Genomic DNA, 57,671 nt, shown 5'->3' with positions numbered 1-57,671 from the left:
AGCAATATGATTCATTGATGAAAAAGGCCAATTTCAAAGGGACGAAGTTGCCCGGTCTTTTATGATTATTATCGGAGTTATTAATGAAAGTTAGAGCATCAGTTAAACGAATTTGCCGTAACTGTAAAATTATTAAGCGTAGCGGAACTATACGTGTTATTTGTAAAGACGCAAGGCATAAACAAAAGCAAGGTTAATTCCTGCTTGATTTTGGATCAATATAATAGTATTCTTCTGTCCCTTTCTGGCAGAACAAAATAACGTTCGGAGAGATTTAATGGCTCGTATTGCAGGTGTGAATATACCGGATCACAAACACATAGTGATTGCACTTACGTCGATTTATGGAATTGGCAAAACCACATCAAAAAAATTGTGTGAGGCGGTTGGCATTGACACCGCAACCAAGGTTTCACAACTGTCAGAAGACAAGTTGGAAGCTTTGCGTACTGAGATTGCCAAGATGACTGTTGAAGGTGATTTGCGTCGTGTTGTTACAATGAATATCAAGCGTCTTATGGACCTGGGTTGTTACCGTGGGTTGCGTCACCGCCGAGGGTTGCCGTTAAGGGGCCAACGTACGAAAACCAATGCTCGTACGCGAAAAGGTCGCCGTAAAGGTACAAGTAATTAATTTAGGATAGTAAGATGGCAAAGCAAAAGACTAGAAAAAAAGTTAAACGTGTCGTTTCTGATGGAATCGTACATGTTCATGCATCATTCAATAATACGATTGTAACGTTTACTGATCGTCAGGGTAATGCATTATGTTGGGCAACCTCCGGTGGTTCCGGGTTCCGTGGCTCAAGAAAAAGTACCCCCTATGCTGCTCAGGTTGCAACTGAAAGAGCTTCTCTGGTGGCAAAAGAGTATGGCATGAAATCAGTAGCTGTATTTGTCCATGGCCCTGGCCCAGGTCGTGAATCCACTATTCGCGAATTGATATCACAGGATTTCAAAATTGTTGAAATTACTGATGTGACAGGCATACCGCATAATGGATGCAAACCACCTAAAAAACGACGTGTTTAAGAGATTCAGGAGTAATTAATGGCTAGATATCTTGGTCCAAAGTGTAAGCTATCTCGTAGAGAGGGAACAGACCTCTATTTGAAAAGTGGCGTACGCGACCATAAATCAAAATGTAAATCTGAAAAATTGCCTGGTCAGCACGGTGGTAATCGACCACGCTTAAGTGATTATGGTTTACAGTTACGTGAAAAACAAAAAATCCGCCGTTTATATGGTGTGTTGGAAAAGCAATTCCGTAATTATTACAAAAAGGCTGCAAGTCAAAAAGGCGCTACCGGTGAAAACCTGATGATTCTGTTAGAAAGCCGCCTGGATAATGTTGTTTATCGTATGGGATTTGCCAGTACACGTGCTGAAGCTCGACAATTAGTCTCTCACAAGGCTATCCTTGTAAACGATGAGTTGGTGAATGTTCCTTCTTATCTTGTTAAGGCAGGCGATATTATTTCTGTTCGCCAGAAGGCAAAAAACCAGGGTCGCATTCAAGCTGCCGTTGCATTATCCGAGCAACGTGCTTCTTGTGATTGGTTAACTGTTGATAGCAGTGCTTTTAAGGGTACTTTTACAACGGCACCCACATTAAATGACTTGTCTTCATCCTATAATGTTAATTTAGTTGTAGAACTTTACTCTAAGTAAGCTCGGAGACTAGCCGAATGTATACTGAAATAAATGAAATGCTGACGCCATCTGTACTTAAAGTACACTCAGAAACGCTTAATCATGCTCGTATCGTGTTGGAGCCTCTTGAGCGTGGCTATGGCCACACGCTGGGAAATGCGTTGAGACGTATTCTCTTGTCCTCGATGCCAGGAAGCGCGATTACAGAAGTTTCTATCGATGGTGTATTACATGAATACAGCACCATTGAAGGCGTACAGGAGGATGTTGTCGACATTCTGTTGAACTTGAAACAAGTTGCTATCAGAATGACTGTCGGTCAGGAAGCGCATCTGACATTGAGCAAACAAGGCCCAGGCATCGTTACCGCTGGTGATATTGAATTAACCCACGGTATTGAAATTGTTAATCCGGACCTGGTTATTGCTCATTTGAATGAAAACGGCAAGCTTAACATGACGTTAAAAGTTGAACGCGGTGTGGGTTTCCATTCAACCGATTCATTCATCCGTCATTTTGATGATGAAGCAGAGCGTCGTTCCGTTGGTAAATTGAAAATTGATAATACATTTTCACCCGTTATCAAAGTCGCTTATTTTGTAGACAGTGCGCGCGTTGAAAATCGCACCGACCTTGACAAACTGACTATTGATTTACAAACAAATGGTACTTTGGATCCTGAAGAAGCAATTCGTATTTCTGCTTCCATTCTACAAAGACAATTGCATGCGTTTGTGGATATGAAGTTTGAAGAATCGCGTGCGGATAATAAAGAGCGCAATGATTTTGATCCAGTGTTATTAAGACCGGTAGATGATTTGGAATTAACCGTCCGCTCTGCCAATTGCCTGAAAGCAGAAAATATCTACTTTATCGGTGACCTGGTACAAAAAACAGAAAATGAATTATTAAAAACACCCAATTTAGGAAAGAAATCCCTTACCGAAATTAAAGATGTTCTTGCATCACGATCTTTATCATTAGGGATGAAACTTGAGAATTGGCCGCCAGCAAATCTTGGCGATTAATAGTAGGAGTCTTACCCATGCGTCACCGTAATACAGGCCGTAGTTTTAGCCGTACAAGCAGTCACAGAAAGGCCATGTTTTCCAACATGTGTTGTTCTTTGATTGAGCATGAATTGATTAAAACGACATTGCCAAAAGCGAAAGAATTAAGAAAGTATATTGAGCCCTTAATTACTGTCAGTAAGCAGGATTCAGTTGCCAGCCGACGTCATGCATTTGATCGTCTGCGCTCTAAGAGTGCAGTTGGCAAGTTATTCACAACCTTGGGTCCTCGCTATGTTGAACGCCCAGGCGGTTATGTCCGTGTTTTAAAATGTGGCTATCGTCCCGGCGATAATGCACCTATGGCGATTGTCGAATTAGTTGATAGACCGGTTGAATCGGATTCCGATGAATAATTAGTTGGTTTATAGCTATAAAAGAACCCACTTATGTGGGTTTTTTTATAGCTTCAACCAGCACTGATCCTGGGGTAATAACGTAAGACAGCATTTATAGCGACGATGTGAGGCGTATATAGTTTCCAAAAGGTGAAGACGCGGCTTTAATCATCTGAAAACACTATGTAAGGATGCATTGAAAAGACAGCAGTCAATAAATGATGGGCTTTGCCTGGATTTAGCTAGTTCACAAGGCTCTGGCAACAGTCTGTTTTAGGATGTCTGCGTCAGGCGTCATGCAGGTGCGATCGCAATTCTTCCTGGGCTGCATCTAACCGAGCGACCACGTTCTGGGCCGTTTTCGGTGGGCTATTAAAAAAACGCATCCACAATGTTTTGGGCGATAGGGGATACCGGTAAGTTGCAAGCCTGTTTTTGTCGTCCTCTGATAGGAGGATGGCTTTTCCGCATTGTATGGTGTGTTCTCTCAGGGCGTGTTGTAATTGCCTACGGACAGTATGATAAGGCTCATTAACATCCACAGTCTGCTTTATTGCGGCTGTGAGCGGGCCGATGAGCAGGGTGAGTTTGCTGACTAACTGATTGATGGTTGTATGTTTGATATCCTGAGCTCCATATTGTTGATTTATGGATTTGGCCATTGTTTGTAAATCATCTATCAGGGATTTGATGGCGCCAAGAATACGATTGATTTTTTTCTCAAATCGGACTTTTATTTCCTGTTTATGCAAAGGGCTATCGACTATCCTCAGATAGGACGTCGTCAATGTATCCAGGCGTTTAAATGTATGGCGTGTTTCGTCGAATTTTTCGATGTGGTTAAGAAAATCACCTGGTGTGGTGTTAGTACAGGTAGTTGAGTAATAGCTTTTTAAATAGCATGAGTACTTATAGGCAGGGTATACTTTGTTAGCCCAGGGATCGCATAGGAAAGCATTTCTTCCCCACGTATGGGGAGAGTGAGGAAGACTGGCAGGATTTCTGCCTATAATCAGAAAAGTATGATCACCACCATTTAGAGTAAACACCTCAGCCCTTATATGCGGACTTGTTATCAGCAGGTATTCCAATGAAAGGAGAGCTAATTCAAAGCAATTTCCTAATGAAAATTTTTTACACTGCTCGACGACCTTGTAAAAGGTTTGTATGGCTTGATCGGTTTCAAGGTTATAAGGATCCTTGGACAAGATCATGTCCCTAAGATCGACAATCGCTTTTTTTAAATAGAGCCTTTGTTGTGAAGAATAGGTATTGTTAACGCGTTGCGTTGAGCCTTTGGCGATAAAACCACGTGCATATTGACATGCTTTTCGGGCAGCCAGGTAATTGGAAGCGCGTTGAGGGGAGTCAGGCATAGAAACGGTCGTTATTATCCAAATGCAATGGTCGTAGCGCTACTAAATCCAGGGTTGTTCTTTAACCAGCATGGTATGATCCATGCCCCCCGTTTGCTGTGTTGTTACTGGCTCAAGCAGGAGCACATGAGCCTCGTGTTGCGCGCTGGGTTTATGTTCAACTCCTTTGGGTACAATATAAAATTCACCGGCTTTAACAGTCACCGTCTTATCCCTAAAGGCAATCGATATCTCGCCCTTCACAACCAGAAATAATTCATCCTCCTGCTCATGACGATGCCAGATAAACTCACCTTTGAATTTGGCTAGTTTTAGCAATTGGCCGTTGAGTTGTCCGACAATATGTGGTGCCCAATAGTCATTAAAAAGAGCAAATTTTTCGGATAAGTTCACGCTATTCATAATTATCACCCGTATAGATTGATCTCTTTTCACAAATTCACGACTTTTAATCTGGTTTGTTCGGCTTGTCAAATTAAATGGATACAAACAGATAAAATGGCTCTTATTGTTTAATGGTACAAGATAGTTGACAGGCTATGAACCTAAAGTCGATGACGCTATCTCGGCCACATGTAAAGCCAGTTCCGGGCTGCTGCCATCTTCCAAATGCCAGGCTGCAGACAAGCCCGCATACGCGAGAATCCACTTCAGCAGACGGCGACGCTCCAGTTGAGCAGCCTCAGCTATAATGGTTACCTGTTTCTGTAATCGACCCTGCGTGGTAACGGTTTGGTAATCCGGGTTACAGAAAAGATTAGCGTAATCAAACCCCCGCTCGCCAAGTAAGCCTTTGGGGTCAATGGCCAACCAGCCCCGTTGGTCAAAATCAAGAATATTGCCGTGATGAATGTCACCATGCAAGACGACATGATCCAGGGAGTTACTTAACAAGTCCCTGGCGGCGGCCAATGAGCGAATCAGTATCCCACCGGTATGTGCCGCAGCCTGTTCCAGGGAATGGAACCAGGTTGACAAAGGAATGAGTGTGGGAAGTGAGACGCTGGGATTTCGAGCTGTATGCAACTGCTGCACAACGCCACAGGCGATCCGGCTGGCTTCATTATCCTGGCCTTGCGCGACCAAGTCCCTCAGGGATTTTGAACCTACGGCACGCTCCATCAAAAAAGCATTTTTCTCATGCGCCAGAATGCGGGCTGCCCCTTGGCCATGCCACCATACCATCAACTCTCCGCCGCGTTGCTCCTCTTCAATCAGGGCTATTTTTAGCATGGCCGGTTGCTGCTTATAACGGACCGGGAGTAGCTGACTGGTACTGGTGAGCAGCGGTTCACCCTCAGGGTAGAGATCCCACAGTTGAATAAACAGGTTAAAGTCGTTCATTAATCAATAGATGATCCTGTATATAAAGTCCATAATACGATGAAGTAACCCCTCAATATGACTTAGATAACCTAAAACGGTTTTTCTACCCGTTACAACATTAATTTGAATAACACGTTAATTATAAAATTTATATAACGAATCAGGAAAGTGATTTTATGCGGGTCAATAAAATTTGGGTAACATTGAGTAAATCCTTTAGTCGTTGCTCATCAATTTCAAAATATCCTTTGTATTCAGCCAGGTTACGACAATTATGGCATTTGGCCAACACTCGCCAGCAAATTCTGACTCATTTATTGGTTCTATTTTAATTGCCCAGCTTTTACTAAATTATCCAAGTTGGATAAGCTCATCGAGTTATTGTCAAAAGTGGTGTATGACATTAGGCGGCCTTCCTGTCCGATTGTTTGACAACCTGTACTCCATTTTCAAATTTAACGTTATTAACAACAAGTGATAATAGGTTAAAACCTTTAATTTTTCTCCATCGTTTTTGAGCGGACTCCATCAGTTTAAATACCATTGCCAGAGTGCTGTCCCTTGAGCCGCAATTTCGCGATTTTTTTGTACGCAAGCGGACGGTAGAAAAAGCTGATTCAATTGGATTTGTTGTTCGAATATGAATCCAATGCTCTGCGGGAAAGTCATAGAAAGCAAGAAGTTCCTCGCGGTCTTTACTTAGGCAGTCCATTGCTTTTGGATATTTGGAGCTGAATAACTCCAATGTGTTGTCAAAGGCCTTATATGCATCTTTACGAGTTGATGCCATCCAAATCTCATGTAGTGCTGCTTTAACTTTAGGCTGCACTGATTTTGGTAATTTGTTAAGAACGTTAGCTGTCTTGTACACCCAACAGCGTTGATGACGTGTATCTGGGTATACTTTACAAAGGGCATTCCAAAAGCCTAGCGCACCATCACCAGCAGCCAGTTTTGGTGAGTGAGAAAGCCCTCTTTGACGCAGGCTTGTGAGCACTTCCTCCCAGCTTGCTGATGACTCACGATATCCATCACTCACAGCAACTAATTCTTTCTGACCATGCTCGGTAACACCAATAAGCACCAGTAAACAGAGGCGGTCATCCATCCTAACCTGGCTGTAAATACCATCAGCCCACCAATAAACATAACGCTTCTGACTTAAATCTTGACGTTGCCAGTTTTGATGCTCTAAAAGCCATTGGCTTTTTAACCGAGATACCGTATTTGCGGATAAACCTTTTGCATGTTCACCCAACAAAGAACCCAAGGCCTCAGAGTAATCACCAGTTGATAAGCCTTTTAAATAAAGCCAAGGAATCAACTCTTCAATCCTTTTTGTACGTCTCAAATACGGGGGCAACAAATGGCTTTGAAAATGAATCCCAGAGCCGCTGCGGTCCCGAACCTTGGGTACTTTGATGGTGACGTCACCAATACCTGTTTGAATGGTTCTTTCTGGCAAATAGCCATTACGCACAATAGCCTGTCTACCGTCGATTAATTTTAAATCTTCATATTCAGACAACATGGCACCGAGCTCCGCTTCAACCGCTTGCCTAATTAAATCACGTGCTCCATTCCTTAATAACTCAGTCAATGGATCTATCTCTTTTTGAACTGGTGTAGAAACCTCTTTCAGATTACAATCCTTCATGGCGTATTTCCTTTTGTTGATTAATGTTCTTGGCGAACAATCAACAGGATACGCCACCTAATTTATTTTTCCATACACCAGATTCGAGCATAACTCAAGCTCATCCCCAGTTCCTATTAGAAAAATTTTGGGCTGTGCCATGATTTGATTAAAGGCAACAGCAGAGAGTATAAAGAGCGCAATCTCATTGAACGCAATATTTAATAAATAATTAATTGAATGTCTTATGAAATAAAAAGCCCTCATTTATTAAGGGCTTGATTAAATTAATTAACAATATACTCTATGGTAGGAATTAAAACGGAATATCATCATCCAGTTCATCAAACGCATCTTGTGCTGCGGCCTGGGGTTGGCTCTTGCGGGCAGGTGCTGCAGAGGCTGGAGCACCCATGGCCTGAGGCATGTCATCAAATCCGCCGGCTGAGCCGCCCTTGCCGTCAAGCATTTGAATGTCGGTAGCGACAATTTCCGTGGTGTAACGATCCTGACCCTGTTGGTCTTGCCATTTACGGGTACGTAAACTGCCCTCGACATACAGTTTGGAGCCTTTACGCAGGTACTCGCCGGCAATTTCGCCCAAGCGGTTAAAGCAAACCACGCGGTGCCATTCGGTGCGCTCCTGCTTATCGCCAGTTTGTTTGTCTTTCCACGTTTCGCTGGTCGCAACGGATAAGCTGGTTACCGCATTACCATTGGGCATGTATCGAACTTCCGGATCGCCGCCTACGTTACCAATCAGGATAACTTTATTAATCCCGCGTGCCATTTATTTTCTCCTGGTGCTTTTGTTGCCAAACATTATATCCAATCTCGGTCGGTTTGCGTAGGTTTACTCTCTGCATACGTAATTTTATGCATATTATTTCGTTTTTGCGGCTGAATGTCCTGCAAGCAAGGCCTCTACACCGGCTTGTTGGTAGTCCTGCTGATCCACGCGTAAATAAAGAACATGTTCATCCGCTTCAAAAATGGCTTCACGCACACCGGGTAATTGTTGCAATTCAGGCAGTGCGGCCATTAATAAAGCGGGTGCATAATGCTCGCAATTAATAATGACCGTCGCATAATAGCGGTTCGGTTTCATGGCTCGGGCGATGAAAAGCCACACGCCACAGAGAAAGGCATTGGCATAAAACAGGCTGGATTCTCCGCCAAACTGGTAAAGCAACCCGGCTGCGACGCCGCCTGAAAAGATGCCTAAAAACTGGCTGCTCGAATAGATACCCATCGCGGTACCCTTGCTGTGCGGATCAGCCTGGCGTGAGATGAGCGAGGGCAGCACTGCTTCAAGGATATTAAATGCAGTAAAATAAAACAGCATAAAAACCCATAGCCCCAACCAATGATGCCCCCCTATGGCCAGGAGGAGCTGGGCTACGCCGCTGACGGCCACCGCGGTCAGAAAAACGGCCTTCATTTGCCGTTTTTTTTCAGCCAGGATGATGAACGGCACCATGGCTATAAAAGCAATGATCATTAAAGGTAGATAAAATTGCCAGGCTTGCTCAAAATGACTGGATTTCACCTGATGCTTAAGCAGCAAAGGCACCGCATAAAAGGTAGCGGTTAAAATAAAGTGCTGCAGAAAAATACCGGCATTTAAGCGTTGCAGCTGTGGGTTAAAAAAGACAGTTTTAAGCAGAGAAGGGCTGGTTTCGCTGTCGTGATGAAACCGTTCACGAGCGGGCGATGGGATAACGGCATACAGTAGCACGAGGCCTGTAAAGGCTAGAATCGCAGTCAGATAAAAAATACCCGGCAACCCGTAATGATGGGTGATGGTGGGGCTGATGATCATGGCGACGCTAAACGAGGTGCCAATCGTCATGCCGATGACGGCCATGGCCTTGGTGCGTTGATCATCGGGTGTTAAATCCGCCAGCAGGGCGATCAGGACGCTGCCTACTGCCCCTGTCCCCTGCAGGATTCGCGCGGCAATCATGCCATAAATGCTGTGAGTCAGGGCCCCCAGTATACTGCCGGCAATAAACAAGGCAAGGCCAAGGGTAAGAACAGGTTTTCTGCCCCAACGATCCGATAACAGGCCAAACGGCATCTGCAGCACGCCTTGACTCAAGCCATAACTCCCCAGGGCTATCCCCATAAGGGCGGGAGTGGCTCCTTCAAGCTGTCCTGCAAACGCCGTAAAGACCGGGATTAACATAAAAAGTCCCAGCATGCGAAAGGAGAAAATAGCCGCAATGGGAAAAACGCTCGTTATCCAGGAATTTTTCATGAGACACTGTCATTCTTTACTGATTCTGCTGATGGTACAAATTAAGCACCGCCTCGACAAGGAGAGATTATCAACTAGCCGTTGACAGGATAGGGTAATTCGCTGTAGTTTGGCAAATTTATTAACGAGGCCTCGACGAATGAGTTTGTTTTTTGCAGATAAAGTGGCACTGATAACCGGCGGCGCCCGGGGGATAGGCAAGGCAACTGCCTTAAAACTGGCGCAGGCAGGCTGTGACATCGCTATCGTGTATTATAACAGTTCCGACGAAGCCAATGATTTGGTTAAAGACATAACGGCTATGGGGCGTCGAGCGGTCGCCCTGCAGGCGAATGTGGCGGATCAGCAATCGGTTAAAGAGATGTTTGCGCAATTTCGTGAGCAGTTCAGCCAGTTGAATTTTTTAATCAGCAACGCCGCCAGCGGTGTATTAAAACCGGCATTAAAAATGTCCACTAAACACTGGCGCTGGTGCATGGAAACCAATGCCCTGGCGTTAAATCATCTGGTCTCTGAAGGGCGTGAACTGATGCCGCGAGGCGGTCGAGTTATCGCGTTATCAAGCCTTGGGGCAGAACGCGCCATCCCCAATTATGCTTTCATTGGGGCGTCCAAAGCCGCATTAGAGGCCTTGGTGCGCTCGTTAAGCCTTGAGCTGGCGGAGTATGGCATCACGGCGAATACGGTGTCCGCTGGTGTTGTCGATACCGATGCATTAAAGCATTTCCCCAATCGTGAGCAGCTTTTAGATGAATACCAGGCCCATGCCCTGGCTGACAGGCCCCTGACGCCGGCTGATGTGGCCGATGCAATATTCCTGTTGTGCTTGCCAGAAGCGGCGATGATCAACGCCCATACCCTGTTTGTCGATGCAGGGTATAGCCGTGTGGGTTAGGTAAGATAAACAGCGGTCGATTAATGGACCGCTGTTTTGTTAGGAGATAAGGCTTGTGCTGTGGGTGCGACTTTTTCACAGAGTGCTTCAAATTGGGCAGTGTCCTCATGGCCTTCAAAAAAATCCACGACCGTCTGTTTGACCTTGCCCACGACGCCAGTCGTTTTTAATCCATGGAAATCTGAATTGATAGGAGCACCCATAAAAGACGACTTGCCGTTATGATTCCATGCCTCATCAATGCCTAACAGGCGTTGCACGGCCAGCATGCGGCTGGTACCCATGTAACTGCCTCCGGCCGTCAGCAATGGCGAGGAATTCACTTTATTTTTCGCGTGCTCATGGGCTTCAGTCACGATGTCTTTAAGCGAACGGTCCGGGGTCAGCTCGGCTTTTGCAAGTGAGGTCAGCAAGGCTTCGCAATAGCTCATTTTGATGTCTTTTCGTGACTGATGGAAAAAACGGATGACGCAATTGCTTTTTTCTGATTTGAGCAAGGCCTGATAATTTTTGACGAGTGTGATTAGCGTATCCAGCTGGCGCCGCAGGGTTTCCTGCTGTTTTAAACGCGTCTCATCCTCAGGATTCGGTTGAGGGTCAGGATTCGGAGCTGCATTATTTTCAGGCGGTGTTGAATTATCGACGCTCGTCTCTTCAGAAACCTCCGTATCTTCTTTTTTATCGGTCAGTAAAGGTGGTGAAAGGTCTGCAATCATGACCGGGGCGGTAACAGGTTGTTCTTTAGTCTCCTCTTTTTCCTGGTTTTGCAGGGACTCGTTGTGCCTTATGAGCTTGAGTAATCGCTCCTGCGCCAGTTTATGGGGGGCGAGAACCTTCTCTTTCGATTCCTCAATCATTTGTGCCATCTCGCCAATACTCTTTTTCTCTTGGGCATTCTGGCAGCGGTCCAGTGCGTGTTGTAAGTCAAGGCGGTCAAAAGCTTTCAGCTTATCTTCAATCTGCTGGAGCTCATTTTTAATCGAGTCAATGCTCTTCCCCACCTCTGCGCGATCGCTTTTCTGTAATGCATTTTCAGCCGCATTATCAATTTTAATGAAAATCTGGAGAGCCGTTTGGTAAACTTGCCCGGCTATTTGTGCATAATGCGTGGCCTGGGCCAGTAATTGCTGGTCGCGCAGGGCAATGATTTTTTCTTTGAAGAGTCGGGCACGGGTGGGTACGTTTTGCAGCAACAAACTGTCTTGATTAAGGGCATCTTCTTTAAGTGACTGGAATTCTTTGCCCAATTGGTTTTTAATCTGTTCTTCATACCCTTCCCCGTGGCGTAATGAATGTACGAATAATGCATATTGCTGCCGCGCTTTCAGGGTATCTATTTTTTCAATCGTTTGAAGGCTGTCTAACTCCGTGATGAGTTGTTCCAGTAAATCAAGGTAACCCGCACCCGCATAACCCATCACGACAGGCTGCATTTTGTTTTTTTTGAAAAAATGTTTCAATTTCGGACTGAAACCGAGATCAGCAAAGTCTTTTAATTGTTGAAGGATGGGTTCTGAAGTAAAAAATTCGGGTTTTTTGAATACGAGATGGATTTGAATATTGCTCATGTGAAGTCGTTGTATTAACCATGGTGCTCATATTGTAATCTGGCGACCTTATGGCAATATTAACAAAACGATAATTTTTCCTTAATGTAGCTGCCGTAAAATAGTGATTAACGATTGGAAGTAGAGCGAAACATGTTGCATTCATATTATTATAAAGATCCGACAGGCGGGGTATATCGCGTTCGATATACGCCAATGCATAAACTGCACGATGTCAGCGAATTAGTAGACGGAAACTGGCGAGATTGCCCCATTTTAAGCCAGACTGAGGATAAAGATATAATAGAGGCCATTCTAGCGCCTACTCTGGCCATTCCTGAAAAAAACGGCCAGATCAAATTTTTACTCCCTAAACAATCCTTTGATTTGGCCTCGATAGAACTGGGTGTGAGGAGAGGTTTTCTTACGGATAAGCTTCTGATTAAATTGACTCCTGCTGAAAATCCGATCCCCGAAAAAACAGAAGAAGTAAGGATACGATTCAACCATCATCGCGCTGCGACGCAGGTAAGGCCTCTTTCGCAACGTGTCCTGTCAGCCGAACAAAGACAAAAACTGGAACATCATAGAGCCAAACTGGAAAAGCGTCAGTTTGAATACCGTTTTTTTAGTTATGTCGTTGGCTGTTTGCCTTTGGGTGATTGCTTTGGTAAAGGGTATAAGAAAAGCGAAAAAATCAGGGAGATTAATCATTTATTAAATGGTGAGGCAGTGGATGAGGACGTATTACAGCAGGGTAGAACCGGGCGCATACTGCGGGGCTAATTAGTTAAACGCAATTTGGCATAGCTGTCAATGAAAAAATTATGATATACTCTGGAGTTTTTCTAACTAGATGAGCTCTGAGGATAGAACATGAATGTAGACAGCGTGTACCCCAAGGTCAGGGAAATTATCGCAGACGTCCTGGTCATCGATGAAGAAGACGTGACTAAACAAAGCCGTTTGATTGCTGATTTGGGCGCGGAATCCATCGATTTTCTGGATTTGGTTTTCCAACTCGAAAAAGAATTTAATATCAAAATCCCGCGCGGCCAGCTGGAAAAAAATGCCCGCGGCGATTTAGCGGAAGACGAGTTTGAAAAAGGCGGCGTGTTAACGGTTAAAGGCATGCAGGCCTTGAAGAATTATTTAAGCGAAGTGCCGGCCGAACATTTTAAAACCAATCTGAAAGTCAATGAAATTCCCATGCTGTTTACAGTCGAGACGTTTTGTAAATTGGTTGTTGCGGCGGTCAATGATCAAAAAGCAACTGAAACAGTGGCCTGATGCGCTTTTTATTTGTTGATAGAATTCTTGAGCTTGTCCCGGGTGAATGGGTTCGCGGTGTGAAGCATGTCACCTGCGATGACGCTTACCTGGTGCAGGATGATAAAGGCAAGCTGTGCTTTGCGTCCTCGCTCATCGGCGAAACCTTGGGCCAGTTGGCCGCCTGGAATGTCATGGCCATGAATCAATTTACGGCCAGGCCGGTTGCCGGGGTGGTGGCCAGCGCTCGTCCGCTTCGCCCCGCTTATGTGGGCGAAACCCTGTTGCTTGAATCGTTTATCGAGCGGCTCGATGAGAGTTCTGTACAATATCACAGCCAGGCCAGCGTTCAGGGTGAAATTATTTTTAAGGTTGAAGGGGCCTTGGGTCCTCTATTGCCGATGGAGCGTTTCATTTCCGAGGACGAAGTCCGCAGCCAGTTTGCCGAAATTAATCGACCCGGGGAATGGCAACCCGCGCCGGAAAGCCCGCAGGCGACGCTTGCCCGCGCCGTGGCGCCCACAACCTGCATGGCCTTCGATCGCATTCTTGCGTCAGAGCCCGGCATTGAAATGATGGCTGAAAAATTAATTAGCCGCTCAGCCGCCTATTTTCCCGATCATTTTCCCCGAAAACCGGTACTGCCCATGACGGTCTTGCTCGAGTGCAAGCTCAATCTTGCCCGTGAATTCATCGCGCAGGCGGCTTTCCCCGTGACCTATCGGGTGGTTGAATTGCGCCGGATCAAAATGAATGAATTCGTTCAGCCCGGCGATCGCCTGGTTTGCCATCTCAAAGTCAAACATCGGGATGAACATCAATTGATTTTAAGTTATCGCAGTGAAGTCGATGGCCGGCGGGTTTGTGTTTTAGAAGTCGTGATGACCACAGAAGGTAATTGATAATGAATAAACGACGTGTAGCCATTACCGGTTTGGGTGTGGTTTCTCCGCTGGGTAACGATGTGGCGGCCACCTGGTCTAACCTGATGGCTGGACAATCCGGAATTGCTGAAATCAGGCAATTTGATGCCAGCGGCTTTCCAACCTACATTGCTGCTGAAGTTAAATCGTTTACGCCAGAGGCGTCCCTGCAGGGAAAACACAGCCGCTTTGCCATGCCGTTTACGCAATATGCCTTGCATGCGGCAGCTCAGGCTTTTCAGGATGCTGGTATCATGCCTGAAAAGCACAATGCCAAACGCTGGGGTGTGGTTGCCGGCAGTGGCATGATGACTGCTGAGTTCGACTACCTGCATCGTTTCCAGCGTGCATGCGCCACGCAGGGGGAAATTAACTGGCCGCAGCTTGAAGACAATGCCCGCGATTTCTATCGCCTTGCCGATTTTGGCCAAACGACTTCCAACTCCGGCTTGTCATTGCTTATTCAACAATTTGGTATCGAGGGTTATGCCACGTCGGTGCACACGGCCTGTGCCTCAGGCGGTCAGGCCTTGGGCCTGGCGATGCAGGCCATACGTCGCGGCGAGGCGGATTATATCCTCGCCGGCGGGTTTGACTCGATGATTAATCCCTTAGGCCTCTCCAGTTTTTGCCTGTTGGGGGCGTTGTCCACTTACAATGAGACGCCTGAGTCTGCAAGCCGGCCATTCGATGCCACCCGCAATGGGTTTGTTCTGGGCGAGGGGGCGGCTTTTCTGATTCTTGAGGAATGGCAGAAAGCTAAACAGCGCGGGGCGCGGATTTATGCTGAATTGGCAGGCGAAGGGAATTCCTTGAGTTCCTACCGCATTACCGATTCACACCCCAATGGTGATGGGGCCATACAGGCCATTGAGCGGGCCTTGCAGGATGCCGGCGTGCAACCCTCCGATGTGGATTATATCAATGCCCACGGCACATCAACGAAAATGAATGATTTGAGCGAAACCAACGCCATCAAAGCCGTTTTCAAGGAAGGCGCCCGCACGCTGCCGACCAGTTCGACCAAAAGCCAAACCGGTCATTTGATTGCAGCGGCCGGGGCACTGGAAGCGGTTTTATCGGTTTTATCCATTCATCATGGCTACATCCCCAAAACAGCGAATTTAACAACCCCGGATCCCGACTGCGATCTGGATTATGTGGTGGACGGACCGCGTGAAAAAGCGGTGGGTGTGGTATTATCCAATTCGTTCGGATTTGGTGGCTCAAACAGCAGCCTGCTCTTTAAGCACCCGGAATTTGGAGGAGCGGCTCATGACTAATCGTGTTTTTATTACCGGGTACAGCGCGCTGACGGCTTCGGGCGACACAGCCGCGGCCACGTGGGATGCAGTGTTTGCTGGTCAAAGCGGTATTGATCACATTACCCAGTGGGATCTTGCCGGTTGGCCTGCGTCTTTAGGTGGAGAACTGAAACACTTTCAGCCGGCTAAGATGTTGCCGGACCGCAAGCTGATGAAAGTCATTTCCCGTCAGGATGTCATGGGAATTAATGCGGCCGTGCAGGCGGTTGAGCATAGCCAGATGATCCCTTACCGCGACGCACTGGCTTCAGCCGCGGCTTTTGATGAACAAACCGGTGTGTATGTTGGGTCGCCTGGAAATAAATATTTCCAGCAGTACGATTTCTTGCCGTTGTTAGCTAAATCGGGCGGCAACATGCAGCAATTCGCCGCGCAGTTGTTTAACGAAGTTCACCCCATGTGGTTACTGCGTATTTTACCGAATAATGTACTGGCTTATACCGGCATAACCTATGGCTTTAAAGGCCCTAACCACAACGTCACTAACCATGCCGTGGGCGGTACCCAGGCTTTGCTGGAAGCATTCCATGCCATTCAAAGCGGGCAGGCTGAACGTGCGGTGGTGGTGGCCTACGATATGGGTATAGAACCGCAGGCCTTGTATTATTATGAGAAACTTGGCGTGGTCAGTCCCAGGCATTTGAAACCCTTTGATGCAGAGCACGATGGCACTATCCTGGCTGAAGGGGCGGCGGCTGTGGTTCTCGAAAGCGAAGCCAGCGCCGCCGCGCGCGCAGCAACCTGTTACGCGGAAATTGCAGGCGGCTTGTCAGGCACGGAAGCATCCGGCCTTTTCTCCTTGCAAGAGGACGGTGCTCATTTGGCAGCGCTTCTTCAGAATACCTTGCAGCAAGCCCGGGTGGATGCCCAGCAAATAGATTTTGTCGCAGCGCATGGCAACGGCAACAAGAAATCCGACATCAGCGAGGCGCAGGCAATTACCCAGGTATTTGGACAACAGGTGCCGGTTACGGCGTTTAAATGGGCGATGGGGCATACGATTTGCGCTTCCGGCATGATTGATACGGTGTTAACGGTGATGGCACTTAAAAATCAATGCGTTCCGGGTATTGCTAATTTGACAGCGGTTTCTCAAGCCTGTGCTGATTTAAACATTGATCAGCAAACCCGTTCTTTGCCGCAGGCGCGCCATGCCGTATTAATTAACCGTGGCTTTGCCAGCATGAATGCCTGTGTGGTGATTAAAGCCTGTGAATGACGTAGCCCAAAAAATTGATGCCTTGAAACCCACGTTGGCTGGGCGGTTTATCTACTACTGCCTGCCGTATCGGCGGCGTATCGTCATGGCCAATATCAACCAGGTGTTTGCCAATCAATTAACAGAAAAGCAAAAGAAACACTTGGCGAAAGCCTTTTATGGGCATTTGGCCGCTTCCCTCAAAGAAACCCTGCTGTTGCGCTTTATGAGCGAAAAAAAACTGCAAGAACGGGTAGAAGTGCGCGGGCATGAGCACATGTTGAATGTGGTGGCGAATCAGCGAGGGGTGTTGGTATTGACCGGCCATTTCGGCAGTTGGGAATTTGCCCCCATTGGCGGGGTATTGAATTTCAAACGCTTTCAGGGGCAGTTTCATTTTATTCGGAAAACCTTGGGCAATAAGTGGATTGAAAGGATGATGTTCAGCCGGTATTACCGCGCCGGTTTAAATGTTATTCCCAGTAAAAACTCGCTGGAACAGGTTTGTGATGCGCTGGAGAAAAACCATGCGGTCATTTTTGTTCTGGATCAACACGCCTATGTTGAGAACCGCGATGGCGTGGCGGTGGAGTTCTTTGGTAAAAAGGCTGGGACTTACCGCAGTCTGGCCAGTTTCGCGCGGCATACCGGCGTTCCAGTTGTGCCAGCCGCGTCCTATCGGCTTCCCAATGGTCGCCATGTGCTTGAATTTTTTGAACCCTTGGTGTGGACAGACTACGGCACCACCCAGGAATCCATTTACCGCAATACCCTGGTCTATAATCAGGCTCTGGAGCGCATGATTCTGGCTCATCCGGAGCAATGGCTCTGGTTTCATAAACGCTGGAAGTTAAAAGAGCCGGTCAGCCATGGACGTACGGCTAACGCCAGTCCTTAGGTTCGAGCGGAATCAGCAACCACATTATGACATAGATTAGCAGGGAAGAGCCGCCCAGGAAAAAAAGCAGCACAAAAGCTGCCCTCATCCAGAATGGATCAAGTCCAAAATAATCAGCAAGCCCCCCACAAACGCCGGCAATTGGCCTGTCGCGTCTTGAGCGCCAGAGTTTACGATAGGGTTTATTCGATTCAGTCATAGCGAAATCATTAGAACAAAAGGAGAGTATAATCGGTAGAGCGTGCAAGATGCCAGAATGTGGAAAGTTGTCCTGCAGCAGTTCTAGTCACAAAGTGGATGCCACATGACTCGCTTTAGGCGTCTTACTCAAGGTAAGCTGGCTCACGGCGGGTCGAATCAGACCTCCTGGCGTTGTCTTGTTAGCCGAGCAGGAACAACTACCACTAACATAACCTTATGTCATGCAAGTTCATTTATCAAAATCTATTTTGTTAAGTTTAAGCAAAGTTCGATGTTTAGCCGGGTATTGAGTCATCAAGAGAGGTTATCACGTAAAACGGGGTAAAATGGACGCTGAAAGGCTTCCATCCTCAAGAAGGATGGAAGACAGGGGAGATTAATTTTTGACTTCACAGGTAATTTTTGTGCAGTCACGGCAATGTTGGCCGGCAAAATTAAACGCTTCATCAGCCGCGCGGGCATTATCAGCCATTTGCTTGTCGGCTGCTTTATCCGCCTCGACATCGCTGCTGCTGGCATTGGTTGTGCAGACCCAATTGGACGTCATGTCTGTATTGGCTGCATAAACACTGGTTACTGCCAGCATGACGCCGGCAAAAACAACAGGTATCATTTTCATCGTGACTCTCCTTGTACTGACTATTCAATTAATGATAACGATTTTGGAAATCTTTAATGGCTTTTTCAGCTTGTTCACGGTTATAACCGTAACGTTGCTGCAGTTTGCCATAAATTTCCTGTTGATTGCCTTCGATAGCCTGTAAATCGTCATCAGTTAATTTGCCCCAGGCTTGTTTCATTTTGCCTTTTACTTCTTCCCAACGGCCTTGAAAAATATCCTTATTCATCGTGTTCTCCTTTAGTTATTTTTTGCACTGAGGATTGATAATTTTTTCAGTGTGATTAAAAATAGTTAATATTCTTTAAAAAAGCAAAATTTAATGGCATGAAAGAGTCCCCGGACTGGCCGGGGTTGATTCAAGCGTGGGCTTTTAAAGTCAGGTTTTTATTAAATTCGTGGGGAAGAACCGCCACAAGCTGACCTGCGGCATAAAGCACATAGGTACCGGCATTGCTGGTTACCTGTAAGACCTGTCCTGCAACGAGAGGTAATTGCTCAGGTGCGAGCGTGGGGATAGCCAGGGTGGCTGTTGATTGTTGATCCGGGGCTTTGAGGGTGATGTACGTGGTATTACCTGCTTTTTTTACCGCAGTGACCCTAATTTCTTCGTGAGTGAAGAGTGAGGAACTCCCTTCAACAACCTGACTGGCAAGCAGCGCGGTGCCGTTGAATTTTTCATTATGCCCAGATGAGGCATAAACTGCCGAGGAGAAAAGAAAAATTAATACCAATAATTTAAATGGGTTCATACGTTAAACTCCGTTAAGATCTTGTTTTTTATCCAAAAGAAAATGGTAAAAATACCAAGGTGGGTGATTATATTCCAATATTAGAAATAAATAAACATTTTGGTGGTTTTGTTATCCTGTTGGCGAAATAATATCTTTTTCGTAAGGTTAAGACAGCGTACTCTGATTTGACGGGTTAAGTTCAACCGGTTTCGTGGCGGTTCCAGGGCCCCAGAATAATAATTTGGGCAAATGGGGTAGGCCGACAACCGCATTCATAGTTGCCGCGATCAAATGACCTACAAGACCAGGATCCGCGGGTTTGTTATCAGCCGATACCACGCTGCCTGTTGCCTGCAATGGGGGCGCTGCGGTGGTGAACCATTCATCCACCAGGGGTTTAAATGAAGGCAATTCGTCCGCGGCTTTTTTTAACAGGCGGTGCAGGGCTTCCCCGTCACCGTTCTGACTGTAGAAGCCAAGCAATGTTTTACGGTTTCTGATAAAAACGTCCTTGTTGTGCGAGAGCCAGGGCGAAAAATCAAGTTGTTTATCCCGTTTCAGTAATTCACTGAAAAGCAGGTCCACTTTTTCGCGTACCTTTAATTCATCCGGTTTCTGCGCCTGCCAATCATAGATTACCAGCGCATCTGTAAATTCCGACAATTCGTCCAGTGAGGCATCGCTTTGAAGGTGATGAAGCCGCTCAATCAACGATTTGTCATGCGTTTTGGGCGGTTCCTTTTTGTCGACAGGACTGTCTGGGAATACCAGTTCCAGACGAGGGGGATCGTCATCGAAAGGCGTAACAAATTGTGGCTTTTTAGGAACAAACCAGCCGCTGAATCCATAAAAAAGACAACGCCTGAACCAGATGCGCCATTCCCGTAAGAAGAAGGAGGTTGTGCTTAAAGCCTGTTCAAAATCAGCTTCTTGCCTGGCGAGTCGGACAATGGAGGCTGCGTCTGAATAAGAATCGAGATAAGATAAACTCTGGATGCACAAGCTGGATAATTCCTGATATTTTTTTTGCAGGCCCAGTCGTTTGACCACTTTGATGGCATCGTAATTAAGGAGGCAGGCTGCAATTTTTGCATCCACGACCTTGGGGTGTCTCCAGAAGCTGTCAAACAGGATTTTGCGTAAAGCGGGTTTCATGCTGGTTTGATTCATTAACCAGGCGGCTGCATGCAGATGGTGAACCTGTTTTTCCTGGTTGCAATAGTGCAAATAATCGTTCATTAACTGCTTTAAACCATCGTCATTATTGCGGTAATGAATTAGAAAATAATCAATGGACAGCAAGGGGTTAAACCCTTCTTTCATTTCGTTAAACAGGGGTGGTTCGTTCGCTGACGGGGATTCAGTCGGTTCGTTGTTGGCCGGTGTGAATAATGCGCTTAAAAAATTGCGGTTGGCTTTCTTTTTTTCCATGTTTTCATCAAGCAGGGGTTTGCGCAAACGCTGGATTGAGAGAACCCCGTCATCGTAAAAGATACGGCAGTTGCCTTTGAGGGCATTTTCGCGGAGATAGTCACTGGTTGCTGAGCTTAATCGAGCCTGAAGATCCGTAAAATGGCTGTCTTCCGTTACTCGAATCAATAATTGCAGCGTTGGTGAGGATAATGTCTGCAGGTCCATTGCAGCTAATAAATTTTTTATCAAATCAATTAAAGACTGCATGTCCTGACGGCCATGAAGATACAATTGCAAGGCATAGGCCAAATGCGTTTCATCGCAACAGTTCACCAGGCCATTTAATTTGCTGCCGTCTGATAGCAGGTGATGTTTTTCAATCAGGATCATCAGCAGGGGACGTCGTTTTCCTGGATCCATTTCGCCAAAGGTAGTCAGTACCGGCTTGACAAATGCATTGGCTAAGGCAATCAAAGGGGATGCTGAATTGGGCTGGTTGGCGTAATGATTTAGCCAATAGCGAATCAGATTATCGCGTGGCGGGGTGTTTAACCGTTTAAGCAGCAAGGTGACAGAGGCTTCCGAAAAGCAATGAAAATGCGGAGGCGAGCAAAATAGACTGGCGGCGGATTCATCGCTCAAATCCAGCAGCAAATCGCTCGTCAGCCTGTTCATGTCGATGACCTGGGTGAGGCTCTGCAAGCGACGGGGCAGGGGCAGGGCCGGCAGATTGCTTAATGGCTGAAGCAGCCCTTCACCGCTTAATTTTTCAAGATAATCCTTGCGGCTGAGCAGATGGATAGCCAGAAGAGAGCGCAAGGCGGGAGGGGTATTTTTTAGAAGATGAATCAGCTCATTCGCTGGAAACTTTAAAGTCGCAAGTAATTTTAAAAAAGCCAGCTGTGTTTGGGGTGTGGCAAGAATGGCCTCTTCATGCCGCGCATGACTCAGCGTGGCTTGAAACAGATGGAGTGAATCAGGCATGGAGGCCGTTTTAATTTCTTCTTTAAGCCATTGCCAGTCAAAGGCTTTACTGGCCACATCAATGAGTTGCTCCCGGTGTACGGAACATGATTTGAGTTGTGCGTAAATCCACCTGGCCTGAGTCGGCTGAAGCGCGTGCTTGGCCAGACGCTCGGAGAGTTCTTTCAATAGTTGTTTATGGCTGATGTCCTGCAATAATGCGCTTAATGGCGGTTGCTTATCGAGCATTGCGGGTGAAAGAGCGACCAGCCATTCGATAAACCCATCAACCAGCGACTCAGGCCTCTCCCCTAAAAACGCAAACAATGCATAGTAATGCTGATTCACCGCCGGTTCCGCGAATTGGCTTTTTTGCGGATAATTTTCCATCGACAGATAAGCCATGCTTTTGTTTTCCCGCTTTAAAAAAGCAAAAGCAGAACGCAGGTTTTCACGCGCTTCAGGCGCCAATTGTTTATTGGCATAAAGCCGTTGCGCTTCCTGCTCAAGCCGTGTGAGTAATCCAAACAGACTCGCATCCGCACTAAAGCTGGCCCGCACACGGGGTTTAATGTCCGCATGGTGTTTGCGCCAGGGGAGTAAATCTGCCGCAGGCTCAATGAGATACAAGAGGTGTTGAATACGTAGCAACGCCTCCAATCCGCATTCGGGCAGCTTGCCCCATTGCTCAAGAGACAAATCCGCCATGTTGTCGGGCGCTGGTTCAATTTGCAATTTGTCGGTCAACAGACGCTGCAGTCTGGCTTTGGCAACGGTCTGGCATTTTTGTGCATGCCCATGCAGAGCCAATTGTTCCAGAAGAAAGACAGGTTTACCCTCCTGATCCAGGACGTAGTGGATGACCAGCTCAAGCAATTTTGGGCTTAAGTGGGATAAAACGACTCCCGGGTTTTTTTCCTCATTCAGGAGATGCACCAGTAGTTTCGTAAACGCTACCCGGCTTTCTTCATCAAATGTTTTCTCAAAGACAGCCACGTAGCTGTTGAGTGTCGCATAGAAATCGAGAGGGCTGGTTTGGCGTATCGTTGAGGTAGTCAGGGCATGGAGTCGGGCTGTGTTTTTATTATCCGCACGATACTTAAATCCTTCCTGCTCGATGCAGTGATGTTGACTAGCCAGCGAGGATGCTACCCCATCCATTTTTAAAAGGTCTTGCTGGATCCATTCCAGTACGTGAGGCTTGATTGAGGGTAAAGGCAGTAAGCCTTCAATCTGGGCTGGATTTAAGCGCAGCCGCTTACTGTACAAAACCAGTAGCAAAATCTCTGAGAGGTAACCCAGATCAGCAAACTCACAGGCTTGAAGGAGATGGCTCAGCTTTGATTGCTCTTGTTTTAATAAAAAAATAACCAACTCAGATAGATTGACTTCCTTTCTTAATTCACGAAGAAAGACGAAACAATCGTGATATTTATCCATTTTTTGCTTTATTTCGCGCATTTTCGCTGCAAATTCAGAGGGTTCAAAGCTGCTCAATAAGGTATGGATTAGGGTATTGTCAATCGTGCTTCGCCCGAGCGCTGAAAAGAGACAATGATCAAGAAGCCAGGCTTGCATTTCTTTATCCTTCCATAACAGCGGATGGCTGGCGCTCATGGCCAATAAGTCGGGCAGACTGGTATTCGGGAAAGGCTTTGGTTCAATATGAATGAGATGATTTATGGTTTCAGTATGTAATCGAACAATCCGGCCTTTGGTGATTTTTCCTAAATGACAGCTTGGGAGAAAGAGGTTATGAATCCGGGTTGATGTGGCCTGTTCCATCGTTTGAAGGCTGAACTCATAGCGATTGACGGTGTTTTGTACCCACTTTCGGTGTTGATTACCCGTAGGCAATACCTTCATGTAATCATTTAATAAAGGATAAAGCTCGTTTAGCTGGGTCTCAAATAATTCCTGCGGAGATGAGCACTCCAACAGTGGCTTTATCAACTGATTATAGAGTTTGGTGTCTTCAATGGCGATTTTTACGTCTTGATCAGCACCATCGAGGTAGTGATGAATAATGTCTAGCAAGCCCTTACCCAGCAATGGCAGGCGATGCACCCAACGGGCGGCGGCCAGCGTCTCAGTTGCGACTTCATGGCTGTTAGCAAAGGGCTCAAAAAACGTTTGCAGGTGGTGTCGGTGCGACAGATAAAGGGATTGTATTTTTAACGTACTTTTCAATGTGCGAAGATCAAGGCTTTTAAGCAACGCAGGGTCACCCCAGTGACCCTGCTCCGGATGAAGCCAGAGGTTTTTTACAAAATGATGCAGCAGTCCTTCAGGATTAAGCGGCATATCGAGCGTCGGCTGATTAAGATAATGCCTGATTTCATATTGGCGATACGAATTGTGCTCAATCAATTGCCGCAATTGCATTTGATGGGCTTCCTGGCTGGTGTAGTTGGCCAGTGCGGCTAAGGTCTGGCCGTCGACATTCAGTCGGCTAAGCCAGGTTTCGAGTGACGTATTGGTATAGGCTAAATAGGCAAACAGGGCGGCAACGAATTCTAATTTACTGTCAATACTGGTTTGGCTGTCTAAAATCCGCAAGAGCTGTTTACCGGAGTCAAGATTGTCCAATAATGATTTTTTTTGCTCCTTATGAAGCCGGCCAATCCCTTGCGGGTCACGGACTATCAGGTCGACAAATACAAAACGGGTTTTACTTTTTTCGTAAATTGCAAATAATTCATCAACCGATAGCGCCCGAGACAAGGTGAGCAGCGCAGACCATTGCACATCTTCAAGCGCTGGCCGCCTGAGCAGATCAAGTGCAAGCTGCCTGCCTTCCTCAGCATTGAGCTTATCAAAAAGCAGGGTAAATTGGTCGTCTTTAAGCATTGCCGGCGGATTAAGCAATAACTGTTTAATGTAATTCTGGAAAATCCGGTTTTTGGTCAGGGAAGGATGGAACGTTGCGGTCATATGATTCAGCAGCAGCGTTGTGAACGGGTGGCGATCGATGGTTTTCGCCTCGGCGCTGGCCAGGCAGGATAAGGCAAGCGCGGCAAAGGCCTGATCGCTCAAAATGTATCGGGTCCATTGGATATCGCGTTCGTTTAGAAAATTAATGATATTAAACAGTTGATTTTCCAGCTCTTTGATAAAATGAGGATTTTCATCATGATGACTCGTCCACTGGTGAAAGAGTTTCAATTGCTGAAGAATCAGGCGTTTGTCGCTCTGGCTATGAAACTGAATATCGGTTAAATCAAGGATGAGCATGGTTAAAACCGGGGCGGCGATCGATAGCCGATGCCCCGATTGCCCCAAATGCCCTTGCATATAGTCAATGGCTTTGCGTTTTTCAGGGGCACTGAGTTTATTAATTTGTTGATAGAGACTGATGCAATGCACGTCGCACCGCTCGTGGCGGGTAAATTCGATAAATATCGCCGGCAAGAAGGGGCTTAAAATACTCTGCTGCAATAAGCTGTTAAGCCATTGCGGATCGGCTGGCAGCAGAGAAATTAAGGGCCCCAGTGCAATCTCCCGCAGACGCCCTGTTTCACTCAGCTTACCAAGCCAGGTGCTAAAATGGTTCTTTAGGTATTCCTCACTGCTCTCGCGAACAAGCCATTGCAACACGTCGTCATCGAATAAAGGCAGCAGGCTCTCAAATTGGGGGAATTGACTGATAAACTGGACACCCTGATTAATCAGTAATGGATTATTCTTGATTTTCGTTAATTCACTGACCAGCAGTTGCACAAAGGCCGTGGCTTTTTCAGGTGTCTGAGTCAACAAATACTGAGTGGTTTTTTTCCAGTTTTCCAGTGTTTTCTCGTCCATGGAGTGCAGTAAAACAGATACCAGGACATCCGGTTTAATCTGGTCAAAATTCTTAGGCTCAATCTGGAGCAGATACAGGGCACTGAGATGCACGTCTTTGTTGTTGGCAAGGTTATTGGCCAGCGTGGTCAATACGCCATCAAAACGATGCGGGGCAGCCAATTGCGATGTAAGCAGGGTGTTAACCACCCCGTCTTCATAAAGGGCTTTATCCTGTTCTTTCGATTTTAACAAAGCCCAGCAACTTGACTTTAGGTAAGCATAATTTTTTTTCCCTTCCTCGCTTAAACTGCTTTCAACGAGCGATAAGTGGCTAAAGAGCTCATGCAGAACGGTTGGGGATTCGCGAAAATGGCTGAGTAAATTGAGTACAATGGTATCGGCTGATTCGGCAGTTAATTGCGCGATATCCAAAACCCGGGTTATTCTTAGTTTCAAATCAGCCGCCACGCTCTGACAGACAATTCCCTGCAGCAGGGAAGGGGTGAAATTTTGCAGATAAGAGGAGCGTGAGCATAGCGAAAGAAAACAGGCAGGGCTTAAGAGCAACCGGGCAGCAATAAGGCGGCTATTTTGACATAAAGTCCAATGATGCACGGGATCCTTGCTGTCATAGGTCGTTTGCAGCCTGTTGCAGAAATGAAGCAGCAACTGTTCAAGCGTGGTATTATACTCGGCATCTTTCTCGGCCAAATCGACCAGTGACTCCACGAGATAAATGATATTTTTAGTTTCGATGGAATCCAGCAGTTTGCCAAGAAACGTGCGGCTGATAAGGGGGGTGTTCGAGAGTATGTAAAGCAATATCGTTTGCCTGTCGGTTTCCTTGAACAGCTCAACAAAGCAGGCAAATTCTTCTTCGCGCGCCTGGTTCCGCACCAGGTAGAGGTAAAAATCAAATAATTCCTGGCAGCTAAATTGTTTTAAAAGGTCCAGTTTTTGGTATGCGTAAATCCCCTGACTCAACAGCGTGCGGCAATAAGGCATTAATTTCGCTTTGTTCACACGGCTGCCAAGCAGGGCCATCAGCCATTCATAACTTAATGGCGGCTGATCCTTTAACTGAGTAAAGATTAAATCAACCATATCCTCCCATGCCTGATCAGGGATTGCGGCCGCCAGTTCAGGAAAGCTGCTTTTTACGGTATTGGCCAAGGTGATTTTGCGAATAACCAGCTCACAGTAAATTTTGAGATAATAGGGTTGTTCGTGGCGATAAAGATGGGCTAAGGCGGCAAGGGGTCCACAAAAATTAAGCAACTGGCTGACGTCCAGCATCTCCAGGCAGCCGCGAAGTAATTTATTGTCGCGTGTTCTGCTCGCTGTCAAGTAATTGATGATAAAGAAATCATCATCATCACGATGTTGCTTTAGGCAATGGAGAATCATCGCATCATCAGATTTTCGTTCAAAAAGCGCGTCAAGCAGACGAATGACGTCATAATCATTTCGGCTGTGATGGTACTTAAAATATTGACTGAAGCAGAGGGCCGCCTGATCCTGGGGCAGAGCCTGAAGAACATCAACAATCTGCCCAAGGATAAAGGCGTGAAACTGCCGGTCCTGCCAATTGAACTGCCCACAGTTTTTCAGCAATTTAAAAACCAGGTTCCGTTTCTCCTCGACAGAGTCCAATATTTTCAGCCGCTTGGTGATCAGTAAATTAGCCAGTTCCGCATTGTTCTCTGTTAATTCCTCATACTCCGATTCCGATGCGGTTGCCCGGATAGTCAGACACATGAGCAATTCTTCGTAATGATTTAAATAAAGGTGCTTGACTGTCGATGAATGGCTGGGGGCGTCTTTACTGGCATAAGTGGATGCGAGGGCGCGTAAATGAAAGGTTACGTCAATAAGCTGCGTGGTGCTTAATAACAGGCTCAGCGATTTTAATTCCTGGGTTTCACACGGGATAGGCGATAGAATCAAACACCGCGCCAAGCGCTCCAAGTGCCGGCTTTTTTTGAGGTCCTGGGCCGACGACAAGACAAACTGAATGAAGGACGAGACCCAATTGGCTTGCATCGAAGCAGTTTCAAGCAGGCGTTGATAAAATTTCTCACACATGGCCGGCGGCAGGTTGCTTAGTACCGCTTTGATTTCTTCGGCGGTCCGTGGCTGCTTAATCCATTGCAGCAATTCTTCCAGTACCGTAGACCACAGCGTCTCGTCCTCTGGTGATAATTGGTTTAACTCATGAAGCCGGATTAAAATGTCCTGCCCCTCATTTTGTTGACAGGCATGGGCCAATAACATGCGATTTAAACCATTCAACAATTGTTTTTTCTGGTTCCCCTCATCCACCTGCTCCGTGACAAGCACCAGCAGTATGCGCAGATGTTCAAACGCCTGCTCTTTTTCAAGCCGGGTAATGAGTTGTTGCAGATCGTTAACGGAAGGCTTTTCGGTGAGCAGAAGCTGGCGTAATTCGCTAATGGTTTTTTTTGAAAGAAAATCACGAAAGAATTGTTCGCCCATGGAATTGGCCTCCTGTGCCTTGAGCTCCGAGTAATTAACTAGCGAACCGGCTCAATCCTTGACAAGTAGCATCAGCATAACGACTTCAAAAAAAAAATCAATCTGCCATGTTAATGGATAAAACTGCCTGTTTTTTATTTTTGCCAGAATTGGCGGGAAAAAATAATGAGCAGGGAGAAAATTTCAAGGCGGCCTGCGATCATGGCAAAAATCAGAACCCATTTGCTGGCGCGGGTTAGTTCTGCAAAATTTTGACTAACCGCGCCCAAGCCTGCGCCCGCGTTCGCCATGGCGGCAATCATGGACGAAAACGAGGTTATAAAATCATTGCCCAAGGCCATGAACAGTAGCATCAGGAAAATAAACAGCCCCAAAAAGACGGAAATAAATCCCCACATTGATTGCAGAATGGATTCCGGCAAAATCTGCTTGCCGAATTTGATGGGGATGATGGCGTTGGGATGAAGCAGATGATATATTTCGCGCCGGCTTTGTTTATAAATCAGCAGGGCGCGAATGACTTTGATGCCGCCGCTGGTTGACGCAGCACAACCGCCAATGAGGGCGGCGAGCATAATTAAAACCGGCACGTAAGTGGGCCAGGTGCTGAATGGAGCCGAAACGAATCCGGTCGTTGTGGCCATGGAGATAATATTGAACGTGCTCTTGATGAGGGCATGGTGTTTTTCATCAAAAAAGCCGTTAATGACCAGACTCCAGGTTACAAAGCCAATGACAATGATCAAAAACGCGATGTAGCTGCGAAACTCTTCGTCCTCCCAGTAATGCTTAAGGCTCCGTTTTTTGAGAATCATAAAATGCAGGGCGAAACTGGAGCCGCCAAGCAACATAAACAGGCAGGCGATGAGTTCAATTAAATCGCTATCATAGTAAGCAAAACTGGCGTCATGCATGGAAAAGCCGCCAGTGGATACAGTGGCAAAGCTTTCCCCCAGTGCATCAAACCAATCCATGCCGGCCAGCCAGTAGCAGAGCATGCACAGGAGGGTCAACAGGACATAAATAGACCATAGTGCCTTGGCGGTCTGGGCAATGCGCGGCGTTAATTTGCTGTCTTTCATCGGGCCAGGGGTTTCGGCTCGATAAAGCTGCATACCTCCCACACCCAGCATGGGGAGGATAGCCACAGCCAGGACCACGATACCCATACCACCCAAAAATTGCAGTTGCTGACGGTAAAACAACAGCGCATGCGGCAGGGTTTCCAACTGGGTAATGATGCTGGCACCTGTCGTGGTAAAGCCTGAAACCGATTCAAAGATAGCATCTGTGATGCTGTGATCGTGATGGCTGATGGCAAAAATGAAGGGCAGGGAAGCAAAGGAACACAGCACCACCCAAAACAGGGCGACAATCAGAAACCCGTCGCGTATTTTAAGTTCGGTGTGCTGCTTATTAAACAAAAAGGCGAGTAAGGCGCCGGTAAAAAACGTGCAGGCAAAGGCCGTGACAAAAGGTTTCCAGAAATCCTCATGAAAGATGACATTAATCAGCAGGGGACTCACCATGCTGAAGCTGAACATCATTAACAACAAACCGATGAGGCGCAGTATGGTTTTAATTTGCATGGTAAAGTCAAATCCCTAGCTCATAAAAGTTAAGCTGACCTGAAACAACGATTCAACCTGACGCAGGTAGCGTTTCTTTAATAACAAAATCACCACGTGATCGCCGGCCTCAAGGGTGAGTTTAGGCTCACTCATCATGATTTTATCTTCGCGTACCACGGCCATGACTGTACAGCCCTGCGGTAATTCGATGTCGCTGAGCTGCCGGCCAATGACTTTCGATGTTTGACTGTCACCATGAATGACCAATTCAATGGCTTCCTGTTCCCCATTGTTCAATCGATGGACTTTAATCATGTTGCCACGCCGCAATTTGGTCAAAATACTACCGATAGTGATTAATTGCGGGGAGATAGCGTGGTCAATGCTGCTGTCTTCAATCAATTCCACATAAGCGTTGCGGTTAACCAGGGCCATGGTATGACGGGCGCCCAGGCGTTTTGCCTGAAGACAGGACATGATGTTGGCTTCATCATCGTTCGTTACGGCACAAAATACATCGGTAAATTCAATGTTTTCGTTAAGCAACAGATCGCGGTCGGCGATATCGCCCTGTAAAACGGTCCCTTTATTCAGTTGCCCGGCAAGATCCATGGCGCGTGTCATGTTATGGTCAATGACTTTTATGCGGTAGCGATCTTCAAGGGTTTGTGCGAGTTTCGTCCCAATATGGCCTCCACCGGCGATAATAATACGGCGGTTTGGGTGAGTATACCGCCCAAGCGCAATCAAGACCTGCTGGATAGCCTGCGGGGGGGCGATGAACAAAACATCGTCATCGATTTTAATCTCGCAGTTTTCTTCTGGCATTAACGTTTCTTTACCGCGAAAAATAGCGACAACCCGGACATCAATGAGTTCCAGGTGTTGGTAAAGCTGCTGAATGGTTTTTCCGACCATGACCCCACCCGGCTTGGGTTTGATGGTGATTAGCAACAGCCGGCCGTCGGCAAAATCAAGCACCTGCGTGGCGCCAGGGTAATCGATGAGATTCTCAATGTGTTCGGTAACCAGTTTTTCCGGGCTGATGCACACGTCTACCGGTACATGGTCATTGCAAAAGAGTTGCGGGTAATCAAAATAGTATTGCGATCGGATACGGGCAATTTTCGTCGGCGTGCGGAATAAACTATAGGCTATCTGACAGCCCATCATGTTGATTTCATCGCTGTTGGTGACGGCAATCAGCATGTCGGCCTGTTCAATACCGGCGGCAATGAGAATATTGGGGTGCGCGGCGGAACCCTGCACTGTCTGGATATCCAGGCGATGATGCAATTCCCGCAGGCGCTCTTCGTCGAGGTCGACCACGGTGATGTCATTATTTTCACGGGTTAAATTGCGTGCCAGGGTGCCGCCAACCTGTCCCGCGCCAAGAATGACTATGCGCATAACAAGACTCCTTCATACACGAAGACGGCGGGGCCAGTCAGCTGAATGGTACTATCAAAATCAGGCCAGTCTACCGTTAATTCACCGCCTTTAAGATGGACCTTGACCGTGGGTTCAAGATGATGAAAAAGGCGGCCTGCGGTGACGGCGGCGACAGCACCGCTACCGCAGGCATTGGTTTCACCGCAGCCGCGTTCATAGACTCGTAAGCGGATTTGGTGTGGATTAATAATTTCCATAAAGCCAACATTGACCTGTTCAGGGAATAGACGATGCTCACAAATTTCCTTACCCAATACCGCGACGGGGCTTTGGCCTGCATCATCGACCACGATGACAGCATGAGGATTGCCGACATTGACAGCATGCACAAGCTGTTCCTGGCCGCTGAAGAGTGGAATAGGGTAAAGCGATGATTTTTCCACCGCAAAGAGAGGAATGTCCTGAGGTTTAAGTCTGGGTTTACCCATATCCACGGTGACCGTATCGTCGGCGTTGAGTAAAAGTTGCAGGCGGGTTGTGGGCGTGGCAACCGTCAAGCGCTTTTTATCCGTTAAACCATAATGGTGGAGAAAACGCGCCAGGCAGCGGGCGCCATTGCCGCATTGACCGACTTCATGACCATCGGCATTAAAAATACGATAAAAAAAATCAATGTCCGGATGGTTGCTGTTTTCGACAACCAGGCACTGATCAAAGCCTACGCCGGTATGACGGGCCGCAAGGCGGGCGATGGTTTCGGGGCGTAGGTCGGGTTTTTGATGAATAGCGTCAATGACCATGAAATCATTGCCGAGACCGTGCATCTTCGTGAATTTAATGGCCATAACGGACTCGCTGTTAACGGACTTTTGAGGAGTCCGGGGGGCTATCAGGAAGATAAAGCGGGCCTTTTTGCCCGCAAGCGATGAGAAGAAGAGTCATCGCTGCCAGAATAATACCGCGTCGAAACAGTCTCATCATTACCTCAAAGGGAGTAAATACCTTTGATTATAAAGAATCGTTTAAAAAAGCGCTATGCTACTCGCTTGAGACTCCATGCTTTCTTGCGATTGTTTTGTTTGTGTCTGTTCGCGCAGATGGTCTATGGAGGCCCGCATGGAGCGACTGGGGAAACCATAGGAACTCGGGTTAAAGCGAATTTCTTCATGAGCAAATTCCATTTGGTCGTTTTTAACCCATTCAAGTCGATAAATTATCTCAGACGGGATCAATGATTCATCCTGGTCATAATGCGGCGTCACCGTGATGTAAATGGCAGAGCTGCCCGATTTTAATCGTTCCGCAATCTCTCGTTCAACAATTTGCAGAATGCTGAGATTGCATTCACGGGTGGCAGGGATTAAATTGTCAATGCTGTGATCACCGCCCAGAAAATGAGCGATAAGGTGCGACCAGTGGTATCGATTGCCGTGAGCTGTGTTAGCTTCGTCGTCACCATGAGCGATAAAAATATCCTTGCACGTCGCCTGGGTTAATTGCTTTTGACTGCACAGGCGGTTCTCGCCTTCGGGGAGTATTTTATTGAGCGTGGCCACAAAATGCTGGGCTTTTGGCCGTTCTTTATAGAGAGTATTCGGCAGTTGTTCGTTAAAAAGACATTTTCTGGCTTTGGACAGATCCACTTTACCTTGATTGCTGTGGTTACCGATGGGGGTTACTTTTTTATAGAGGCTGCCTTGGGTATTGCTGAAAAAAAGCCTGACCCGGGTGCCGCCGGGAGTAAGCGCTTCAGACGTATAGCCATGCTTTGGCGTCACGGGTTGGATAGAGTCCTTGCCGGTAACCCCTGTGTTTTTTAAAGGGGTGGTCAGTTTTTTCTTCTCCATGACAAACTGGTTATCTTCGGGGTTCAGGATTTTATCTATTTTGCGTTTTTTAGACGTATAAGTTTTTTCCGGGGCGGGTTCTTTTTTACAGGCGCGTGAAGGCTGTTTGCTGCTCACCTGCTGGATGACGTGGTTATGATGCTGCGAGGTGACTTTGGCTAAAGCCAGGACCACCCGGCTAAATGTGAGGGGTTTGGTTTTTTCCAGACGCTCACCCAAATCCTGCCATTGCGACTCACTTAAATCGAGCCTGGTTACTCCGGGAACAACTTTGCGGACGTTCGCCTCAAATTTTTTCAGGTCTGCAGGTTCTAAAGGCATTAGATATCGCTCTAAAAATTAAATTTTGACCATTAATTGAGCAATATTGTACCTTATATTTCATTTGTGAACAATATTAATTCATCGCCTGGCGACAAGAAGAACCCTATAGCCCATGGTTTTCCTTCGTCTGCTTTAAAAATTATCGAGGATAAAGGCAACGACCTTGCTATACACCAGTTCTTTGGTGATAATTTGCCTTTTGCTGAATTAGGGGTAATTGTGTTTCTTATTGACTCGAAACACCCGGCACAGGCCTGTGTCATCTGGATGCACGGCCTCGGCGCGGATGCTAACGATATGGCAGGGCTTGCTGAGCAGTTGCAGGTCAATGATCTGATGTTGCGTCATGTTTGTCTGGAAGCGCCGGTACGGCCTGTTACCATCAATGGCGGCATGGTTATGCGCGCATGGTACGACATCCTGGCCATGGATTTCTCCGCCCGGGAAGATCGGGAAGGCATTTTGACCTCGGAAAAAATGATCGTTGCGGCGATTGAGCAGCAACTGGCAGCGGGTTTTAGCAGTGAACGGATTTATCTGGCCGGTTTCTCACAAGGCGGGGCGATGGCCTTGCATACGGCGTTGCGCATGGGCATGCCGCTTGGGGGCGTCATTTCCCTGTCGGCCTATCTTCCCCTCGCGAAAGAATGCCAACCGCAATTACCGAAAACCACCCCGCTTTTTATCGCTTCGGGTTTGTATGACCCCATTGTTTGGCCGCTTTGGACGAAAGAAACCATTAAATGGCTCGATCGGCAAGGGTTTACGGCTGTTTCCAGTCACGAATACCCCATGGAGCACAGTGTTTGCGCCAATGAAGTGGTGGATTTATCGCAATGGCTTATACAGCAGGTCAGGGGTGCTTGAGATGACAATTGTAAAAAAATCACGTGTTATCCCATACAGCTGTGAGCAAATGTTCAATCTGGTCAATGAGGTGGAACATTATGCCGAGTTTTTACCCTATTGCGCTCAAAGTCAGGTGCATCACCGCGATGAAGACGAAGTGCAGGCGACGCTGGTCATTTCCGCTGCCGGCATGAGCAAGTCCTTTACGACCCGAAACCGACTTCAGAAAAATAAAATGATTGAAATCCGACTGGTGGATGGCCCGTTTAGTCATCTTGAAGGGTTTTGGCGTTTTGATGAAACACCGGAAGGTTGCAGAATCTCCTTCGATCTCGAGTTTGAATTTGCCGGCCGAATGTTTTCCATGTTCTTGGGCCCGGTATTTGAGCAGGTGACAGAGAAAATGGTGGATGCCTTTTGTGAGCGGGCGGCGTCGTTGTATGGTTAATGTCGAAATCATCTACATGGCTGAAGACGGGGCTTTTTTTCATGAAAAACTGACGCTACCCGCCGGCGCTAGCGTAGGTGATGCGCTGTCTCAGTCTGAGTTATATGACGAATACCCCGAAACGCAGCAGTTACCCTTAGGTGTTTTTGCAAGACCGGTGACGCTGACGACGCCTTTGAGAGAGGGTGATCGCATTGAGGTGTATCGACCCTTAGCGCTCGATCCCAAACAAAAACGGCGAGAGCGGGCAAAAAACGCCGGCGGCAAGAACCGCCGCAGCTAACCCTTTCTGTTAAGGATGATGTTCAATTCGAACTAGCCGACCATTGGCAAAGTAAAGACTGACATTGCGTACAATGGGGGCGTTGCTGCCTTTGCGCCAGGTGTAGGCATAATCCCAGCGGTTATTATTAAAGGTCGGACTCAACAGGCTGGTTCCCATGAGCGTGGCGGCATCCTGTTTGCTCATGCCTATCGTCAATCTTGAAATTTTGGACTGCGGCAACAGATTCCCCTGTTGCACGATACGCCTTGAAAAATCATAGGATGCACAGCCGGACATCAGCAGGGAAATCAATACGGTAAAAATAAACAATCGGGAACGCATAATTTTTGCCTGTGTTGAAAAATTTCGCCATAATAGCATGTCATTAATAGAAAGACACCTGCGGAATAAAGCAATCAGCCAGGTAGGAGAACGAATGGAAGAGAGCCAGCAATTAAAAGATGCCGGACTAAAAATAACCATGCCCCGTGTCAAGGTTTTACAAATTCTCGAGCAATCCCGCGACCATCACATGAGCGCGGAAAATGTTTACAAGGCCTTGATTGAAATGGGTGAAGATGTCGGCCTGGCAACGGTTTATCGGGTGTTAACCCAGTTTGAGACGGCGGGTCTTGTTTCCCGGCATAATTTTGAAGGCGGCCATTCCGTTTTTGAATTGAGCCAGGGCGAGCACCATGATCATCTGGTCTGCGTGAAATGCGGCCGGGTAGAAGAATTTATTGATGACATCATTGAACAACGTCAGGAAGCGATTGCCAAGCAGGCTCATTTTAAAATGACGGACCATGCGCTCAATATTTATGGCCTTTGTCCTGATTGTCAGACCAAAGGGTGATGCCCTCTCCGGGGGAATTGATACACACATTAACGCGCCAATGATTATAACGAATGAAGCGTTTAACAAGGATGGATGCCATGTATGATGATCTGCGTGCCCCTTATCAAGCGGCTGGATTCCCTGCCCTTGAGCTTGGCGGGATAATGCTTGATGAGACCCTTCTTCAGGATGCGCCGGTCAATCTGGTATTAAAATCACTTAACCGCCATGGCCTCATTGCCGGCGCCACCGGCAGCGGTAAAACCAAAACCATTCAGGTGCTGTGCGAGCAGTTATCGCAGGCGGGCGTACCAAGCCTGGTTATGGATATCAAAGGTGATGTTTCTGGTTTGGCTGTGCCGGGCGAACCCAATGAATTTTTAGAAAAACGAAGCCTTTCTTTAAATCTCAGGTTTCATCCACGACAGTCCCCTGTAGAACTCTTTACCCTCGACCGTGGTGTTTCGGGTGTGCCGCTTCGCGGTAAAGTCAGCGATTTTGGGGCGCTGCTGTTTTCCCGCATGCTGGATGTGAATGAGACCCAAACCGGGGTTATTACTATTCTTTTTGAATATGCCAAAGACCGTGAACTGCCACTTAATGATTTAAATGATTTTAAAGCCATCCTGCAATACATGCAGTCAGATGCGGGCAATGCCGATGTGGCGTCTCGTTACGGCAATGTTTCCTCAACCTCCGTCGGTTCTATCATGCGCAAAATCATTGAGCTGGAGGCGCAGGGCGGCGACGATTTTTTTGGCGAGCCGGCCTTTGAGGTTACAGATTTATTCCGGACGACAGCCGAAGGGCAGGGTATTGTTTCCATTCTGCGCCTGATGGACATGCAGGACAAACCCCTGTTATTTTCGACATTTATGATTAAATTGCTGTCGGATGTCTACCGGCAATCCCCGGAACTTGGCGACCCCCCCAAACCCAAACTGGTGCTTTTTATTGATGAAGCCCATCTTATTTTTAATCGTGCCAGTAAAGCCCTGTTAAATTTACTGGAGACCATGGTTAAGCTGATTCGCTCCAAAGGCATTGGTCTTATCTTTTGCACCCAGACACCCAATGACATCCCGGATGCGGTCTTAAGTCAGTTAGGATTAAAAATACAGCATGCCCTGCGTGCCTTCACGGCCAAGGACCGCCAGGCAATGAAACTGGTGGCGCAGAATTTTCCTCCGTCAACCTACTATGCGACAGAGCAATTGTTAACGTCCCTGGGGACAGGGGAGGCGCTGGTGAGCGCACTGGATGGCAATGGTCAACCCACGCCCTTAATCCAATGCTTAATTCGTGCGCCTGAGTCGCGCATGGGCACCCTGACCGACGCCGAGGTCCAGACGATTATCCAGCAATCGGGCTTGTTTTCCCGTTACGGTGAGCGTCAATCCCCTCCATCGGCCCTGGCGATTTTAAGGGCTGGAAAAAACAAGCTTGGCACAGAACCGGCACCTGCCCAGGGGGAAGTCAGCCAGAACGATTCACGGGAACCGTCGGTGCTGGAGCAATTAAGTAAAAACACCTTATTTCGTCAGATGGTGAGGGATATCTGGCGAAAAGTATTAAACTCATTCTTCCCCTCAAGGCGAGGCAGCTCACGAAAAAAACCATAAGATAAGGACTACAGGCGATGAAAAAAGGATGGGTTGGCTGCATGATGTTACTTGCTTTTCCGGTGTTGGGAAGTGCCAGGACTATGGAATGCGTGCTTCAGGGCCTCAATGAGCGGGTAGCTTTTACCGTAACGTAAAAGAGGGGAGCCAAGCCGTCCATTGATTTCGACTAACCCATTACGGTTAGTCTTTACAGTTTACGCGATAATAACCTGCTGTTAATGGCGGTTGACCGCGATGATAGCAGCCGTCCCCGTCTGTTTATTTCGGCTCAGAAGGCGGCAAACCAGTCCGGCTATACGGGGCAATTCATGACGGATTCAGGGGGCAATGCCTTGCAACTGGACAATGGTCCGGTGACTTGCGAGTTAAACTAATCCCCCTGGATGGTTTGCGGGAGTGGTTGCTGGCCCATGGATTGCCAATTGTCGAGCATGACTTTAAGACTGGCTGAAAGCACGCAGGCCAAATGGGCAATAGCGTGATTTTCATTAACCAGGGCCTGATTACTTTCGATTTCCAGGCCAAGGTAATCCTCTGCGGTATATTTTTTACGCAAGGAGGCGGCAAAGCCGTCGCTGACGCCGCGGTAAGGGTAATTCAGGCGCACCCGCAGGTTTCGGTCGAGGCGTTTAATCTGTTGTTGCCAATGCCTTGCCAGATTTCGTTCAAGCAAGCGTTTGGGATCATACAATAACCCAATTTCCGTATTACGCGTCATGTCGTTCAGAACGGGCGTAAAGCTATGTACGGACAAATGCCATACTTGTTTCCCCGCTTGTAAATGAGCATGAATCCGCGCCTCAACGTCCTGTCGAAAAGGCAGGTAGTAACGTTGACGTATCAATTCTTTTTCATGGCTTGGCAGGGGGTAAGTGATTTCAGAGAAGCAATGACGGTGATGCAGGCTGCGGTTACAATCGATTAATAAACGCGTGGCTTTGGCTGAAACCAGTTCGCAGGCCAGTGCATCGCGCAGGTAGCTGGCAATGGCCTCGGCGCCAAAGTCAATGCCCCGATGCGAGTTGAGCAAATGCTCGTGTGCCGTAAAATGCGGCCTGTATTCCTCAGGGACATGGTTAACGGCATGTTCACAACTTAAAACCACGGCGATTGGTTTCATAGTGCATGCAATTGTTGGTTAGTTAATAAACAATCTCCCAGCTGGCGGTATAGGCGCATCAAGGTATGATGACTAAAATCCTGACCGCAGGCACGTACAAGTCGCTGGCTTAGATTCCCCTGACTTAATATTGTTTCCAAAGCCGTCTGGCATGCGTGATCCAGTTCGGTGCTGATGCGTTCAATCAACAAGGCCCAGGCATCGCGGCAGGTTTTAACCCCGCGTGATAACTGCCATTGCCTGCCCAATTCACTGCTTTCCACCGGCGTCTCAAGGCCATCATGAAGGCTTTGCTGGTAAAGCGCGGCCAACACCGCGGTGTCGCAGGGATTATCCAGAAAATAATGCGAATGGCTTATCCAGTGTTTCAGGATGGCCACAATGGCGCTGGCAATCGCGTAATCGGCCTGAACGCATTCCTGGGAATCAAGAATGCGGATTTCAATGGCGCCATACTCAAATTTGGGAATGGCGCCGCGGGAATTCAACCACTCGTGTTGAAGAATGCCTTTGGGATCATGGGGGCGAATAGCCTCGTACATGGGGGTAAGAATGTCCCGCCGGTAATGGGCTTCAGAGCGGACAAATTCAGGAACCACAAGCCCGGTAATTTCCGGTATTTTCTGCTGGTTTTTATCATAAAAATACAGGCGGCTATCCTGCATGCCAGTGGGTTTGCCGTCAAGGAAAGGCGTGCTTGCAGCTAATGACGGCAGGAGAGGCAATAACAGGCGGATGCTGTTGTGCAGCAGGTTAAATTCGTCCTGATTGGCAAAGGGCAGGTTGACATGCATGCTTTGCAGGTTGGCCCAGCCATGACCGTGGCAGTTAAAAATCTGATCGTATTGCTGATAAATCTCGCGATTCCCATGTGGCCAGCGTTGGGTTTCCACAGTGGGGTTCATCCAGGGGTGCGCGCCGGTAGGCAACAACATCAGTTGGTGTTCGTCCAGCAGCGGCTGTAAGTGTTGAATGGCCGCCTGAAAATGAGTCACCAGGTCAGGCGAAACAGGTGCGGGGCCATTGTTTTTTAATTCCAGCACATGCATCACCAGTTCATTGCTGACGGCAATATGTCCCAAAGCCACTTCATTGGTCAGTTCACCCCCGGCCAAGGCTTGCAGAATGGTATCGCTTTGCGGCCGCACGTTTAAGGTGGTTTTATCCGCCAGCATGTATTCAATTTCAAGCCCAATAACGGAAAAAAGCGAATAATTACCCATAGCCGTGCTTCCTGCGAATGCGTTGTAAAAAGACGGTCATGATTTGCTGATAAAGGTTTTCACCCAGTATCTGATCTTCAATGCCAAAATCGATATTGGGGTTATCATTGACTTCGATAACATAGTGTTTATCGCCCTGACTTTTAATGTCAACGCCGTAGAGACCGTCACCAATAAGCCGGGTGGTTTTTAAGGCGGTTTTTATCACCCCGTCTGGAACATCGGTAATAGGAATGGTTTCATGATTACCCTGAATGGCAAAATTGCCCTGCACATCGATATTGCCCTGTGTTTTATCGCCCAAAGCATCCCAATTATAAATTTGCCAGTGATCCCGAGCCATAAAATAACGGCAGGCAAAAATCGGCTTATTATCGAGTACGCCAATGCGCCAGTCGAATTCGGTCGGAATAAACCGCTGAATCAGCACCAGATCCGAGCTTTTAAAAAACTGATTCAGGGATTTTTGTAAGGATTTAAAATCATCGAGTTTGATGACCCCATGCGAAAAAGCGCTATCCGGGCGTTTTAAAACGCAGGGGAATTCAATGGGCGGCAGTTCCTTGTCGTATTTGCTGATAAAGGTGGTTTCTGGTGTGAGGATTTGATGGCTTCGCATCAATTCGGCAAGGTAGACCTTATTACTGCATTTAATAATTGATTGCGGATCATCAATAACCACGATATTTTCCTGTGCGGCGCGGCGGGCCATTCGGTAAGTATAGTGGTTCACCGAGGTGGTGGCTCGAATAAACAAGGCATCGTATTCGGCAATCGATTTACTGTCGCTTTTTTCAATGAAATCGACATTAAGCCCCATGTCTTCGCCGGTATTGGCAAAGAAATCCAGTGCTTTTTTGTTGGATGGGGCATTGGGTTCGCTGGGATCAACCAAAATGGCCAGATCATGATAGCGTTGTTTTTTACGCCATTGATGGAACCGTTTTTTTGACAGGTAACTTTCCGCGGCCTGGCGCATAAAATCGCGATGGTGGGCCGGAACTCCGCTTAAAGACAAGGGCTGCAGGTTTTTAATCCGCCATTGTTTACGCTTTTCCAGCGTAAAGCGAATAAGTGGCAAGGGAAACAGGCCGTGCAGTTTTCTCGCCAGATCCGCATGGCATTTGGCCATGTTTTGTCCAAAATAGAGACTGAAGATAAATTCGGTTCCTTTAATATCCTGCAGGCTGTGCTGGATTTCCTCATCCACTTCCTGCGATATCAATTTTGACAAACTGGTGTTCATCACATCCTGAATGCTATGAACGGAAGGAATCGCCTTGTGATCCCGTGCATGCGCCAGAAGGGATACATAATAGCCAATGGTTTGATGCTGATAGGATTGGCAGAGATTAATGACGCGCAGGGAACGGTTTTGCAGAAAATTTTCGCTGGAAAGATATTCCGACGCGTGAACGATGGCTGCAAGGGGACTTAAAAATTCCCAACTGTCAGGGTCATCCGTAACGATTATAGTTTGCATTGGGTGCTCTTTGGTTGAATTATAAGTAAATTGGCATCATAGGTCAGTACACCAAGCATGATGGCGTTAATCAAGCGATGGCTGCTCACCTTGTAATAATTATCATGTGAGAGCGGATTTTCACGGTGCGGATCGGCGACCACAATAAGCCTTTTTTTAGCATCGTAACCACAGAGGACGACAAAATGACCGCATGGCGTCCCGCGAATATCATCGTAATAGGCTTCCCCTTTACTCGTATAGCGTTCTCTGGCGCTGCGGTATAAATAAGTGGCGCTCAATCCGGTCAAAATCGGAATGCCCTGTTTAAAATAATCTTTGAGGAGCTGGACACTCAAGGTGCGGAAACGCAGAATGCCCCCCAAGGACACATATTCCATGTAGGCTTTACTGGCCTGCAAGACACCCGCTGTGCGTTTGTAGCGCATCTGGGTATTTAATTTCTGCAATAGGAGTGTGCTCTTGGCCTCACCCTGTTCAAACCAGGTGGGGTCAAAAATATTGAGGTTATTAATATAAATAATGGTGTCGAAGCCGTGCATGAGCGCGTGTTTGCCAAGCATGGGCGCCAAGGTCCCGCCGGAATGCGAACGCTCCACGCCCTGGATAACCTGATCAAGTGGAATATCCAGCCCATAAAAACGATAAATGGCTTGCAGACTGGTGGGGCCGCAGCTCTCATCATCGGGTTGTGTGTTGATACAAAGATCAATCATTGTTTAAATTATTGAAAAACAGTGGGTTGGTTATTAAAACGTTAGACTTCACGTCCCTAATTGTCAAATGCTGTGATTAGAATCAGACAACAGCTGGCATTGTTATTGCTATGATGTACAAGAGAAATTAAGTGCTTCCCGTGCGGCTATACTTACCTGGAAGCGAACGGATATTATCATTCCCTTTAAGGATGCTGTTTTGACGGTGAATGGATTGAGGTCAAAGCGATATTTTTTTTGCTATGCGTTGGCAGCCGTGGCCTATTTGATTGCGGCTGTGGTGATGATTGGCTGGATAACAGGAGTGCCGCAATTTTCAACGCTTGGCACGAACTCCACCGTCATGCGTTTCAATACAGCACTTTCCATTGTACTCATTGCCTCCGCTGTATTTGCACTCGCACTTAAAAAACGCCTGGCGATTCTTTTAAGCCTCTTGTCTGGTCTAATCGGTGTTTTTACGCTTTTTGAATACACAAGCGGCTGGGATCTTGGTCTTGATTATTGGCTTCTTATTCCGCAAACCGCCATTGACAAGGGGTATCCCATTCGCATGGGGCCTAATACCGCATTCTGCATCGTGTTGCTGAATGCGGCCATTCTCCTGTACTGTTTGGTTAAAAAAACATGGGCCAAATTACTGCAATTGGTGCTTGTCGCCCTCGTGTTGTGTCTGGGGCTCGCGGCCCTTTTAGGTTATGTGCTTGACATCGAAATCATTTACAACTGGGCAGGTTATCCCGGCATGGTGGCTCAGTCTGCCTTGTGTTTTACCTTGCTTAGCCTGTCTTTATCGATCATTTTTTACTACCGTTACTATAAATTTTATTCAAGCCATGGCATGGCTCAGACCATGGCGATTCTGGTGACCGGGTTTTTGTTTTTCATTTTACTCTGGCAGAATTTTTTAAATGATGCGGCAGTGCAGCTGCGGCGAAAAATTGCAGCGGATACGCAGCTTATCGCCAAGGAAATTGAAGTCAGCCTGCACGACAGTTTTTGGGCTACCCGACGATTTTTTTCCCGATTGGACCATGGGCTAAATGATAAAGCCATCCATGAGGACGCGGCTAATTATTTAAACGACTTGTCGACGCTCGCAGTCATTGCCTGGGGACAGGATGTCATTTATCAGCACGGCAGGATGGATGACCTGACTAAAAAGAATGTGCTGCGTTTAATCAGCCTTTGTCAGAAAGGGTTCAAAACCCAGGGGATGACCATTACGGTGGTTGAGCATGAAGCCAGTGGCGGTGTGCCTTATCTGTGTTTTGCTCATCATGAGGGGCGGCCCGGATGGATGCTTTATAATCTGCAACGCATTGTGTCGGGCGCGGTTAAGCGTGCCGATTCCGAGCTCACCGGCCTAGCGGTTCATTACGGCCCCGTGGCTCTGTTTACCCAGTTTAATAGGGGAAGCCCCGCGTTTATCCATCGTTGGGCGTATACCGAGCTCCTGCAACTCGATTTTTTAACAAACCCTCTCGTTTTTAAGCTGTGGCCTTCGCCGCGTTATGTTGCAGAAAACAGGCCCTGGCTACCCATTATTACTATTTTGCTGGGATTAGCCATCACCGTGTTGCTGTCTTTGGTTAATTTGTTGCGCAATAAAGTGGTCATGGACAATACGCAGTTAAAAACCTCCATTACCGACAAAAGCCGGCGATTGCTGGAAGTGGAGTCAAGGTATCAACGGATTTATGATAATTCACCCGATCTCTACCTGTTTGTGGATCGCACCTGCCGGGTGGTTGAATGCAACCAGACGTTTATGCGTACCCTGGGGTTTATCCGTAAGAAAAATCTGATAGGTCAATCCATTTTTGATGTATTGAATATTAAAAACACCATGCTTGAAAAAAACATCATGAACCGGATTACTGCCACCGGTGTTATCAACAACCTCGAGTTGGATTTGATGAATCAATTTGATTCCACCAGCCGGATGATGCTGAAAGTCAGCCCATTTATTGGTTCTGATAATGAGATCATCGGCTATCTGTTCAGTTTTCGTGATATTTCCAACATCAAAGCCCTGCAGGAGGAATTGGCGTCGAAGAAATACAGCGAGAATCTCTTTCAGGAAAACAAGGCCATTTATGACCTTATCCTCGATGAAACCACCGATGGTTGGTGGGATATTAATCTTGAAACAAAAGAGTGCATTTTGTCCAGTAAATTGCTGCGATCGTTGGGTTATGAGCGCGGCAATTATACGCCAACGCTGGATTTTTTCCGTGACCATGCCTTTCCTGAGGATTTTAAACTGCTTGAGAGCAATCTCAAAAAACACATCGTGTCCAAAGGCAAATACCCTCTTCACCAGGAGGTCCGTTATCGTCATCGCAACGGCAAACCGTTGTGGATTCTCTGCCGCGGACAGGGCATTGTTGATCCCGATGACAAAATCCGCCGGGTGGTTGGGACTCATATTGATATTACCGCGTTGAAATTTACGCAGGAGAAATTATCGCTTAAAAATCTGGAACTGGATCTCATTTTCAAGACGACGCGCACTATTCTGATGACAGACACTATTCAGGACGCCTTCAAATTTTGTGCAGCGACAATCAGCCAGGCTATTCGTTTTGCGGTGGGTATTGTTTATTATTTGAATAGTGACGGCGACCGTCTTCATGCCGATACAGTCTGGCATCAGCCGGCAAAAGGACAAGAGGATGCCTGCAGTGTGTCCCTTAAGACCCTTGAAGTAAATAAACAAGAAGGCATTGCAGGTCAGGTCTGGCAAGGAAAAAAAGCGATCTGGCTGCCTGCTTCAACCGCTAACCCATTCTCCCTTGAACAGGGGCACTGCGCTCATTTTAAATTCAGCGGCGCCCTGGCTTTTCCTATTATAGTCGCGGATGAGATTTATGCGGTATTTGAGTTTTTAAGTGACGAAAAGCATGCGGAACCCGTTGAAGATTTGGATATGATAGATTTGCTGGCGGCGCAGATGAGCCTTGCAGTAGAACGAAAAATGGCTTACTCCCAACTTCAGCATTTAGCCCTGCATGATGAGCTGACCAAATTACCCAATCGTCGGGCTTGCATGGACATGCTAGACTTATGTATCAGCCGAGCCATGCGCAATAAAAGTGAAGTTGGCCTCATGTTCCTGGATCTGGATGACTTCAAAGAGGTAAACGATACCTACGGTCATCATGTCGGTGATCAACTGCTTGTCGCCGTCAGTCAATGTTTTAAACAATCGATCCGTGCTCACGATTATCTGGCGCGCCTTGCCGGCGATGAATTTTTATTGATTGTGACCGATTTTAGCTCCTATTCTGCTCTTTCCCTGTTGGCGAAACGGTTAATTGACTCCATTCCCCACCCAGTGGTTATTGACGGTATTAATGTGGAGGTCTCGGTGAGTATCGGTATTGCTGTTTACCCTTTTGCCGCCACGTCGGCTGAAGCCTTATTGCAGAAAGCCGATGCTGCATTGTACAAGGTTAAAAGCGAAGGTAAGAACAGTTTTTATTTCAGTAATCCAGGCTAGCTAAGCCTGTGAAGCAGGCTTAATCCATAAAAGAATACAGGAACGACCGCCCCGGGGGCCATGATGATAAAAAATGCCGGTGCTAACTCGCGCATTTTAGCCAGGCTATTGTCGGCCTTCGGGTAAGTTTGACCCAACAGGCGCGTCACAACATAAAGCAATAACACCAGGCCATAAAAAAAGAGGGAATACCACGTCATTCTGCTCGCTAGATCAGGCATTTTGGTAAACATCACATAATCCATGGGGACGTTAACTAAAAAAAACGCCAAAAACCATAAAGCCGTGAGATGCGGCGGGATATCCCGAACTGAAATCAGAACTTGCCAGCTTAAGGCTAAGGGCAGCAACAACAGGGAAAAATAATATAGCCAGCCAAACGGGCTTAACAACAGCATGAGCAGCAGGGTTAAACAGAACGCGTAGTGCGGGTTGATTAACTGATCCTGCGGTTTCATGGCTTTGCAGTATCTGTAAAAAATGAGCACGAAAAGAAGCAGTGAGAGGCTTTTCGTCAGCAGCAAAACCGCCGGTTTGGGGTGGGTGTTATCAATAAAGAATCGGTATAGATAGCCATGGAGGGACGCGTTCCAACTGTCGCCATACCATAATACCCGCTTCATCATGGTAAAATATTGCTCATAAAGGAGGGTCCCATGGGTCAGCAAGGGAATGAGCCAGAGGATAATAAAACTCAAGGCCATGGCTAAACAGACCCTATACCGTTGTTGTGTAAGAGCAAAAACAAACAGTAAACCCGGAAATAGCTTAATGGCCGTGATACATCCCCATAAGCAACCTGCCAGCAAATCGTGACGCTGGGTATAGCTTGAATAGCCAGCCATGACCATGAAAAAAATTACGGATCCCAGCTGAACAATGGCTGTGTCCATGAGTGTACTGAATAATAACAGGTAAATAGCCAGCAGCAGGGGGCCGTGTGTTTTTACAAATGCCTTCGGAAAAGCAAGCCTGATGGTGAGCCAGGCGCCCAGGATGCCCAACATGAAAGTAAACAGTGACCAGGCGGGGACAGCATACTCATAACGAAGTTGTGAAAAGGGCTTGAACAGGATTAAAAAAATCGGCGGGTTAAGATTGGCGGGCAGCTTTTTTGCGTGAGGCAAATAATCCGGAATAAAATTCTGATAAGGGTCAAGCCCCTGGGACAGGGCCTGGGCAGTTGAATAAAACGCGGAAATATCAAGGCGTATGCATTTGTTAAACTGCATCGCAAAAATAAGTCCATAGACAAGCATTAACCCGGTAGCCAAGGCGAACCACAGCAGCGGTTTTTTATCGGCCATCCCGTGGTCTCAACCAATCACTTTAAGCGACAGTTCCAGGATAAAATTCGCGACTTCTTCCGGTTCTCTGTCATAATGAATAAACGCTTGAATAGGAAGCGGTTTATTGATGCGCTCACCGCGCTGTTGCGACTCAGCAATCATTTGCCTGACCATGGCCCCCTGGTTGCAGACAAAATAAACATCCGCTTCCGGCCGTTTGATAAACTGCGCCTGAAAGGATTTGAAGACCAGCGAGATTTTCACGTTGCTTTTTTCAGCATAATAAAAACCATGCAGGCCGCCAGCTAAATCGGCCCCCACAGCCAATGCCCCAAAATACATGGAGTGCAGATGGTTTTTACTGCGGCGGGTCAAAGGCAGTTTAACGACGACCTGCTCATCATCGATGGTTAAAAGCTTAGGCTTTAAATAACCAATTAGAGGCACCTTGAAATGACTGAACTGCCAAAGAAAAATACGAAAGCGGGTTATTGGTTTCATGCCCTTGTGTCCTACAATGAGTCTAGCCTTCCTTGTTGATTTCCAGGTTGGAAATAATTTTTTTTACGCCCTTAACCGCATTGACCCGTTTGACAATGGCGATAATCGATTTATTAGTTTTTACCCGGCCCGATAAGGTTACTGCGCCATTCGTCGTCGTGGCATTGATCCCCACTAAGGGAATGGATTCGTCATCAAATACCTTGGCTTTGAGTATGGCTGCCTCGACTTTGGCGGTAATGTATGCATCGGTAAACGAGGTGTTGACGGGCTGGATGATTAACTGTTCAATTTCAACCGATTTAACGCCTTTGGTATTTTTGGTAAGACGCAGGGCGTTAACGAAGGCTTCCCGATCATTTACATGGCCGGTTAAGGTCACCACGCCATCGCGGGTGGTCACTGAAATTTTTAAAGGATTCAGATCGCGGTTTTTGGTGAATTTGGCGGTAATCTTGGCCGTAATAACGGAGTCGCTTAACGTTTGTTCAATCCCTTTCAGGTTGGTTTCCGCATGGGCGAAACCCACAGACAGCATGAACAGGGTGCTAACAATGAAATGGCTGAATGCGCGCATAGTGGATCAACTGGGGAAAGGGCTATTGCCCCAGTATACCATTTTTTAGCCAGGCTCCAACACCATTGATATCATGGATAAGGCTGCTTCACCATGCTGACGCTTTGCACCAGGTAGGGGGGATTGCCATTGACTTTGATCACAACGATGGAAAAGAAGATTTGAATATTCAGTTCCGGGATGGCAATGGCCTGATTAATCCGCCAGAAATGAATGCCGGAAAAATACCCTTCATTAACAATTTGGGCATTCCCCAAAGCCTGCGGATGCAGAGAAAGCTGGTTTTCTTCAATCACGGAAAGATAATTGCCGAGGAAGCCGCGCAGGGCATCTCGGGCATTTTGCGTGTAATTGATACGATTGGCTTCGATATCGGCTTCGTAACTGCCATATTCAAGGCTTAGGGTGTTGAGCAAGACGGTTTGTGCCCAGGCGGCGACCTCATCATCTTGGGCATCCGCAGAGGAAAAACAGGGAATGGACAGAAGGAATAGTAGAAAAAAATTGCGCAATAGGCTACTCTTCACGATGGCTTCCTTGTATCAATGACAGCGATCCTGGTTAATAATTAACTGCTATTGGCAAAATAACCATTGGTTTAAGAATTATAGCAGAGATATAATTTGTATTTTTTTGAAACTAATCCGGCCATTCCATGCATTCCATCACCATTCGCGGCGCGAGAACCCACAACCTCAAAAACATTGACGTGACCATTCCCCGGGATAAGCTCACGGTCATTACCGGCTTGTCAGGTTCAGGCAAATCCTCGTTAGCCTTTGATACGCTTTATGCCGAAGGCCAACGCCGTTACGTGGAATCGCTTTCCGCTTATGCCCGCCAATTTTTATCCATGATGGAAAAGCCGGATGTGGATGCCATCGAGGGTTTGTCGCCAGCCATTTCCATTGAACAAAAAGCCACGTCGCATAATCCCCGCTCGACGGTGGGCACCATCACCGAGATTTACGACTACCTGCGCCTTTTGTTTGCGCGGGTGGGGGAGCCGCGTTGCCCCACGCATCAGATAAGCCTGCATGCCCAAACGGTCAGTCAGATGGTGGATCAGGTCCTGGCGATGCCGGCAGACAGCAAAGCCATGATTCTGGCGCCGGTGGTTCGTGAACGGAAGGGGGAGCACCTGCAACTGCTTCAGCAACTGCAGGCCCAGGGTTATGTCCGCGCCCGCATTGACGGTGAGTTGTGCGAGCTTGACGATCCGCCGAAACTGGCTTTGCGGCAAAAACACAGCATTGATGTCGTGGTCGACCGTTTCAAGGTGCGGGAAGATATCGCGCAACGCCTTAGTGAGTCGTTTGAAAATGCGCTTAATCTGGCTGATGGCATTGCCGTTGTCGCCTCGCTCGATAACGATTTTACGGAAATGGTGTTTTCTTCCAAATTTGCCTGCCCGGAATGCGGCTACAGTTTAAGCGAACTCGAACCACGGCTGTTTTCATTTAATAACCCCATGGGGGCCTGTCCCGATTGCGACGGCCTCGGCGTGGATCAGTATTTTGACCCTGAACGAGTGGTCCATGATGGGACCTTAAGCCTGGCGGACGGGGCCATTCGCGGTTGGGACAGGAAAACCACGTATTATTTTCCCATGCTGGAATCCCTGGCGCAGCATTATGGCTTTGATGTGGAAACCGCGTTTATCGATTTGCCGGAGAAAATACGGCACATCATTCTCTATGGCAGCGGCAGCGAGGTCATTGAGTTTCGCTATCAGCGCCCGCATGGTGATTTTCTGTCAAGACGGCATGCTTTTGAGGGCATTATCCCTAACATGCAGCGCCGCTACCATGAATCAGAATCGTCCATGGTACGCGAGGAATTGGCCAAATACCTTTCTTCACGCCCCTGCCAGACCTGCCAGGGCGCACGTTTGCGGGAAGAAGCACGTCATGTGTTTGTGGATAATAAAAATCTGCCGGAGATTTCTGCTTATTCGATAGAAAATGCCTATGCGTTTTTTAAGGGCTTGCAACTGGAGGGCTACAAGGGAGAAATCGCCGCTAAAATTAACAAGGAAATAGTCGAGCGCTTAGGCTTTCTGGTGAATGTAGGGCTTGATTACCTTTCCCTGGCCCGGAGTGCGGAAACCCTGTCCGGGGGCGAGGCACAGCGTATCCGGCTCGCCAGCCAGATTGGTTCGGGGCTGGTTGGGGTGATGTACATTCTTGATGAACCCTCCATCGGTCTTCATCAACGCGACAATGATCGTTTGCTGAAAACTTTATTGCATCTGCGTAATCTCGGCAACACGGTTATTGTGGTCGAGCATGATGAAGAGGCCATTCGTGCAGCAGATTACGTCCTGGATGTGGGGCCTGGGGCGGGCGTGCATGGCGGTTCGATCGTCGCGAGCGGCCGGCCTGAAGACATCATGGCGAATCCTGCGTCGTTAACCGGACGTTATCTGGCGGGTGATGAATCCATTCCGGTGCCAGTCATGCGCACAGCCATGGACAAAAAGCGCATGATTCATTTAAAAGGGGTCACCTGTAATAACTTAAAAGGCTTAAATGCCAGCATCCCGGTGGGGTTAATCACCTGCATCACGGGGGTATCGGGTTCTGGCAAATCGAGTTTAATTAATGACACGCTCTATCCCCTGGCCGCTAATCGCTTAAATCGCGCCAATCTCCTCACCCCCTGCACAATCGAGTCAATCACCGGGCTTGAACACTGTGACAAGGTGATTGATATTGATCAAAGTCCTATAGGCCGTACACCACGCTCCAATCCAGCGACCTATACCGGGCTGTTTACACCCATTCGCGAATTATTTTCAGGTACCCCGGAAGCCCGCGCCCGTGGGTACCAGCCGGGACGGTTCAGTTTTAATGTCCGGGGTGGCCGCTGTGAAGCCTGCCAGGGTGATGGTCTAATCAAGGTGGAAATGCATTTTCTGCCGGATATTTATGTCGCCTGCGATGTCTGTAAGGGTAAGCGCTATAACCGTGAAACGCTTGAAATTCAGTACAAAGGCAAAAACATTCATGAAATTCTTGATTTAACCGTGGAAGATGCGCGGCAATTTTTTGATGCCATTCCCGTATTGGCACGTAAATGCCAGACGTTGATCGATGTCGGATTATCCTATATTCGTCTTGGCCAGAGCGCGACGACCTTATCCGGCGGTGAAGCCCAGCGAATCAAACTGGCCAGGGAATTATCCAAACGTGATACCGGCAGTACCCTTTATATTCTGGATGAACCAACCACCGGCCTTCATTTCCATGACACCAGGCAACTGTTGGCGGTGCTGTTTCGATTGCGCGAGCAGGGCAATACGGTGGTGATCATCGAACATAATCTGGATGTGATTAAAACCGCCGACTGGATTATCGATTTGGGTCCTGAGGGCGGCAGTAAGGGCGGTCAAATCATTGCTGCCGGCACGCCGGAAATGGTTGCGTCGTCACCTGATTCCTATACTGGAAAATTCTTAAAGCCACTGCTTTAAGGCAGCCAGACGCATTTGGCAAATGCATCGATCACCGGATTAGCCTGCACTTGAAAATTTGAATTTCTAAGATTTCGAGCTATAACTTATTGAACAGTAATAATTAAAGGAATCCTAAAGATGGGCAAATTCCTAATCGTTCTTCTGGTTATTGTCGTGGTCATCGCGTTTTGGGTGATTGGTATTTACAACGCCTTAATCGGCATGATTGAGGCCATTAATAATAACAAACGCCAGATTGATATCCAGCTTGACCGCCGCTTTAAAGTTTTCGAATCGTTAATCGAGACGGTTAAAAAATACATGGATTATGAGCAAACCACGCTCAAGGATGTGGTGGCCTTGCGTAATCAGGCGCAGGCCGCTAAAGCAGCTGGTGATGAGCAGGCCCGGATTGCTGCCGAGAATGGTATTTCACAAATCGCTTCCGGTCTGAATGTGGTTTTCGAACAATACCCGGATTTGAAGGCCAATCAGAATGTCCTGCAGCTCCAGGAAGAAATTGTCAATACCGAAAATAAACTGTCTTATGCCAAACAAGCCTACAACGACAGCATCGAACGGTATTACGCCAAGAAGAAATCCTTTGTTGAAGGCATGGTGGTTAATTTCTTCCCGGCAGCCCTCGACAAGCAATTCGAGTATTGGGCATTGCCTGAGGAGCAGATTAAATCGCACGAAGCCTATACCGTCAAATTCTGAGTGTTAAGTCATGGCCTTGTCCGATTATCACGCGACGACCGGTAACTGGCGTGAGCAGTTGAAGCGCAATCAGCGGAAAACCCGCTCGGTGATTCTATTGTTCATTGCCATTTATGTGGGCGTGGGACTGTTAGTGGATGTTGTCATCCTGCAATCCACGTACCCGGGGCTGTCTTTAGAGCAATGCCTGGGTGCGCTGCTGACGCTTAAGGCTGTCCCCTATGCGACCTTAATCATGGGGGCGGTGGCTATTATTTCTCTTTTTGCAGCCTATGCGCTTTATGATCGCATCATGCTGATGGGAACGGAATACCGTGAAATTACGCCCGAAACGGCAGCGAATCTTCAGGAAAAGCAACTCTACAATGTTGTTGAGGAAATGAAAGTGTCGGCGGGTTTACAGTACATGCCCAAGGTGTTCATCATTGAGGCCAATTACATGAATGCCTTTGCCAGCGGCTACAGTGAAAAATCAGCCATGGTGGCTATTACCCGTGGTTTGATGGAAAAATTGGACCGGGCGGAAATGCAGGCGGTTATGGCACATGAGCTAAGCCATATCCGCCACCTCGATATCAAATTAACCTTAATGGTTGCTATATTGAGCAATATCCTGCTGATTGTTATTGATATAATGTTTTATTCTGTCATTTACCGGCGCGATCGCCGAGGTGACAACCGTCTGGTGCTCATTATTGTGGTTCTGCGTTATGTTTTGCCCATCCTGACGGTATTACTCACACTCTTTTTAAGCCGCACGCGTGAGTACATGGCTGATTCAGGCGCAGTGGAACTCATGCGTGATAACGAACCCATGGCCCGCGCGTTATTGAAAATAAGCCAGGATCATGAGCAGCACGCCGAGCAATATAATGAGGAATATGGCAATACCCCCCATGAGCAGGTACGCCAGGCCTCTTATTTGTTTGATCCCTCCAGTTTTGATCCCGTCAAATCGTTAAGCAGTGCGTTTTCCACGCACCCAGCCATTGATGAAAGGCTGGATGCGCTTGGCTTTAAACGCAAAACGCCGCGGGCTTAAGGCTGCACCGGGCAAGGTATGCGTTCATTTTTGTAGACCAGTTCTCCGTCATAACTGAGCTTGATGTTGGCATCATAGTAGGCAATGCCTTGCGTTTTTAATGTTTGTACCAGTGTGCCGCGTTGAAACTGCTCAATGATGTCCTTAAATACCTTTTTAGACACGCTGTTGTTGAACACGCCATGATAACAATTAATGACCTGGCTTTGATTCAACAACTCCTCGATGGTGCGGTTAAAGTCCATTTTGCTGCGGTAACTGTCGATATTGGCTTTAAGAGGCCGCTGATTGGCGAGCAGGATCTCGATGAACGTCATTAAATTCCTGGTTTTTATGCCGCGGTAGGAACTAAAAAAATGAAGCCGCGGCTGGAACGTGGTTTCCAGATGGGCGAACAGGGTTTTAAAATCGCTGACAATCACTTTGACCTGGCCTTGTTTGGCGGTAAAAAACTGGGCTTTTTGCCGTTGTTCTTCCAATTGCCTTAAAGCCAGATTGAGCTGGGATTCCAGCTTGTCGATGATTAGTTTTTCCTGGGAAATATTGCTCTTAAGGCGGCTGAATGCCTTTCGGATTTCGTCATTGGCGCATTCAAAGCTTTTCTCGTAACGATTAAAGCGTTGCAGGATGATGTCAATGCGGGTTCGCATGTTCTGTTTCAGCGTATAAATTTCCTCGCTTGCCAATTGAACCTGACTGGACTGCTGGCCGCGCAGCAGTTGCTGGATTTCGTCCAGCTTGCCATTTAAATCCTGGTTAATTTCATTGAGATCATGAATATTGTCCTTAAATTCATCCAGCAGCAAAGTATAAATATCGCCATTAATGGCTTCTATTTTTTCGATGTAGGCGAGATTCGCTGCCGTATTTTGTTTTAGCTGCTCAATGGTGCTGCGCGTATTGTCCAGCTGAGCATGCAAAACCCTGACATCCTGGCTTAATGCCTCGATCTGCTGCTGGTTTTTGGTGTATTCCGACTTCAGGCGAATGTTGTTGGCGGCCAGTTGTTTAAGGTTTTCGGATTCAAGGGTCACATGCTCGATAACTACCTGCCGATTGGCGAGCACATCGTGCAGCCGACTCAAAAATGCTTCGATGGCTTCATTGGTTTGGCTTGCAACGTGTTGCTTGGTTAAGTCATAAAGACGATTTAAATGCTGATACAAGCCTACGTAGGCGGCCAGATTACCACCTTTTGTTTCGTTAAAATGAAATTCCTGCTCCTGGGTGACCAAGTTAAGCAGGCGATTTTGGGGGACATCGACCCAGCGAAAATGCACATTATTAATGCCCCTTAAGTATTCATACAGGGGCGCATCAATCTCCACCAGTTTATCTTCAAATTGAAGCTGATACGAGGGGGACAAACGGGTCGGGTTGTAGACAGTGCGCAATCGCAGTTTGCCAGAAAGCTCAAGCAGGAGTTTCTCAGCTTGCTGGATTTGAAAATAAGTCAATTGCAGGGCGGTCAACAGGTTTTTATCGATGGATGGATTGGGTGGTGTTTTACTGGACAGGTTGATGCCTAAGCTATCCACGAGACCAAATTCTTCCAGCAACCGCACGACATTAAACTGATAAACGCGGTTTTCGGGCGTCAAAACAGGCTCAACGCTCAGATCCGCCGGTGCGTCCAGGTAATGCCTGTCTAAAAACGCATTGTGGATATAATCCATTCTTACCCGCAGGGTGTTGAGCATTTGAATACAACGTCTAAAAACGGAATTGGTGACTACTTTATTCTGTTTAATCAGGCTCTTATCCGAAGCGGTTTCCGTTTTGATAACAAAGGACTGGCCATGGCCTGTGATCGGAATACCTTGCGCTTCGAGCCACTTGGGATCATTGATGTGTTGCAGCAGCGCCGTGAATGCCGGATGGCGGGTAAAAAAATGTTCAACGCGTTGCAATGCCGCTTCGTAAAAAAAAGAAATGATGAAGCGTTTGGCATGATATTCGCCGCGTCCGAGCAGACCACGGTGACCGTAATTGACTGCAGATTGAAAAAAATCTTTTTCAAGGGCCTGGCAGACAAACAGCAGTTTGCAAATCATAGCCAGGTCTTCAGCGAGAAGCTGCTGTTCCTCGGCGGTTAAGGTCAGATAATGGTACTTCTGGTTCCAGTTGCCTATGGCCTTAAGCAGAGCAGGCTCGGTGAAAATGTCCTGATATTGGACAAAGGAAAGCAAGTCTTCCTGATGGCTTAACTGATTTAAATTTTCTGCAATGACGGCGAACGGTTTCAGCAGCGTATAAATGCCTTTATCGGGAAAGGGCAGGGCACCCGTGGCTTGCGCCGTATCAGCCCGTAACATCCCCTGAGCCATTTTATAGGTCGTGATTTCGGTAAATTCCTTGCCGGCCTGGCTATCGAATAAACGGGCAATCAATTCCAGAAAAGCACTGGTGAGGCCATGCAGCTGAATAGATGATTGTTGAGCCAATTGTTGTATGCTGATATCGCGTTGTTCGAGAATTAATTGATCAATAAGCTGGTCATAATGCCTTTGTACACGCAAAGCCAGTGTTTCCCGCTGTTTGGTGGTGGTAATGAGGTATTCGTGCAGGTTCTTATTGAAATTACCGGTCAGCAGTTTGTTATGAAGAATGTTGGTATAGAAATTCTTCATGATTTCTTTAAGTTTTAGCAGGCGTAGTTCATTTTCATAACCCGGTAAACTCGCCAATGATTTCATCATCTGCACAAGAATGATGGAGGTGTTGCGCATGATTTGCACAGCCGCCACCGCAGCGGCGCGATTTTCTGAATTGATAACCTGCCGGTTAACGTTCAGGTAGGTTTCAAAATATTCATTAATGGTTTTTTCAATGGCATAAGCGGACGACTGATTCAAATCCAGCGATTTAACCCCCTCATGCAGTTTGGGGATATGAAAAAATTCACTGCCGTGTCGTTGGCGTAAATAGCAGAAGGTGTCAATGTGTTCATGCAGGGTGCTGCCTAACTGAAGCTGTAATTCACAGCCTTTGTCCAGGGCATCCAGTTCCTGCAGCATGCTCTCGATGATTTCCCTGCAGTTTTCATTCAGGATTTCCGCATGGGTTTTGGGGAGATGTTCCAGAGTCAGGACTAAATTTTTCTTTTCGCAATTGGCTTTCAGTGAGTGGAGATAGGCGCCAAATCCGGTGCCCAACAGTAAACCCAGTCCGCCGGTGATGGCATGTCCGCTGCCTGGACTGACGACGGCGCTGATGAGGGAGTCCAAAATTCCCATGGTGACCTCCTGATGCGTTTATAAAATACTTTCTATAACAATTCCCGGGGTGTGTATGCGTTAAACAGAGTCCAAAGTGGATTAAAGTTAAATTTAAAGTCCATTTACTTACCATATACCAGTCTAAATAACAGCGTCAATCTCTTTCTGAGCACAGCCCCCATGCCCTCCATGGTGCTGCGTTTGGCTGGTGCTCCTATCACTAAAAGCATTTAGACAACGTCCTTGAAGTTTTTTTAAATAAGATTTAATTATGAATTGAGCACAGATTTTTCAATTTTACTTCGACCTGCCCCCTCTCCCGCGATAAGAGCTTTGCTAGTGGGTCCGACCCGGTCACATCGGTAACAAAAATGACCGGACACATAGGTAACAGTTAATCTGCATCCAGACAAATAGTAAGGAGTGTCTGTGATGCCTTGGATAGAGACTGAACCTATGAACGAAAAAGTTAAATTTATATCTGCTTATCTAAACAAAGAAGCAGCTACATTTCTGGAATTATGTGAACGCTTTAATATCAGTAGTAAAACGGGGTATAAGTATATCAACCGATACAAGGAAGAAGGAATTGATGGTCTTAAAGAACGTTCAAAAGCGCCCCGTGTTCAAGCAAATAGAATGGCGAGGCATATTGAGCAAAGTATCCTTGATGTAAAGAGCCACTATCCAAATTGGGGATCTAAAAAGATAAAGAATTGGCTACAACAAGAAAAAAGCGACGTATTATGGCCTGCAAAAAGTACTATTGATGATTTATTAAAACGTCATGGTTTAGTAACTCAAACCAAAAGAAAAAGAAGCGTAACACCTTATACTCAACCGTTTGTTTTGTGCGGTCAATCGAATGATTCATGGAGCATTGATTATAAGGGTCAATTTTTACTCGGTGATAAGCAATTATGCTATCCGTTGACGGTGACTGATAATTTCAGTCGTTACTTGTTAGCAGTTGAAGGTTCTAAACAAATTTCTGGTGCAGAAGTAAAAAAAACACTTACTTATTTATTTGTTGAGTATGGCTTACCTTTGGCTATTAGAAGTGATAATGGTGTTCCATTTGCAAGTCATGCTGTAGCGGGGTTATCGGAGCTTTCTGTTTGGTTAATCAAATTGGGTGTTGTTCCTGAACGGATACGCAAAGGGCATCCTGAAGAAAATGGCCGCCATGAACGAATGCATCTGACACTCAAAAAAGAAACAGCGTCACCACCGCAGTACAATCAAGTGCAACAACAGCAGCGCTTTAATGCGTTTAGAACCGAATTTAACGAACAAAGGCCCCATGAAGCATTGAATTTTAACCGACCTGCTTGGTTATATACACACTCTACTCGAGAATTTCCGTCTAAAATACCAGATGTTCAATACGGTAATGATTTTGATATAACTAGAAAAATTAGAACGAATGGCACAATGAAATGGCGAGGAAAGGAGCTTTTTGTATCCGAAACGCTTATTGGAGAAACTATCGGAATGAAGGTTCATAGCGAAACAGAATGGCTTTTGCACTTCTCTTTTTTGCCATTAGCTCTATTTGACGAAAAAACTCTCAAAGTTAATAAATTATGATAAAGTAGTGTTACCGATGTGACCAGGCATCTTTGTTACCTATGTGCCGGTCACACACTAGCAATGTTCCTATCGCGGGAGAGGGGGCAGATCGAGGTGAAATTGAAAAATCTGTGCTCAATTCAAGATTAATTTAATTCGTAATTCA

52 protein-coding genes (1 of these 52 only partly in view) are annotated in these 57,671 nt (G+C 47.1%); 25 read left to right on the top strand and 27 right to left on the bottom strand.

Going from position 1 to position 57,671, the window contains the following annotated elements; all coding sequences use genetic code 11:
* The 7 genes from secY to rplQ form a co-directional block, all read left to right on the top strand.
* Window positions 1–65 carry the 3' end of a preprotein translocase subunit SecY gene (gene secY, locus Lery_RS07265; RefSeq protein WP_058526604.1) on the top strand. The gene continues 1,264 nt to the left of window position 1, outside the view, so only the last 65 of its 1,329 coding nucleotides appear in the window; its start codon lies beyond the left edge, outside the window; it ends in the stop codon at window positions 63–65.
* Between the two features lie 18 nt (window positions 66–83).
* Entirely contained in the window at window positions 84–197 is a 114-nt protein-coding gene (gene rpmJ, locus Lery_RS14980) for a 50S ribosomal protein L36 (protein WP_010946099.1), read from the top strand.
* Between the two features lie 80 nt (window positions 198–277).
* On the top strand, window positions 278–634 hold the full coding sequence (gene rpsM, locus Lery_RS07260; protein ID WP_058526603.1) for a 30S ribosomal protein S13: 357 nt from the start codon (window positions 278–280) through the stop codon (window positions 632–634).
* A gap of 14 nt (window positions 635–648) precedes the next feature.
* Window positions 649–1,032, top strand: a complete 384-nt coding sequence (gene rpsK / locus Lery_RS07255; protein ID WP_058526602.1) for a 30S ribosomal protein S11 — start codon at window positions 649–651, stop codon at window positions 1,030–1,032.
* Window positions 1,033–1,050: 18 nt separating this feature from the next.
* Window positions 1,051–1,671, top strand: coding sequence for a 30S ribosomal protein S4 (gene rpsD / locus Lery_RS07250; protein WP_058526601.1), 621 nt, complete (start codon window positions 1,051–1,053; stop codon window positions 1,669–1,671).
* A 17-nt stretch (window positions 1,672–1,688) separates the two neighbouring features.
* Window positions 1,689–2,681 carry a DNA-directed RNA polymerase subunit alpha gene (locus Lery_RS07245; protein WP_058526600.1) on the top strand — a complete coding sequence of 331 codons (993 nt, stop codon included), beginning with the start codon at window positions 1,689–1,691 and terminating at the stop codon, window positions 2,679–2,681.
* Between the two features lie 17 nt (window positions 2,682–2,698).
* Window positions 2,699–3,079, top strand: a complete 381-nt coding sequence (rplQ, locus tag Lery_RS07240) for a 50S ribosomal protein L17 (RefSeq protein ID WP_058526599.1) — start codon at window positions 2,699–2,701, stop codon at window positions 3,077–3,079.
* 269 nt (window positions 3,080–3,348) lie between these two features.
* Here rplQ and Lery_RS07235 read toward each other — a convergent pair whose 3' ends face one another.
* The 6 genes from Lery_RS07235 to Lery_RS07205 all read right to left on the bottom strand — a co-directional run bounded on the left by Lery_RS07235 (window position 3,349) and on the right by Lery_RS07205 (window position 9,659).
* A complete protein-coding gene (locus tag Lery_RS07235) occupies window positions 3,349–4,437 on the bottom strand; it encodes a hypothetical protein (RefSeq protein ID WP_058526598.1) in 1,089 nt (362 codons plus the stop codon).
* A gap of 42 nt (window positions 4,438–4,479) precedes the next feature.
* Window positions 4,480–4,839, bottom strand: coding sequence for a cupin domain-containing protein (locus Lery_RS07230; protein ID WP_058526597.1), 360 nt, complete (start codon window positions 4,837–4,839; stop codon window positions 4,480–4,482).
* Window positions 4,840–4,974: 135 nt separating this feature from the next.
* Window positions 4,975–5,781, bottom strand: coding sequence for an aminoglycoside phosphotransferase family protein (locus tag Lery_RS07225; RefSeq protein ID WP_058526596.1), 807 nt, complete (start codon window positions 5,779–5,781; stop codon window positions 4,975–4,977).
* Window positions 5,782–6,166: 385 nt separating this feature from the next.
* A complete protein-coding gene (locus tag Lery_RS07220; protein WP_058526595.1) occupies window positions 6,167–7,420 on the bottom strand; it encodes an IS256 family transposase in 1,254 nt (417 codons plus the stop codon).
* Between the two features lie 295 nt (window positions 7,421–7,715).
* On the bottom strand, window positions 7,716–8,189 hold the full coding sequence (gene ssb / locus Lery_RS07210) for a single-stranded DNA-binding protein (RefSeq protein ID WP_058526593.1): 474 nt from the start codon (window positions 8,187–8,189) through the stop codon (window positions 7,716–7,718).
* A gap of 93 nt (window positions 8,190–8,282) precedes the next feature.
* Window positions 8,283–9,659 (bottom strand): MFS transporter, encoded by a 1,377-nt coding sequence (locus tag Lery_RS07205; protein WP_058526592.1) that lies wholly within the window; start codon window positions 9,657–9,659, stop codon window positions 8,283–8,285.
* A 139-nt stretch (window positions 9,660–9,798) separates the two neighbouring features.
* Between Lery_RS07205 and fabL the strand changes: the two genes are divergently transcribed.
* Window positions 9,799–10,554, top strand: a complete 756-nt coding sequence (gene fabL, locus Lery_RS07200) for an enoyl-[acyl-carrier-protein] reductase FabL (protein WP_058526591.1) — start codon at window positions 9,799–9,801, stop codon at window positions 10,552–10,554.
* Window positions 10,555–10,574: 20 nt separating this feature from the next.
* Here the strand turns inward: fabL and Lery_RS07195 are convergent, their stop codons facing one another.
* Window positions 10,575–12,122, bottom strand: coding sequence for a hypothetical protein (locus Lery_RS07195; RefSeq protein ID WP_058526590.1), 1,548 nt, complete (start codon window positions 12,120–12,122; stop codon window positions 10,575–10,577).
* Between the two features lie 132 nt (window positions 12,123–12,254).
* Here Lery_RS07195 and Lery_RS07190 point away from each other — a divergent pair, with 132 nt between their 5' ends.
* The 6 genes from Lery_RS07190 (at window position 12,255) to Lery_RS07165 (ending at window position 17,714) form a co-directional block, all read left to right on the top strand.
* Window positions 12,255–12,887 (top strand): hypothetical protein, encoded by a 633-nt coding sequence (locus Lery_RS07190; RefSeq protein ID WP_131751061.1) that lies wholly within the window; start codon window positions 12,255–12,257, stop codon window positions 12,885–12,887.
* A gap of 90 nt (window positions 12,888–12,977) precedes the next feature.
* Window positions 12,978–13,391 carry an acyl carrier protein gene (locus Lery_RS07185; RefSeq protein ID WP_058526588.1) on the top strand — a complete coding sequence of 138 codons (414 nt, stop codon included), beginning with the start codon at window positions 12,978–12,980 and terminating at the stop codon, window positions 13,389–13,391.
* A complete protein-coding gene (locus Lery_RS07180) occupies window positions 13,391–14,272 on the top strand; it encodes a 3-hydroxyacyl-ACP dehydratase FabZ family protein (protein ID WP_058526587.1) in 882 nt (293 codons plus the stop codon). The genes Lery_RS07185 and Lery_RS07180 overlap by 1 nt, the downstream gene beginning before the upstream one ends.
* Window positions 14,273–14,274: 2 nt before the next feature.
* The gene (locus Lery_RS07175) at window positions 14,275–15,576 is read left to right on the top strand and encodes a beta-ketoacyl-[acyl-carrier-protein] synthase family protein (RefSeq protein WP_058526586.1); all 1,302 of its coding nucleotides are present in this window, start codon (window positions 14,275–14,277) and stop codon (window positions 15,574–15,576) included.
* A complete protein-coding gene (locus Lery_RS07170; RefSeq protein WP_058526585.1) occupies window positions 15,569–16,837 on the top strand; it encodes a beta-ketoacyl-[acyl-carrier-protein] synthase family protein in 1,269 nt (422 codons plus the stop codon). The genes Lery_RS07175 and Lery_RS07170 overlap by 8 nt, the downstream gene beginning before the upstream one ends.
* Window positions 16,830–17,714: a lysophospholipid acyltransferase family protein gene (locus Lery_RS07165; RefSeq protein ID WP_058526584.1), complete on the top strand. Its 885-nt coding sequence runs from the start codon at window positions 16,830–16,832 to the stop codon at window positions 17,712–17,714. Before Lery_RS07170 ends, Lery_RS07165 begins: the two co-directional genes overlap by 8 nt.
* Here Lery_RS07165 and Lery_RS07160 read toward each other — a convergent pair.
* From Lery_RS07160 to Lery_RS07120, 10 genes are all read right to left on the bottom strand, one after another.
* On the bottom strand, window positions 17,698–17,913 hold the full coding sequence (locus Lery_RS07160; RefSeq protein WP_058526583.1) for a PspC domain-containing protein: 216 nt from the start codon (window positions 17,911–17,913) through the stop codon (window positions 17,698–17,700). The two genes, Lery_RS07165 and Lery_RS07160, sit on opposite strands and share 17 nt — an antisense overlap.
* Before the next feature lie 378 nt (window positions 17,914–18,291).
* The gene (locus Lery_RS07155; RefSeq protein ID WP_058526582.1) at window positions 18,292–18,534 is read right to left on the bottom strand and encodes a hypothetical protein; all 243 of its coding nucleotides are present in this window, start codon (window positions 18,532–18,534) and stop codon (window positions 18,292–18,294) included.
* Window positions 18,535–18,562: 28 nt separating this feature from the next.
* Window positions 18,563–18,763 (bottom strand): CsbD family protein, encoded by a 201-nt coding sequence (locus Lery_RS07150; RefSeq protein ID WP_058526581.1) that lies wholly within the window; start codon window positions 18,761–18,763, stop codon window positions 18,563–18,565.
* Window positions 18,764–18,893: 130 nt separating this feature from the next.
* Window positions 18,894–19,286, bottom strand: a complete 393-nt coding sequence (locus Lery_RS07145) for a hypothetical protein (protein WP_058526580.1) — start codon at window positions 19,284–19,286, stop codon at window positions 18,894–18,896.
* 147 nt (window positions 19,287–19,433) lie between these two features.
* A complete protein-coding gene (locus Lery_RS07140) occupies window positions 19,434–27,923 on the bottom strand; it encodes a hypothetical protein (RefSeq protein WP_058526579.1) in 8,490 nt (2,829 codons plus the stop codon).
* A gap of 134 nt (window positions 27,924–28,057) precedes the next feature.
* On the bottom strand, window positions 28,058–29,512 hold the full coding sequence (locus Lery_RS07135) for a TrkH family potassium uptake protein (RefSeq protein WP_058526578.1): 1,455 nt from the start codon (window positions 29,510–29,512) through the stop codon (window positions 28,058–28,060).
* A 15-nt stretch (window positions 29,513–29,527) separates the two neighbouring features.
* Complete coding sequence (gene trkA / locus Lery_RS07130; RefSeq protein ID WP_058526577.1) at window positions 29,528–30,904, bottom strand: Trk system potassium transporter TrkA; 1,377 nt, start codon at window positions 30,902–30,904, stop codon at window positions 29,528–29,530.
* Window positions 30,895–31,731, bottom strand: a complete 837-nt coding sequence (dapF, locus tag Lery_RS07125) for a diaminopimelate epimerase (protein ID WP_058526576.1) — start codon at window positions 31,729–31,731, stop codon at window positions 30,895–30,897. Before dapF ends, trkA begins: the two co-directional genes overlap by 10 nt.
* Window positions 31,732–31,744: 13 nt before the next feature.
* Window positions 31,745–31,864: an LPS translocon maturation chaperone LptM gene (gene lptM, locus Lery_RS14975; RefSeq protein WP_272946891.1), complete on the bottom strand. Its 120-nt coding sequence runs from the start codon at window positions 31,862–31,864 to the stop codon at window positions 31,745–31,747.
* A gap of 44 nt (window positions 31,865–31,908) precedes the next feature.
* Complete coding sequence (locus Lery_RS07120) at window positions 31,909–33,054, bottom strand: DNA/RNA non-specific endonuclease (RefSeq protein WP_058526575.1); 1,146 nt, start codon at window positions 33,052–33,054, stop codon at window positions 31,909–31,911.
* A 222-nt stretch (window positions 33,055–33,276) separates the two neighbouring features.
* Between Lery_RS07120 and Lery_RS07115 the strand changes: the two genes are divergently transcribed.
* The 3 genes from Lery_RS07115 to Lery_RS15795 are packed head-to-tail and all read left to right on the top strand — an operon-like array spanning window position 33,277 to window position 34,637.
* On the top strand, window positions 33,277–33,924 hold the full coding sequence (locus Lery_RS07115) for an alpha/beta hydrolase (protein WP_420324151.1): 648 nt from the start codon (window positions 33,277–33,279) through the stop codon (window positions 33,922–33,924).
* A gap of 1 nt (window position 33,925) precedes the next feature.
* Window positions 33,926–34,354: a type II toxin-antitoxin system RatA family toxin gene (locus tag Lery_RS07110; protein ID WP_058526574.1), complete on the top strand. Its 429-nt coding sequence runs from the start codon at window positions 33,926–33,928 to the stop codon at window positions 34,352–34,354.
* On the top strand, window positions 34,347–34,637 hold the full coding sequence (locus Lery_RS15795) for an RnfH family protein (RefSeq protein ID WP_058526573.1): 291 nt from the start codon (window positions 34,347–34,349) through the stop codon (window positions 34,635–34,637). The genes Lery_RS07110 and Lery_RS15795 overlap by 8 nt, the downstream gene beginning before the upstream one ends.
* Before the next feature lie 9 nt (window positions 34,638–34,646).
* On the opposite strand, the gene Lery_RS07100 is transcribed toward Lery_RS15795, so the two are convergent.
* Window positions 34,647–34,961, bottom strand: a complete 315-nt coding sequence (locus tag Lery_RS07100; RefSeq protein WP_058526572.1) for an outer membrane protein assembly factor BamE — start codon at window positions 34,959–34,961, stop codon at window positions 34,647–34,649.
* 94 nt (window positions 34,962–35,055) lie between these two features.
* On the opposite strand from Lery_RS07100, the gene fur reads away from it, so the two are divergent.
* The 3 genes from fur (at window position 35,056) to Lery_RS15630 (ending at window position 37,456) form a co-directional block, all read left to right on the top strand.
* Window positions 35,056–35,475, top strand: a complete 420-nt coding sequence (fur, locus tag Lery_RS07095; protein WP_058526571.1) for a ferric iron uptake transcriptional regulator — start codon at window positions 35,056–35,058, stop codon at window positions 35,473–35,475.
* Between the two features lie 80 nt (window positions 35,476–35,555).
* Window positions 35,556–37,079, top strand: a complete 1,524-nt coding sequence (locus tag Lery_RS07090; protein ID WP_058526570.1) for a helicase HerA-like domain-containing protein — start codon at window positions 35,556–35,558, stop codon at window positions 37,077–37,079.
* A gap of 221 nt (window positions 37,080–37,300) precedes the next feature.
* Complete coding sequence (locus Lery_RS15630; protein WP_237759172.1) at window positions 37,301–37,456, top strand: hypothetical protein; 156 nt, start codon at window positions 37,301–37,303, stop codon at window positions 37,454–37,456.
* On the opposite strand, the gene Lery_RS07085 is transcribed toward Lery_RS15630, so the two are convergent.
* The 4 genes from Lery_RS07085 to Lery_RS07070 are packed head-to-tail and all read right to left on the bottom strand — an operon-like array spanning window position 37,453 to window position 41,624.
* On the bottom strand, window positions 37,453–38,202 hold the full coding sequence (locus Lery_RS07085; RefSeq protein ID WP_058526569.1) for an N-formylglutamate amidohydrolase: 750 nt from the start codon (window positions 38,200–38,202) through the stop codon (window positions 37,453–37,455). The genes Lery_RS15630 and Lery_RS07085 overlap by 4 nt on opposite strands.
* On the bottom strand, window positions 38,199–39,425 hold the full coding sequence (locus Lery_RS07080) for a carboxylate-amine ligase (RefSeq protein WP_058526568.1): 1,227 nt from the start codon (window positions 39,423–39,425) through the stop codon (window positions 38,199–38,201). Before Lery_RS07080 ends, Lery_RS07085 begins: the two co-directional genes overlap by 4 nt.
* Window positions 39,418–40,908 (bottom strand): RimK family protein, encoded by a 1,491-nt coding sequence (locus Lery_RS07075; protein ID WP_058526567.1) that lies wholly within the window; start codon window positions 40,906–40,908, stop codon window positions 39,418–39,420. The genes Lery_RS07080 and Lery_RS07075 overlap by 8 nt, the downstream gene beginning before the upstream one ends.
* Window positions 40,896–41,624: a C39 family peptidase gene (locus Lery_RS07070; protein ID WP_058526566.1), complete on the bottom strand. Its 729-nt coding sequence runs from the start codon at window positions 41,622–41,624 to the stop codon at window positions 40,896–40,898. The genes Lery_RS07075 and Lery_RS07070 overlap by 13 nt, the downstream gene beginning before the upstream one ends.
* Window positions 41,625–41,838: 214 nt before the next feature.
* On the opposite strand from Lery_RS07070, the gene Lery_RS07065 reads away from it, so the two are divergent.
* The gene (locus tag Lery_RS07065; protein ID WP_131751062.1) at window positions 41,839–45,129 is read left to right on the top strand and encodes a sensor domain-containing diguanylate cyclase; all 3,291 of its coding nucleotides are present in this window, start codon (window positions 41,839–41,841) and stop codon (window positions 45,127–45,129) included.
* On the opposite strand, the gene Lery_RS07060 is transcribed toward Lery_RS07065, so the two are convergent.
* The 4 genes from Lery_RS07060 to Lery_RS07045 all read right to left on the bottom strand — a co-directional run bounded on the left by Lery_RS07060 (window position 45,126) and on the right by Lery_RS07045 (window position 48,023).
* Window positions 45,126–46,436 (bottom strand): glycosyltransferase family 87 protein, encoded by a 1,311-nt coding sequence (locus Lery_RS07060; RefSeq protein WP_058526564.1) that lies wholly within the window; start codon window positions 46,434–46,436, stop codon window positions 45,126–45,128. The two genes, Lery_RS07065 and Lery_RS07060, sit on opposite strands and share 4 nt — an antisense overlap.
* 9 nt (window positions 46,437–46,445) lie before the next feature.
* Window positions 46,446–46,919: a DUF4442 domain-containing protein gene (locus Lery_RS07055; RefSeq protein ID WP_058526563.1), complete on the bottom strand. Its 474-nt coding sequence runs from the start codon at window positions 46,917–46,919 to the stop codon at window positions 46,446–46,448.
* 22 nt (window positions 46,920–46,941) lie between these two features.
* The gene (locus tag Lery_RS07050; RefSeq protein ID WP_058526562.1) at window positions 46,942–47,496 is read right to left on the bottom strand and encodes a BON domain-containing protein; all 555 of its coding nucleotides are present in this window, start codon (window positions 47,494–47,496) and stop codon (window positions 46,942–46,944) included.
* Window positions 47,497–47,567: 71 nt separating this feature from the next.
* Window positions 47,568–48,023, bottom strand: coding sequence for a hypothetical protein (locus Lery_RS07045; RefSeq protein WP_058526561.1), 456 nt, complete (start codon window positions 48,021–48,023; stop codon window positions 47,568–47,570).
* Between the two features lie 128 nt (window positions 48,024–48,151).
* Between Lery_RS07045 and uvrA the strand changes: the two genes are divergently transcribed.
* The 3 genes from uvrA to htpX all read left to right on the top strand — a co-directional run bounded on the left by uvrA (window position 48,152) and on the right by htpX (window position 52,715).
* Window positions 48,152–50,971, top strand: coding sequence for an excinuclease ABC subunit UvrA (gene uvrA, locus Lery_RS07040; protein WP_058526560.1), 2,820 nt, complete (start codon window positions 48,152–48,154; stop codon window positions 50,969–50,971).
* Window positions 50,972–51,091: 120 nt separating this feature from the next.
* Entirely contained in the window at window positions 51,092–51,673 is a 582-nt protein-coding gene (locus Lery_RS07035; RefSeq protein ID WP_058526559.1) for a LemA family protein, read from the top strand.
* Between the two features lie 10 nt (window positions 51,674–51,683).
* Window positions 51,684–52,715: a zinc metalloprotease HtpX gene (gene htpX, locus Lery_RS07030; RefSeq protein WP_058526558.1), complete on the top strand. Its 1,032-nt coding sequence runs from the start codon at window positions 51,684–51,686 to the stop codon at window positions 52,713–52,715.
* On the opposite strand, the gene Lery_RS07025 is transcribed toward htpX, so the two are convergent.
* Window positions 52,712–55,951: a hypothetical protein gene (locus Lery_RS07025; protein ID WP_058526557.1), complete on the bottom strand. Its 3,240-nt coding sequence runs from the start codon at window positions 55,949–55,951 to the stop codon at window positions 52,712–52,714. The genes htpX and Lery_RS07025 overlap by 4 nt on opposite strands.
* Window positions 55,952–56,365: 414 nt before the next feature.
* On the opposite strand from Lery_RS07025, the gene Lery_RS07020 reads away from it, so the two are divergent.
* Window positions 56,366–57,523: a DDE-type integrase/transposase/recombinase gene (locus Lery_RS07020; protein ID WP_058526556.1), complete on the top strand. Its 1,158-nt coding sequence runs from the start codon at window positions 56,366–56,368 to the stop codon at window positions 57,521–57,523.
* Window positions 57,524–57,671: the final 148 nt, after the last annotated feature.

This window comes from Legionella erythra (assembly GCF_001467615.1).
Taxonomy (GTDB): domain Bacteria; phylum Pseudomonadota; class Gammaproteobacteria; order Legionellales; family Legionellaceae; genus Legionella_C; species Legionella_C erythra.
This window is presented reverse-complemented; position numbering and strand designations above follow the sequence as displayed.

Excerpts from the sequence above, each read along its gene's own strand:
- rpmJ (WP_010946099.1), top strand. The coding sequence starts at position 84 with ATGAAAGTTAGAGCATCAGTTAAACGAATTTGCCGTAACTGTAAAATT.
- rpsM (WP_058526603.1), top strand. The coding sequence starts at position 278 with ATGGCTCGTATTGCAGGTGTGAATATACCGGATCACAAACACATAGTG.
- rpsK (WP_058526602.1), top strand. The coding sequence starts at position 649 with ATGGCAAAGCAAAAGACTAGAAAAAAAGTTAAACGTGTCGTTTCTGAT.
- rpsD (WP_058526601.1), top strand. The coding sequence starts at position 1,051 with ATGGCTAGATATCTTGGTCCAAAGTGTAAGCTATCTCGTAGAGAGGGA.
- Lery_RS07245 (WP_058526600.1), top strand. The coding sequence starts at position 1,689 with ATGTATACTGAAATAAATGAAATGCTGACGCCATCTGTACTTAAAGTA.
- rplQ (WP_058526599.1), top strand. The coding sequence starts at position 2,699 with ATGCGTCACCGTAATACAGGCCGTAGTTTTAGCCGTACAAGCAGTCAC.
- Lery_RS07235 (WP_058526598.1), bottom strand. The coding sequence starts at position 4,437 with ATGCCTGACTCCCCTCAACGCGCTTCCAATTACCTGGCTGCCCGAAAA.
- Lery_RS07230 (WP_058526597.1), bottom strand. The coding sequence starts at position 4,839 with ATGAATAGCGTGAACTTATCCGAAAAATTTGCTCTTTTTAATGACTAT.
- Lery_RS07225 (WP_058526596.1), bottom strand. The coding sequence starts at position 5,781 with ATGAACGACTTTAACCTGTTTATTCAACTGTGGGATCTCTACCCTGAG.
- Lery_RS07220 (WP_058526595.1), bottom strand. The coding sequence starts at position 7,420 with ATGAAGGATTGTAATCTGAAAGAGGTTTCTACACCAGTTCAAAAAGAG.
- ssb (WP_058526593.1), bottom strand. The coding sequence starts at position 8,189 with ATGGCACGCGGGATTAATAAAGTTATCCTGATTGGTAACGTAGGCGGC.
- Lery_RS07205 (WP_058526592.1), bottom strand. The coding sequence starts at position 9,659 with ATGAAAAATTCCTGGATAACGAGCGTTTTTCCCATTGCGGCTATTTTC.
- fabL (WP_058526591.1), top strand. The coding sequence starts at position 9,799 with ATGAGTTTGTTTTTTGCAGATAAAGTGGCACTGATAACCGGCGGCGCC.
- Lery_RS07195 (WP_058526590.1), bottom strand. The coding sequence starts at position 12,122 with ATGAGCAATATTCAAATCCATCTCGTATTCAAAAAACCCGAATTTTTT.
- Lery_RS07190 (WP_131751061.1), top strand. The coding sequence starts at position 12,255 with ATGTTGCATTCATATTATTATAAAGATCCGACAGGCGGGGTATATCGC.
- Lery_RS07185 (WP_058526588.1), top strand. The coding sequence starts at position 12,978 with ATGAATGTAGACAGCGTGTACCCCAAGGTCAGGGAAATTATCGCAGAC.
- Lery_RS07180 (WP_058526587.1), top strand. The coding sequence starts at position 13,391 with ATGCGCTTTTTATTTGTTGATAGAATTCTTGAGCTTGTCCCGGGTGAA.
- Lery_RS07175 (WP_058526586.1), top strand. The coding sequence starts at position 14,275 with ATGAATAAACGACGTGTAGCCATTACCGGTTTGGGTGTGGTTTCTCCG.
- Lery_RS07170 (WP_058526585.1), top strand. The coding sequence starts at position 15,569 with ATGACTAATCGTGTTTTTATTACCGGGTACAGCGCGCTGACGGCTTCG.
- Lery_RS07160 (WP_058526583.1), bottom strand. The coding sequence starts at position 17,913 with ATGACTGAATCGAATAAACCCTATCGTAAACTCTGGCGCTCAAGACGC.
- Lery_RS07155 (WP_058526582.1), bottom strand. The coding sequence starts at position 18,534 with ATGAAAATGATACCTGTTGTTTTTGCCGGCGTCATGCTGGCAGTAACC.
- Lery_RS07150 (WP_058526581.1), bottom strand. The coding sequence starts at position 18,763 with ATGAATAAGGATATTTTTCAAGGCCGTTGGGAAGAAGTAAAAGGCAAA.
- Lery_RS07145 (WP_058526580.1), bottom strand. The coding sequence starts at position 19,286 with ATGAACCCATTTAAATTATTGGTATTAATTTTTCTTTTCTCCTCGGCA.
- Lery_RS07140 (WP_058526579.1), bottom strand. The coding sequence starts at position 27,923 with ATGGGCGAACAATTCTTTCGTGATTTTCTTTCAAAAAAAACCATTAGC.
- Lery_RS07135 (WP_058526578.1), bottom strand. The coding sequence starts at position 29,512 with ATGCAAATTAAAACCATACTGCGCCTCATCGGTTTGTTGTTAATGATG.
- trkA (WP_058526577.1), bottom strand. The coding sequence starts at position 30,904 with ATGCGCATAGTCATTCTTGGCGCGGGACAGGTTGGCGGCACCCTGGCA.
- dapF (WP_058526576.1), bottom strand. The coding sequence starts at position 31,731 with ATGGCCATTAAATTCACGAAGATGCACGGTCTCGGCAATGATTTCATG.
- lptM (WP_272946891.1), bottom strand. The coding sequence starts at position 31,864 with ATGAGACTGTTTCGACGCGGTATTATTCTGGCAGCGATGACTCTTCTT.
- Lery_RS07120 (WP_058526575.1), bottom strand. The coding sequence starts at position 33,054 with ATGCCTTTAGAACCTGCAGACCTGAAAAAATTTGAGGCGAACGTCCGC.
- Lery_RS07110 (WP_058526574.1), top strand. The coding sequence starts at position 33,926 with ATGACAATTGTAAAAAAATCACGTGTTATCCCATACAGCTGTGAGCAA.
- Lery_RS15795 (WP_058526573.1), top strand. The coding sequence starts at position 34,347 with ATGGTTAATGTCGAAATCATCTACATGGCTGAAGACGGGGCTTTTTTT.
- Lery_RS07100 (WP_058526572.1), bottom strand. The coding sequence starts at position 34,961 with ATGCGTTCCCGATTGTTTATTTTTACCGTATTGATTTCCCTGCTGATG.
- fur (WP_058526571.1), top strand. The coding sequence starts at position 35,056 with ATGGAAGAGAGCCAGCAATTAAAAGATGCCGGACTAAAAATAACCATG.
- Lery_RS07090 (WP_058526570.1), top strand. The coding sequence starts at position 35,556 with ATGTATGATGATCTGCGTGCCCCTTATCAAGCGGCTGGATTCCCTGCC.
- Lery_RS15630 (WP_237759172.1), top strand. The coding sequence starts at position 37,301 with ATGGCGGTTGACCGCGATGATAGCAGCCGTCCCCGTCTGTTTATTTCG.
- Lery_RS07085 (WP_058526569.1), bottom strand. The coding sequence starts at position 38,202 with ATGAAACCAATCGCCGTGGTTTTAAGTTGTGAACATGCCGTTAACCAT.
- Lery_RS07080 (WP_058526568.1), bottom strand. The coding sequence starts at position 39,425 with ATGGGTAATTATTCGCTTTTTTCCGTTATTGGGCTTGAAATTGAATAC.
- Lery_RS07075 (WP_058526567.1), bottom strand. The coding sequence starts at position 40,908 with ATGCAAACTATAATCGTTACGGATGACCCTGACAGTTGGGAATTTTTA.
- Lery_RS07070 (WP_058526566.1), bottom strand. The coding sequence starts at position 41,624 with ATGATTGATCTTTGTATCAACACACAACCCGATGATGAGAGCTGCGGC.
- Lery_RS07060 (WP_058526564.1), bottom strand. The coding sequence starts at position 46,436 with ATGGCCGATAAAAAACCGCTGCTGTGGTTCGCCTTGGCTACCGGGTTA.
- Lery_RS07055 (WP_058526563.1), bottom strand. The coding sequence starts at position 46,919 with ATGAAACCAATAACCCGCTTTCGTATTTTTCTTTGGCAGTTCAGTCAT.
- Lery_RS07050 (WP_058526562.1), bottom strand. The coding sequence starts at position 47,496 with ATGCGCGCATTCAGCCATTTCATTGTTAGCACCCTGTTCATGCTGTCT.
- uvrA (WP_058526560.1), top strand. The coding sequence starts at position 48,152 with ATGCATTCCATCACCATTCGCGGCGCGAGAACCCACAACCTCAAAAAC.
- Lery_RS07035 (WP_058526559.1), top strand. The coding sequence starts at position 51,092 with ATGGGCAAATTCCTAATCGTTCTTCTGGTTATTGTCGTGGTCATCGCG.
- htpX (WP_058526558.1), top strand. The coding sequence starts at position 51,684 with ATGGCCTTGTCCGATTATCACGCGACGACCGGTAACTGGCGTGAGCAG.
- Lery_RS07025 (WP_058526557.1), bottom strand. The coding sequence starts at position 55,951 with ATGGGAATTTTGGACTCCCTCATCAGCGCCGTCGTCAGTCCAGGCAGC.
- Lery_RS07020 (WP_058526556.1), top strand. The coding sequence starts at position 56,366 with ATGCCTTGGATAGAGACTGAACCTATGAACGAAAAAGTTAAATTTATA.